The sequence below is a fragment of the Formosa agariphila KMM 3901 genome (assembly GCF_000723205.1).
Lineage (GTDB): Bacteria > Bacteroidota > Bacteroidia > Flavobacteriales > Flavobacteriaceae > Formosa > Formosa agariphila.
The window spans coordinates 487,208-544,878 of sequence record NZ_HG315671.1 but is presented as its reverse complement, the minus strand read 5'-3'; the positions used below and the strand labels follow the sequence as shown (position 1 = coordinate 544,878).

The 57,671-nt window shown below is 33.7% G+C and carries 55 protein-coding genes and 1 tRNA gene (2 of these 56 running past the window's edge); 26 read left to right on the top strand and 30 right to left on the bottom strand.

Annotated features, from left to right (window positions below; all coding sequences use genetic code 11):
- The 9 genes from BN863_RS02285 to BN863_RS02250 form a co-directional block, all read right to left on the bottom strand.
- Positions 1-1,697, bottom strand: partial view of an arylsulfatase gene (locus BN863_RS02285; protein ID WP_038526984.1) — the 5' portion only. 694 nt of this gene lie to the left of the window's left edge; only the first 1,697 of its 2,391 coding nucleotides appear in the window; it begins with the start codon at positions 1,695-1,697; its stop codon lies off the left edge, out of view.
- A gap of 30 nt (positions 1,698-1,727) precedes the next feature.
- A complete protein-coding gene (locus tag BN863_RS02280; protein ID WP_197539166.1) occupies positions 1,728-2,603 on the bottom strand; it encodes a BamA/TamA family outer membrane protein in 876 nt (291 codons plus the stop codon).
- Positions 2,604-2,768: 165 nt separating this feature from the next.
- On the bottom strand, positions 2,769-3,017 hold the full coding sequence (locus BN863_RS18660) for a hypothetical protein (protein ID WP_197539165.1): 249 nt from the start codon (positions 3,015-3,017) through the stop codon (positions 2,769-2,771).
- Between the two features lie 338 nt (positions 3,018-3,355).
- On the bottom strand, positions 3,356-4,273 hold the full coding sequence (locus BN863_RS02275) for a hypothetical protein (protein ID WP_051774442.1): 918 nt from the start codon (positions 4,271-4,273) through the stop codon (positions 3,356-3,358).
- Positions 4,274-4,442: 169 nt separating this feature from the next.
- Positions 4,443-6,062, bottom strand: a complete 1,620-nt coding sequence (locus tag BN863_RS02270) for a tetratricopeptide repeat protein (protein WP_038526981.1) — start codon at positions 6,060-6,062, stop codon at positions 4,443-4,445.
- Positions 6,063-6,266: 204 nt separating this feature from the next.
- Positions 6,267-6,339: transfer RNA gene (locus BN863_RS02265), tRNA-Met, on the bottom strand.
- Between the two features lie 127 nt (positions 6,340-6,466).
- Positions 6,467-6,643, bottom strand: coding sequence for a CPXCG motif-containing cysteine-rich protein (locus BN863_RS02260; RefSeq protein ID WP_038526979.1), 177 nt, complete (start codon positions 6,641-6,643; stop codon positions 6,467-6,469).
- A gap of 33 nt (positions 6,644-6,676) precedes the next feature.
- Positions 6,677-7,495, bottom strand: coding sequence for a leucine-rich repeat domain-containing protein (locus BN863_RS02255; protein WP_038526976.1), 819 nt, complete (start codon positions 7,493-7,495; stop codon positions 6,677-6,679).
- An 88-nt stretch (positions 7,496-7,583) separates the two neighbouring features.
- The gene (locus BN863_RS02250; RefSeq protein ID WP_038526973.1) at positions 7,584-9,494 is read right to left on the bottom strand and encodes an ABC-F family ATP-binding cassette domain-containing protein; all 1,911 of its coding nucleotides are present in this window, start codon (positions 9,492-9,494) and stop codon (positions 7,584-7,586) included.
- Positions 9,495-9,580: 86 nt separating this feature from the next.
- Here BN863_RS02250 and BN863_RS02245 point away from each other — a divergent pair, with 86 nt between their 5' ends.
- On the top strand, positions 9,581-9,973 hold the full coding sequence (locus tag BN863_RS02245) for a DUF983 domain-containing protein (protein WP_038526970.1): 393 nt from the start codon (positions 9,581-9,583) through the stop codon (positions 9,971-9,973).
- Here the strand turns inward: BN863_RS02245 and BN863_RS02240 are convergent.
- The 8 genes from BN863_RS02240 to BN863_RS02205 all read right to left on the bottom strand — a co-directional run bounded on the left by BN863_RS02240 (position 9,970) and on the right by BN863_RS02205 (position 20,534).
- Positions 9,970-11,019, bottom strand: a complete 1,050-nt coding sequence (locus BN863_RS02240; protein WP_038526967.1) for an NAD(P)/FAD-dependent oxidoreductase — start codon at positions 11,017-11,019, stop codon at positions 9,970-9,972. The two genes, BN863_RS02245 and BN863_RS02240, sit on opposite strands and share 4 nt — an antisense overlap.
- Before the next feature lie 87 nt (positions 11,020-11,106).
- On the bottom strand, positions 11,107-11,997 hold the full coding sequence (gene porN, locus BN863_RS02235) for a type IX secretion system ring subunit PorN/GldN (RefSeq protein ID WP_038526965.1): 891 nt from the start codon (positions 11,995-11,997) through the stop codon (positions 11,107-11,109).
- Between the two features lie 57 nt (positions 11,998-12,054).
- Complete coding sequence (porM, locus tag BN863_RS02230) at positions 12,055-13,617, bottom strand: type IX secretion system motor protein PorM/GldM (RefSeq protein ID WP_038526962.1); 1,563 nt, start codon at positions 13,615-13,617, stop codon at positions 12,055-12,057.
- 54 nt (positions 13,618-13,671) lie between these two features.
- Positions 13,672-14,319: a type IX secretion system motor protein PorL/GldL gene (gene porL, locus BN863_RS02225; protein WP_038526959.1), complete on the bottom strand. Its 648-nt coding sequence runs from the start codon at positions 14,317-14,319 to the stop codon at positions 13,672-13,674.
- A gap of 71 nt (positions 14,320-14,390) precedes the next feature.
- Positions 14,391-15,749 carry a T9SS ring complex lipoprotein PorK/GldK gene (gene porK, locus BN863_RS02220; protein WP_051774928.1) on the bottom strand — a complete coding sequence of 453 codons (1,359 nt, stop codon included), beginning with the start codon at positions 15,747-15,749 and terminating at the stop codon, positions 14,391-14,393.
- 175 nt (positions 15,750-15,924) lie between these two features.
- Positions 15,925-17,094 (bottom strand): formimidoylglutamase, encoded by a 1,170-nt coding sequence (locus BN863_RS02215; protein WP_038526954.1) that lies wholly within the window; start codon positions 17,092-17,094, stop codon positions 15,925-15,927.
- A 2-nt stretch (positions 17,095-17,096) separates the two neighbouring features.
- A complete protein-coding gene (gene topA / locus BN863_RS02210; RefSeq protein ID WP_038526951.1) occupies positions 17,097-19,634 on the bottom strand; it encodes a type I DNA topoisomerase in 2,538 nt (845 codons plus the stop codon).
- A gap of 141 nt (positions 19,635-19,775) precedes the next feature.
- A complete protein-coding gene (locus BN863_RS02205) occupies positions 19,776-20,534 on the bottom strand; it encodes a hypothetical protein (RefSeq protein WP_038526950.1) in 759 nt (252 codons plus the stop codon).
- 140 nt (positions 20,535-20,674) lie between these two features.
- On the opposite strand from BN863_RS02205, the gene miaB reads away from it, so the two are divergent.
- The 7 genes from miaB (at position 20,675) to groL (ending at position 27,501) form a co-directional block, all read left to right on the top strand.
- On the top strand, positions 20,675-22,117 hold the full coding sequence (gene miaB / locus BN863_RS02200) for a tRNA (N6-isopentenyl adenosine(37)-C2)-methylthiotransferase MiaB (protein WP_038526947.1): 1,443 nt from the start codon (positions 20,675-20,677) through the stop codon (positions 22,115-22,117).
- Between the two features lie 56 nt (positions 22,118-22,173).
- Positions 22,174-23,442 (top strand): sigma 54-interacting transcriptional regulator, encoded by a 1,269-nt coding sequence (locus tag BN863_RS02195; protein WP_038526944.1) that lies wholly within the window; start codon positions 22,174-22,176, stop codon positions 23,440-23,442.
- Between the two features lie 3 nt (positions 23,443-23,445).
- Entirely contained in the window at positions 23,446-23,952 is a 507-nt protein-coding gene (locus tag BN863_RS02190; RefSeq protein WP_038526941.1) for an LptE family protein, read from the top strand.
- 2 nt (positions 23,953-23,954) lie between these two features.
- Positions 23,955-24,974, top strand: coding sequence for a hypothetical protein (locus BN863_RS02185; protein WP_038533043.1), 1,020 nt, complete (start codon positions 23,955-23,957; stop codon positions 24,972-24,974).
- Entirely contained in the window at positions 24,974-25,324 is a 351-nt protein-coding gene (gene secG / locus BN863_RS02180; RefSeq protein WP_038526939.1) for a preprotein translocase subunit SecG, read from the top strand. The genes BN863_RS02185 and secG overlap by 1 nt, the downstream gene beginning before the upstream one ends.
- A 148-nt stretch (positions 25,325-25,472) precedes the next feature.
- Positions 25,473-25,751, top strand: a complete 279-nt coding sequence (locus tag BN863_RS02175; RefSeq protein ID WP_038526936.1) for a co-chaperone GroES — start codon at positions 25,473-25,475, stop codon at positions 25,749-25,751.
- Between the two features lie 121 nt (positions 25,752-25,872).
- Positions 25,873-27,501: a chaperonin GroEL gene (gene groL, locus BN863_RS02170; protein WP_038526934.1), complete on the top strand. Its 1,629-nt coding sequence runs from the start codon at positions 25,873-25,875 to the stop codon at positions 27,499-27,501.
- Between the two features lie 77 nt (positions 27,502-27,578).
- Here the strand turns inward: groL and BN863_RS02165 are convergent, their stop codons facing one another.
- Both BN863_RS02165 and xrtF read right to left on the bottom strand, forming a co-directional pair.
- Positions 27,579-28,010, bottom strand: coding sequence for an exosortase F system-associated membrane protein (locus BN863_RS02165; protein WP_038526931.1), 432 nt, complete (start codon positions 28,008-28,010; stop codon positions 27,579-27,581).
- Entirely contained in the window at positions 27,988-28,554 is a 567-nt protein-coding gene (gene xrtF, locus BN863_RS02160) for an exosortase family protein XrtF (protein WP_038526928.1), read from the bottom strand. Before xrtF ends, BN863_RS02165 begins: the two co-directional genes overlap by 23 nt.
- 90 nt (positions 28,555-28,644) lie before the next feature.
- Between xrtF and BN863_RS02155 the strand changes: the two genes are divergently transcribed.
- A complete protein-coding gene (locus tag BN863_RS02155) occupies positions 28,645-29,103 on the top strand; it encodes a GAF domain-containing protein (RefSeq protein ID WP_038526926.1) in 459 nt (152 codons plus the stop codon).
- 123 nt (positions 29,104-29,226) lie between these two features.
- On the opposite strand, the gene BN863_RS02150 is transcribed toward BN863_RS02155, so the two are convergent.
- The gene (locus tag BN863_RS02150; protein WP_038526923.1) at positions 29,227-30,477 is read right to left on the bottom strand and encodes an ABC transporter permease; all 1,251 of its coding nucleotides are present in this window, start codon (positions 30,475-30,477) and stop codon (positions 29,227-29,229) included.
- A gap of 152 nt (positions 30,478-30,629) precedes the next feature.
- On the opposite strand from BN863_RS02150, the gene purH reads away from it, so the two are divergent.
- The 12 genes from purH to BN863_RS02090 all read left to right on the top strand — a co-directional run bounded on the left by purH (position 30,630) and on the right by BN863_RS02090 (position 44,485).
- Positions 30,630-32,162 (top strand): bifunctional phosphoribosylaminoimidazolecarboxamide formyltransferase/IMP cyclohydrolase, encoded by a 1,533-nt coding sequence (purH, locus tag BN863_RS02145; RefSeq protein WP_038526920.1) that lies wholly within the window; start codon positions 30,630-30,632, stop codon positions 32,160-32,162.
- Positions 32,163-32,220: 58 nt separating this feature from the next.
- A complete protein-coding gene (locus BN863_RS02140) occupies positions 32,221-33,249 on the top strand; it encodes a rod shape-determining protein (protein ID WP_038526917.1) in 1,029 nt (342 codons plus the stop codon).
- A gap of 10 nt (positions 33,250-33,259) precedes the next feature.
- A complete protein-coding gene (mreC, locus tag BN863_RS02135) occupies positions 33,260-34,084 on the top strand; it encodes a rod shape-determining protein MreC (RefSeq protein ID WP_038526915.1) in 825 nt (274 codons plus the stop codon).
- Complete coding sequence (locus BN863_RS02130; RefSeq protein ID WP_038526912.1) at positions 34,074-34,580, top strand: hypothetical protein; 507 nt, start codon at positions 34,074-34,076, stop codon at positions 34,578-34,580. Before mreC ends, BN863_RS02130 begins: the two co-directional genes overlap by 11 nt.
- Positions 34,577-36,505 carry a penicillin-binding protein 2 gene (gene mrdA / locus BN863_RS02125; protein WP_038526909.1) on the top strand — a complete coding sequence of 643 codons (1,929 nt, stop codon included), beginning with the start codon at positions 34,577-34,579 and terminating at the stop codon, positions 36,503-36,505. Before BN863_RS02130 ends, mrdA begins: the two co-directional genes overlap by 4 nt.
- Positions 36,502-37,779 carry a rod shape-determining protein RodA gene (gene rodA, locus BN863_RS02120; RefSeq protein WP_038526906.1) on the top strand — a complete coding sequence of 426 codons (1,278 nt, stop codon included), beginning with the start codon at positions 36,502-36,504 and terminating at the stop codon, positions 37,777-37,779. Before mrdA ends, rodA begins: the two co-directional genes overlap by 4 nt.
- 138 nt (positions 37,780-37,917) lie before the next feature.
- The gene (locus BN863_RS02115) at positions 37,918-39,339 is read left to right on the top strand and encodes a M20 family metallopeptidase (RefSeq protein ID WP_242404064.1); all 1,422 of its coding nucleotides are present in this window, start codon (positions 37,918-37,920) and stop codon (positions 39,337-39,339) included.
- A 48-nt stretch (positions 39,340-39,387) separates the two neighbouring features.
- Positions 39,388-40,380, top strand: coding sequence for a 2-hydroxyacid dehydrogenase (locus BN863_RS02110; RefSeq protein ID WP_038526903.1), 993 nt, complete (start codon positions 39,388-39,390; stop codon positions 40,378-40,380).
- A gap of 155 nt (positions 40,381-40,535) precedes the next feature.
- Complete coding sequence (locus tag BN863_RS02105; RefSeq protein WP_038526901.1) at positions 40,536-40,907, top strand: VOC family protein; 372 nt, start codon at positions 40,536-40,538, stop codon at positions 40,905-40,907.
- 122 nt (positions 40,908-41,029) lie between these two features.
- On the top strand, positions 41,030-41,653 hold the full coding sequence (locus BN863_RS02100; protein WP_148304558.1) for a hypothetical protein: 624 nt from the start codon (positions 41,030-41,032) through the stop codon (positions 41,651-41,653).
- 111 nt (positions 41,654-41,764) lie between these two features.
- Positions 41,765-43,180: an SDR family oxidoreductase gene (locus BN863_RS02095; protein ID WP_038526895.1), complete on the top strand. Its 1,416-nt coding sequence runs from the start codon at positions 41,765-41,767 to the stop codon at positions 43,178-43,180.
- 27 nt (positions 43,181-43,207) lie between these two features.
- Positions 43,208-44,485 carry a cryptochrome/photolyase family protein gene (locus BN863_RS02090; protein ID WP_038526892.1) on the top strand — a complete coding sequence of 426 codons (1,278 nt, stop codon included), beginning with the start codon at positions 43,208-43,210 and terminating at the stop codon, positions 44,483-44,485.
- On the opposite strand, the gene BN863_RS02085 is transcribed toward BN863_RS02090, so the two are convergent.
- The 6 genes from BN863_RS02085 to BN863_RS02060 all read right to left on the bottom strand — a co-directional run bounded on the left by BN863_RS02085 (position 44,482) and on the right by BN863_RS02060 (position 49,523).
- Positions 44,482-45,165, bottom strand: a complete 684-nt coding sequence (locus BN863_RS02085; protein ID WP_038526890.1) for a lycopene cyclase domain-containing protein — start codon at positions 45,163-45,165, stop codon at positions 44,482-44,484. The genes BN863_RS02090 and BN863_RS02085 overlap by 4 nt on opposite strands.
- Positions 45,166-45,624 (bottom strand): sterol desaturase family protein, encoded by a 459-nt coding sequence (locus tag BN863_RS02080; protein WP_038533036.1) that lies wholly within the window; start codon positions 45,622-45,624, stop codon positions 45,166-45,168.
- A 2-nt stretch (positions 45,625-45,626) separates the two neighbouring features.
- A complete protein-coding gene (locus tag BN863_RS02075; RefSeq protein ID WP_148304557.1) occupies positions 45,627-46,058 on the bottom strand; it encodes a hypothetical protein in 432 nt (143 codons plus the stop codon).
- A 28-nt stretch (positions 46,059-46,086) separates the two neighbouring features.
- Complete coding sequence (locus BN863_RS02070; protein WP_038526885.1) at positions 46,087-46,923, bottom strand: phytoene/squalene synthase family protein; 837 nt, start codon at positions 46,921-46,923, stop codon at positions 46,087-46,089.
- A gap of 2 nt (positions 46,924-46,925) precedes the next feature.
- Complete coding sequence (locus BN863_RS02065) at positions 46,926-48,389, bottom strand: phytoene desaturase family protein (RefSeq protein WP_038526883.1); 1,464 nt, start codon at positions 48,387-48,389, stop codon at positions 46,926-46,928.
- Positions 48,390-48,503: 114 nt separating this feature from the next.
- Complete coding sequence (locus BN863_RS02060) at positions 48,504-49,523, bottom strand: fasciclin domain-containing protein (RefSeq protein WP_084817582.1); 1,020 nt, start codon at positions 49,521-49,523, stop codon at positions 48,504-48,506.
- A gap of 149 nt (positions 49,524-49,672) precedes the next feature.
- Between BN863_RS02060 and BN863_RS02055 the strand changes: the two genes are divergently transcribed.
- Positions 49,673-50,572 (top strand): MerR family transcriptional regulator, encoded by a 900-nt coding sequence (locus tag BN863_RS02055; protein ID WP_038533031.1) that lies wholly within the window; start codon positions 49,673-49,675, stop codon positions 50,570-50,572.
- Between the two features lie 40 nt (positions 50,573-50,612).
- On the opposite strand, the gene BN863_RS02050 is transcribed toward BN863_RS02055, so the two are convergent.
- Positions 50,613-51,383 carry a DUF2490 domain-containing protein gene (locus BN863_RS02050; protein ID WP_038526880.1) on the bottom strand — a complete coding sequence of 257 codons (771 nt, stop codon included), beginning with the start codon at positions 51,381-51,383 and terminating at the stop codon, positions 50,613-50,615.
- A 476-nt stretch (positions 51,384-51,859) separates the two neighbouring features.
- Here BN863_RS02050 and BN863_RS02045 point away from each other — a divergent pair, with 476 nt between their 5' ends.
- On the top strand, positions 51,860-52,594 hold the full coding sequence (locus tag BN863_RS02045) for a DUF2092 domain-containing protein (RefSeq protein WP_038533028.1): 735 nt from the start codon (positions 51,860-51,862) through the stop codon (positions 52,592-52,594).
- 29 nt (positions 52,595-52,623) lie between these two features.
- Entirely contained in the window at positions 52,624-53,643 is a 1,020-nt protein-coding gene (locus tag BN863_RS02040) for a DUF6515 family protein (protein ID WP_038526877.1), read from the top strand.
- A gap of 123 nt (positions 53,644-53,766) precedes the next feature.
- Here BN863_RS02040 and BN863_RS02035 read toward each other — a convergent pair whose 3' ends face one another.
- Together BN863_RS02035 and BN863_RS02030 are read right to left on the bottom strand one after the other, a co-directional pair.
- On the bottom strand, positions 53,767-54,255 hold the full coding sequence (locus BN863_RS02035; protein ID WP_038526875.1) for a MepB family protein: 489 nt from the start codon (positions 54,253-54,255) through the stop codon (positions 53,767-53,769).
- Positions 54,256-54,404: 149 nt separating this feature from the next.
- Positions 54,405-55,172 (bottom strand): DUF547 domain-containing protein, encoded by a 768-nt coding sequence (locus tag BN863_RS02030; RefSeq protein WP_038526872.1) that lies wholly within the window; start codon positions 55,170-55,172, stop codon positions 54,405-54,407.
- Positions 55,173-55,457: 285 nt separating this feature from the next.
- On the opposite strand from BN863_RS02030, the gene BN863_RS02025 reads away from it, so the two are divergent.
- Both BN863_RS02025 and BN863_RS02020 read left to right on the top strand, forming a co-directional pair.
- Positions 55,458-56,447 (top strand): phosphotransferase, encoded by a 990-nt coding sequence (locus BN863_RS02025; RefSeq protein WP_038526870.1) that lies wholly within the window; start codon positions 55,458-55,460, stop codon positions 56,445-56,447.
- Entirely contained in the window at positions 56,448-57,410 is a 963-nt protein-coding gene (locus BN863_RS02020) for a nucleoside hydrolase (RefSeq protein ID WP_038526866.1), read from the top strand.
- A 121-nt stretch (positions 57,411-57,531) separates the two neighbouring features.
- Here BN863_RS02020 and BN863_RS02015 read toward each other — a convergent pair whose 3' ends face one another.
- On the bottom strand, positions 57,532-57,671 hold the 3' end of the coding sequence (locus tag BN863_RS02015; protein ID WP_051774432.1) for a DUF547 domain-containing protein. It continues 550 nt past the right edge of the window; 140 of the gene's 690 nt are visible here — the last part of the coding sequence; its start codon lies off the right edge, out of view; its stop codon occupies positions 57,532-57,534.

Sequence of the window (57,671 nt, the reverse complement as noted above, 5' to 3'; positions counted from 1 at the left end):
TCCCAATTCTTAATACGGCTTACCGAAGCAGGCGTATTCCAAGGAATTAGCGGACCAAAAGTAGAGGCCATCCATCCGTCTTTATAAATTGCTCGGCTGGCATTATTATCGAAAAACTGTTCTTCCTTTTGTCCATTCGCCGTTGCATCATTAAAAGTATATGCTAAACTAATCCCATCCATTTTTTGTTGCTTATAGCCATGTACCTCTTCAGGGTGAGGAATCCCTAAAATAGTATATAGAGTAGGTGCAATATCTATAACGTGATGAAACTGCGTGCGTATTGCACCGTCGTGCTTAATACCTTTTGGCCAAGAGATAGCCATGGGGTTCCGTGTCCCTCCAAAATAGCTTCCCATTAATTTTGTTCCTTTAAAAGGTGTGCTTCCTGCCCATGCCCATCCTGCATGATACATATTATCTGTATGAGGAGAACCTAAAGCGTCGATACCACCTACTTTTTCTAGGGCAGCAATTTGTTGCTCCACGGTATTAGGAATATTGTTTTGAGCCAATAATTCTGAAATGGAACCATTCTGTCCTTCGGCACTAGAACCATTATCTCCGAAAATATAAATAACAATGGTATTCTCTTTTAAACCACGGTCTTCTAATCCGTCAAGTATTTTACCCACCTGTGTATCTGTATGTTCTACAAAACCTGCAAAAACTTCCATTAACCTAATTTGAAATGCACGCTGGTCTTCTGGAATATCTGCCCATCCGTTTAAAGTACTATCACGAGGCGTTAATGTTGTGCCTTCTGGAATAATTCCCATCTCAAGCTGACGTTTAAAAACACGTTCTCTGTAGGCGTCCCAACCTTCGTCAAATTTACCTTTGTATTTATCTGCCCATTCGCTAGCAACGTGCTGTGGCCCATGAACCCCTCCAGGAGCCCAGTACATAAAAAAGGGTTTGTCTGGAGAAAATGCACGACTATTATCTATCCAATTCAAAGCTTGTTTTGCTAAGTCTTCGGTTAAATGATAATCCTCGTCGTGAGGCGGTTCTATATGGTCGTAATTAAGTGTTAAACGCGGTTCCCATTGAGAGGTTTCTCCACCTAAAAAACCATAAAAATGTTCGAAACCATAAGCATTTGGCCAGTGATTTTTAGGTCCCATCATGGTTGTTTCTGTAGCTGGCGTGTTGTGCCATTTTCCGAAAGCCGATGTATGATACCCGTATTCTTTTAAAATTTCCGGAATGGTTGCAGCTGTTTTAGGAATAATTCCGGTGTAACCATCGAAAGCCACGGCACGCTCGGCAATGGTTCCAGAACTTACGCGAGTATGATTTCTCCCCGTAAGTAATGCCGCACGTGTTGGCGAACAAATAGACGTGGTATGAAAGGTATTGTATAACAATCCTTCTTTAGCAATTCTATCGAAGTTTGGAGTATGAATTTCACCTCCCATAGTTTCAGAAATACCGAAGCCTACATCGTCTAAAAGTACTAATAAAACATTTGGTGCATCTTTAGGCAAGCGTTGTGGTTCGTCCGGCCATTTCATTTTTGCGTCCTTCATATTCGCCGTAGTCACACTAGCCATAGGCGTAGCTGGGAAAGGTAATACAGCTCCGCTTGTCGTTTGATTAGTAGATGTTTCTGTAGGTAGAGTCTCTTTTTTATCGGAACACGATACTGCAAATAATACAGCAACTCCCGTTAAAAGACTTAAATAATTTTTCATAATTAGTATTGGTTAGTTATAATTATTGTATTAGAAATTTTCGTTTAGACGTAAAAACAGCCCTTTAGAACCATAACTTCCCCATCCGTAATCAATCCCAATATTTGTTCTTGCTTTTTTACTAATGTTTACACGTAAGCCCAAACCATAACCTGGTTCTATATATTCTAATAAGCCAATGTCACTTTGTTTTGCACTTGCAGTTGTTAGGTTACCGTAAACCACCATACCTAGCAATCTGTCGTTTTTCTTAGAACCATAAAGATGTTTTCTGTATTCTGCACCTAAGTATAACAGATTCTGACCACGGAAACGACCTTGAGAATACGGCTCTCCAGATTTAGAATATTGGTCCCACCCAATTGCAGGTAAATTCATATAAGGTAAATCTCCCGAAGTTGTAAGATTAGCATAAGACCAAATTGCAATGATATCGTTATTGGTTTCCTTAATATTAATATAATCGCGATACTCTAACCACAATTGAGTTGAACTTTGGTCGCTCCCTAAAAATTCTGGATTTACTGTAAATGTAGCCATAGCATAACGTCCTTTATACGGATTGTTTACATTATCTCTAGTGTCTAACACTCCATTTAAAGATAGTCCGACTAACGAACTTTTATCTTGATCAAATCCGTAATGCTCGTTGTAAGCGTAGAATGGCGTAATCACTGGAGTTTCGGCGTCTAGGTCTAATAGTTGGTCTTCAAATTTACTAAAGAAATCTAGGCGTAATCCCAAACCAACATAAAAGCCTTTATCACTCACTTTCTTTAGATAAGTTTGATAAAAACGGAAGAAATTGAATTCTAGCATATCTGCTTCAGAATTTCCTTCTATAGAACCATCATCGAAACCAAAATCATTTGAAGCCAGTTTAGACGTTTGTGGCCCCGTTCCCAATCCCCAAGTGGGTTGAGACGATTGTAAATATCTAATATCTCCTAATGCGATAAAATTATTATCTTCTCCATAAATAGTAGATTTTAATGTGATTATAGTTTGACTTTTAGTGGTAAATGCAACACCTAATAGGGCATTAGAAATTTTTGTCGTTTCAGGTTCACCCTAAAAACCACTCACAGAGGCACCTGCCCCGTATATAAATCCAAAGGCAGGATTAGCACCAATAACTGGTACTGGCGAAAAGTATATGGTTCCTTTTTCTGGCGGAGCTTCCTTCTTCGCTTTTTTAGCTGCTTTCTTAGCCTCTTTGGTTTCTTTTTTAGTTGATTTAGTTGCGTCCTGAGCAAAAGAATTTGACGTTACAAGACAAAATACAGATAACACGATTACTCTTAATAGCGTTAGTTTCATAATTAGTTATTGGTTGATAGTTATTGATTAACACGTATAAAAAACATGCATTTCTTTTGAAACACAAAAAACATTTCCCACTAAAGAACCTAATAATCAATTAATTAAAAAAATATTTGTCAATAAAAATATTTTATTTTTTGAATTATCGTACTTAAAGCTACTCATATTTTAAGTTTTCCTTAACATATCAAAGATAGATTAAAAAGATGCTTTTAAAAAAAGAATTTAAATGGACAAGATAAATACTTGGTCTTAGGATTAAATTCAATTTTAAAAATTAAAGGAGTTATTACATACTTTAAAATAGAAATAAAGTCATGTTTACATTAAGGTCATTATCTCCTAAAACCTCCACCTCCATGAAATCCACCTCCAAAATTAGATCTTGTAAACGTACCTCCACGGTTTAAATCTAAGCTATGTTTATTATAATTTCCAGGATTTCGTTGTTGAAATGTTTGTTTGGCAGAATTTGAAAAATGATCATTTTTATTATGATTATTATTCATATTACCATGATGATGGTCAAAATTAGTATGATGATACACATTTTTAGTATTCACATGTATAATTATATTATTATGATATGCAAATGGAGAGAAAGGCCCCCATGGACGGAAATACGGTGGGTAATACCCCCAATAAAAAGGAGAAATCCAAGGCGAATAATACGGTCCCCAAAACCAATCCATTATTAATGGATTTACTCCATATACAGGATAAATATAGTAGTTTGGTCCATAGATACTAGAATTCCCAATGACCTGAACACTCGTATTTTCTTTCTTAACATCTATAGTCGCTACATCTTGAAATTTATCTTTAGCCAAAACAGATTGAATTGTTACTACTTTGTCATCACCCTGATCAGAACTTACAACTCTTAAGTAATCTACTTTACCGTCTTCGTTTAAATCTAAATTAGAGATTTTAGTCTCGGGATTGTTTAATCTTTTTTCGAAATCTTCTAAATCTTTAGACTCACCAAACACAGAAGCAACAGCTTCTAAATCTAAATTATCGCTAATATCTTTGTCTTTAGCTTCTACAGTTGTAGTGGTGGTGGTTGCTGTGGTATTCTGAGTTGTTGCTGTTGTACTTGATCCACAATTAAATAATGTTAAAGCAAAGGCTAAACATAATATTGAACCTATCTTTTCCCTTATGCTTAATATTACTTTATTATTTAAAAAGGTATCCTTCAAAATTAATTCCAAATTCTGAACTTTAATTGTTTTTTCGTTACGATTCATGGTATGGTTGATTTACATTTTAGACTAATTTATGATGCAAGCCAATATTCGAAAAGAAATGAAGTATTACAAAAACACTTACACAATTAAACACTACCACTACATAACCACATTTATGACAATTAAAATACTGATTAACAGATGAATATAAATTTAAAAAAAGTTATATTTAATTTACTGATAGACTATTCAGGTAGGTGGAAAGGTTTACTTTTTCATTAGTTAACTCCAATTTTTTACGAAGTCTGGTACGTGAATTCTCGACCGTTTTAAAAGATTGTCCTGTTATTTGAGAAATTTCTTTAGTAGTTAAATCCATAAACAGAAGCGCACAAAGTCTGCGATCTTTAGGGGTTAAAGTGGGGTGATGTAAAGCTAAATTTTCAAAAAAAGATTTATGAACTTGTTCGAAACTCAATTCGAATTCTTTCCAAATATCAGAATCCATATCTTTTTGAAGCTTTTGCAAAATGACATCTATGGCTTGCTGGGTTTCCTTTTTAACAGCCTTTAATTTAACTGCTTTTAAATCGGTTAAGATATTTTTATAGATTTCTTTGCGATGGATTTCTGTCATGGCTTTGCCAATAAGCTCTCTATTTTTTAAATCTAAATCTTGGTGTAAATCCTGATGTTTAATTTTAAGCTGTTCTTGTACTAACAGACTTTTAATATTTCTATTTCTATACCTAATTAACAACATTCCTAATACTAATGTACCTAGCAGAAGTATTAAACCTGCAATGTAAAGTTTAAACCGTTTCTTTTCTTCCGTTAAGGCACTTATTTTAGAACGAATTTTATAGTCCTGATCTAATTTTATACGCTCTAAATTAACAGCCTTTTCTTCTACATTTAAACTATCCCTGATTTGGTCGTAGCGTTTAAAATAGTGTACAGCCGTTTTATAATCTCCTTTACCTTCATAGGCCTTAGACAAAATATTTGTGGTATTCTGATTACTAAAACTGTATGCGTTATCCGAATTTAAATCAAGTGCTTTATTAGCGTAATATATGGTGCTATCATACTGTTTTTCTTGCAGACTATATTTGGAATAAGCGCCAAATGCAAATAGTTTAAACTTCTTATTGGAAGTATTTTGCGTTAACTTGATGCTTTTAGAAAAATACGTATTAGCCTGAATTGTATCTCCTTTTAAGCTATAAACTCGTCCTAAATTAGTTGTAATGTACCCTAATAAGTCATGATTGTCTAACGTTCTAACAATTTGTTTTCCTTTATTAAAGTAATACAATGCAGAATCTAAATCCTCCTTTATATATAACGTTCCAATATTATTTAAAATCTTAACTATCTTAATAGAATCATTATTTTTTACTTGATAATCATATAATTTAAAAAAGTAATGAAGTGCCTTTTCCTTATTATTAAATTGTGCATAGATTAGAGCCAAATAATGTTCAATTTTAACAACTTCAACTTCATTATTTTTAGCTTTATAAATTTCTTGAGCTTTCAGAAAATAATCTAGAGCTATATCTAGTAAATCTTTAGAGGCATAAAGTTCTCCTTTTGCGACATAAACAGATGCTAAATTAAGTTGTGAATGTTTTGTATCCTGAGCTTCTTCTTCAGCAAAATCTAAGTATATAATCGCCTTCTCCCAATCACTATCTGTAAGTTCATCAGCAATTGTTTTACATAGTTCTATTTTTTTTAATGGATCCTGGGTTAAGCTTAAGCTGTCAATTAAAGTCTCTGATGGTGTCTGGGAATAACCTCCATTACAGTATATAAATAAAATTAAAAAGATAATTCTGTGCATTTGTATGTTTTGTAGAGAAAATCAAATTTAATTAAAATAAGGGTGCACATAGCATTAAAAGGTGATAGGAATAACAATTAGCTCTATTTAAATAAGCAAATAACCCTCTTCTCCCTTATTATAGCGACATAAATCTATGATACGTATTCAAATTATTAGACATAAAAAAAGGCTTCACATTTCTGTGAAGCCTTGTAAACTTAGTAGCGGGAACTGGACTCGAACCAGTGACCTTCGGGTTATGAGCCCGACGAGCTACCTACTGCTCTATCCCGCGATATAAATCCTAAAACAACTAACTTAGCTTTTAACTCTCAGTTCATAACTACTGACCTAATTGTTTCGGACTGCAAATATACGACCCTTTTTTGATATACCAAGCATTATTTTGAAAAACTTTTAAATCAAATTATATTCACTTGAAAATCTGATAGTTCACCTTCTAAAAAAACGGTATAAATCTCTAAAGGATTACAACAGACTTCACAATCTTCAATATATTTTTGCTTAGCAACTCCTGTATCTAATAACATAGATATGGTTTCCCAACAATGCGGACATGTAAAAAAGTGTTCGTACATATGTGCAATATATACATTTACGTTTTAAACCTCTTAATTGTGATCGGTAATAACTGTAGCAGGTTCTGTTTCTAAAGATAAATAGCCTTTAGGCATATGATCTTGGAAACTGTAATACTCTTTGTTAAAGTTATTTTTATTTACCATAAAAATATTAAGCTTGTTTAAGTCTCCTATACTAGTTGGCAAATATCCAGTAAATTTATTATTAGTAATAATAAGTTCTTCTAAGTTGCTTAATTCGCCTAATTCTACAGGTAAATCACCTTCAAACTCATTATCATGTAAACTTAAATGTTCTAAGTTTTTAAGGTTACATAATTGCTTTGGAAAGTATCCTGAAAAACGATTTCTTCCTAATTGTAGGATTTCTAGTTTAGTTAAATTGACAAACGTAGATGGTATATTCCCTTTAAATTTATTGTGATATAAACTTAAAAACTCAAGTTGGTCAAGGTTTCCTATTTCAACAGGTAAAAATCCTACAAACTCATTTAAAAATAACTCTAAACTTGTTAAATCTCTTAAAGTACCAATAGACCTTGGTATTGTTCCACCCAATCTATTTGATGCTAAATTGAGTACTTTTAAATATCTTAATTCACTAATACTTGCAGGCAATTCCCCTTTTAAATTATTGCTAGGGAGATTAAGTGCTACCACATGGTCATCACTAATGGTTACACCATGCCAGTGTTCTACAGGGCTGTTTAAATCCCAAGGAATATTCCAATGTTCGCCATCGGTGGCATAATATAAATTAACAAGTGCTTTTTTTTCGTTTAATGGGATACTCGCTGAGGCAAAAAGGGGAGCAAGTAAGCACATTACTGAGAGTAAAATTGCTTTCATAGGTTAAGTAGGTTATGTACTATTAGAATAACAATATTAACTTAATTCCTGATTAAAGACAAAATTATTCGACGAAATGCACTAGATTTTAAGACTCAAATTCCTCGATTTCCATTTGCACATCTTCCCATGATGACATTAGTGCGGTTAACTTCTTTTTCTTCTTATTATATATGTCGAAAAAGTCTGGTTTTGCAGAAACTTCATCATAATTATTAGCCAATTCTAAATCGGATTTTTTCACATCACGCTCCAACTCATTGATTTGAGATTCAATCTTACTCAACTTATTATTTAAAGATTTAAGTTTTTTCTGATCTTCGTAGCTTGCTGTTTTCTTTTCTTTTGGCTGTTCTTTTACTACATTTCGTTTTTCAACTTCTCTTAGATTCTGAACATTACGCTCCTCTAAATAGAAATCGACATCACCTAAATACTCCTTTAATTTATGGTCTTTAAACTCGACTACTTTATCTGTTAAATTCTGAAGAAAATCACGATCGTGAGAGACTAAAAGTAAAGTCCCTTCAAAACGCTTTAAAGCGTCTTTAAGCACGTTTTTAGATTTAATATCTAAGTGGTTGGTAGGCTCATCCATTACCAAGACATTAAAAGGCTGCAACATTAACTTAGCTAATGCTAAACGGTTTCTTTCCCCTCCAGATAATACTCGTACGTACTTATCGGCTTCTTCTCCTCTAAATAAAAAAGATCCTAAAATATCACGAACTTTACTTCTGTTCTTTTCATTAGCAGCATCAATCATGGTATCTAGAACAGTTTTATTACCATCTAAATATTCTGCTTGATTTTGTGCGAAATACCCGATTTGTACATTGTGGCCTAGTTTTAAGTGGCCTTCGTGTTCTAACTCACCTACTATAATTTTAGCAAGTGTCGATTTCCCTTGTCCGTTTTGTCCAACAAAAGCGGTCTTACTATCGCGTTCAATATGTAAACTAACACCTTGAAGCACTTTCTTATCGCCATATTCTTTAACAATATCGTTAGCCTCTACAACCACTTTTCCAGGTGTCACCGAAACAGGGAAGTTTAAGGTCATGACGCTGTTATCATCTTCATCGACTTCAATACGATCAATCTTATCTAATTTTTTAATTAGCGATTGTGCCATGGTTGCTTTAGATGCTTTGGCACGGAATTTCTCAATAAGCTTTTCGGTTTGCTCGATTTGCTTTTGCTGATTTTTCTGAGATGCGATTTGCTGGTCTCTAATTTCCTGTCTTAACACTAAGAATTGAGAATAGGCTTTCGGGTAATCGTAAATACGACCTAATGAAATTTCTATGGTTCTATTGGTAACGTTATCTAAAAACATCTTATCGTGTGATACTATAGCGACTGCTCCTGGATAATTTTTTAAGAATCCTTCTAACCAGATAATAGATTCAATATCTAAGTGGTTTGTAGGCTCATCGAGTAATAAAATATCGTTATTTTGAAGTAGTAATTTTGCGAGTTCTATACGCATTCTCCAACCTCCAGAAAATGTATCTGTAAGTTTATCGAAATCTTCACGCTGAAACCCTAAACCTTGTAATATACGTTCTGTATTTCCTTGGTAATTATAACCTCCAATAATTTCGTATTGGTGTTGTAAATCGTTTAAATCTACCATTAATTGGTGATAGGCTTCACTCTCGTAATCGGTACGGCTTACAAACTGTTCGTTTATATATTCCATTTTGGCTTCCAATTCCTTTATTTCTGTAAAGGCCTGATAAGCTTCTTCTAAAACGGTTCGCCCTAAAACAAAATCTATGTCCTGTCTTAAAAATCCTATTTTTAAATCTTTATCGGCAGAAATCTGACCAGAATCTGGTTCTAAATCTTTAGATAAAATTTTCAGCATGGTAGATTTTCCGGCACCATTTTTACCAATTAAACCTACGCGGTCTCCTTGACCAAGTTTAAAGGTTATCTCTTCGAATAAATATTCACCCTGAAATGAAATAGATAAATTATGAATGTTAAGCATAGAATTGTTACAAATGTTACCAAACTTTAGGTGATAAAATCTTAAGTTTGTGTTTTAAAATTGATTGCAAAAATACATTAAATAAAATGTTTTCAAAAGGTTCGAAACTATATAGTATTTTCACTGGCGCTTGCCCTAAATGTCATCAAGAATCTATGTACGTGAATAAAAATCCGTATGTACTTAAGGACACTTTAAAAATGCACGAACATTGTTCGCATTGTAATACTAAATATAAAATAGAACCGTCTTTCTTTTATGGCGCAATGTACGTAAGTTATGCGGTAGGAATAGCTTTTGCGGTTGCAGCTTTTGTTATTAGCCATTTATTTTTAGGATCCGGACTTATAACAGCCTTTATTGCTATTGTATGTACACTAATTATTTTTACTCCTATAATTATGCGTTGGTCTCGAAATATTTGGATAAATATGTTTATGAGCTATAACAAAGACTTAGTAAAGAAACAAGAGCATTAGGCGTCTTGGTATCTTTTAATATCTATAACAGGATCCAAATCTCCATTATTTTCAATACTATTAAATAGCGCCTTAGATACGTAAGGCCCTATTATAACGCCGCGTGAACCTAAACCATTTAATATGTACATATTTTTATGTTTTGGATGTTCTCCTACCAAAGGTCTTCTATCTTTTACAGTAGGACGAATACCTGCTACCTGATCTACAATAGTAAAATCGCAGTTTAAAAATGTTTTTAACTTAGTTAATAACTGATTTTTTCCCGCTTCAGTAATGGCATTGGTTTTATCTTCTCTTTCGTAAGTTGCACCTACTTTATATAAATCGTCGCCCAATGGCATTACAAATACGCTAGATTTTAATAAGTATTCCATTTTTAATTCAGGCGCATGGATTATAAGTAATTCGCCTTTAGAGCCATGTAAAGGTAAATAATTAAAAAACGGATTTTGTTTTAGTCCGAAACCTTCAGCAAAAACCACATGTTTAGCTTTAACATCGTGATAGATATATCCAGTGTCTGTAGCTTCTAAATCGTTATACTGAAAGCTACTTTCATTCAACTCATCGTTCAATTTTAAATAGGCTCTATAAGACGACATCAGTAAAGCTGAATCTATTCGACCTGTTTGTAAAACTTCGCCATAACCAAAATCGGCAGCAATGGCTTGGTTTGTATTCTTAATTAGTTTAGTAGAAATAAATTCGCCTACATTAGGTTTATCGGAAGCTGCGAACCAATTGTTTTGTTCTTCTGAGGATACAAAACGTCTATAAACAGGAAGCTTATAATCTAAATTAACACCTAATTTAGCCTCTAGATTTTTGTAAAATGGCAATGCTAAGTCTAATTGCTCCTGACTTTTCCAAACTGCAGTAAATCGTTTTAAAACAACAGGATTATACATACCTCCAGCTACAGTTGACGATCGTTGCGATTGATCATCGAAAACCAAAACCGATTTATTATTAGCTTTTGCTTCTTCTATAAAAGACACGCCTGCAAACCCACATCCTACAATTAAATAATCTACTTCTTTCATGCTGCAAAGATACAGTGTTTAAAATATGAGTAAACAAAAAAGGCTCGCAAATTGCGAGCCTTTTTTATAAGATAAGATGTTGTGATGTTAGTAAGACCACATATCTAATTCAAAGTTTCTAATATTTTCTTTAATTCTATCAGATTCTAATAATTGCATTAAAGCATTATCAGCGATATATTCTTCAACCTTACGATCTCCAAATACATTCTCTTCTTTAAAGATATATCCATTAAAACGTCTAGAGTTTAAGATATGATCGAAAGAAAATGGCACGGCGCTATTACTACCATTAAAGGCTTTAGCTTCATGTAACACCTGACGTGCATCTGGATAGAATACCCAAAATAATGGAATTAATTCTGGAGTATCTGAATCGATGAAGTTAACATCTGGAGCTACCGGAGCAATACCTAATAAACGGTATTTTAACTCAGACTGACGCTTATCGAAATACCATAATCCTTTAATCCAATATTCAGTAATATCGTAGGCAGAGATTTCTCTTTTTCTAATGTATTGTGCATCAACAGTACCTTCAGCATTATATTGCTCGAAACCAATATCTGTTGTATCTACTAGAGCTAAGGCATCTTGAATATCTCCTAAGGTTCTTTTTGTTGTAAAATAAGAATCGTCGTAAATATTTTTGATTTCACCTTTTTTAATACTTCTTAAAAGCACATCATAAAGCGAACGTCTGTTACTACCAATGTTATTAGTATCTACTGGATAATATAACGGAAAGTTTACACGCTCGTCTAACACAACTTTTTCCCAAACCATCTTAGAAAACAATAAGTCACGATCGTCTACATAACCATATTCTAATGGTTTATCATTATCTAATGCTTTTTGAGCATCAGTTCTCTCTCCAATTTCATCAGGACTTTTTGCATTTAATATGTTTGCTTGAGCGAAAGAAGCAGAAGCAACCAAGATGAAACTTAGGGTTAATAAAAAACTTTTATAATTCATTGTCTATAAATTTAAAATGTTGTGCATATCTTTATTTCGAGATGCTTAAAATTTTAATTAGTTAGAAAGCTCGATTAAAATTGGAGATACTTTTTTCAATTTGTACGATGAATTTCCGCTAATTTGAGCTTTAATATCGAAAATTGTTACAGCATCACCACGTCTTGCTTTACGTAAAGCAGCTGCAGCTTTACTATTAAGTTTAGTTCCTCCTACTGTAATAGTTGGTTGTCCAGGGATTTTAATTTTAAACGATGTTACACTTAAAGGTAAATCGAAATCGAAATCGTCTAACTTCGCACCAATAGTAGCAATTTCTAAACTGTTACGTTGCATAGAAACATTGCCATCTTCTCCACGAATTGTTCCTGTTGGACTTGGAATATCTTTAATTCTGAATGTTGCTTTATCAGATACTGGTTTACCGTCAGGTAAAGTACCTGTTACGTTAATAGTAACTTCTCTTCCAGAACCTGGATTCATTACATATTTACCAACTCCAGAACCTTTCTTTAAACCAGGTGCGCTTGCATTAACTTTATTGTCTGCAATACCTGCGAAAGAAATAGTCATTGGGTTAGCAACACCACGATAAACTACATTCATTTTATCTGCTGAAATAGTAGCTGCATTTGGCATTGGAATTGTAGCGAATGTAGATTTTACAGGAACTTCTACAGACTCACCATCTTGTAAGAATGTTAATTTCCCTTCAATAACATGTTCTCCAGCACTTCCTGTACCAAATTTTAATTTTACTTTACCATCTTCTACAGTATACTGATCTGTTGTTAATGGTCTTCCATCTAAAGTTAATTCAACTTTGTTTGGTTTAGTAGATCCATCTTTACGTCCTAATACAATGTTACCATCAAAAGTTTCACCATTAAAGTATGCTGATTTTGTAGTTTCTAATAACGTTGTATAGTTTGTCATAGACGCTTCTGCAGCTAAAGACCCAGATAACATTCTGTTTAACACATCTGAAGCAGTTGTCTTAACATCTGATTGTAATTGAGTAATTTTAGTTAAAGAAGCAACTAAAGGAAATCCTTGGTAGTTATAATCTAACCATGCAACTTCTTTCCCATCTCTGTTTGTAACAGGAGCTGTACTAAATTCTTTTTCTACACTTTCTGCTGCTGGAGCTAATTTTGGATCAGATTTTAATAACGCTACTACACCTTCTCTAAAGGTAGTAATTTCGTTTAAAAATTCTTCTCCACCTTCTTTATAACCATCTCCTTTAAAGAAATAATTATCTAAGAAATCTGCTTTATCCATAGTTTCGTAATCTGTAGGATCTTCAGATTTTTCTAGCATTTTCCCTTTTAAACCTTCTAAGTATGAGTTAAAATCATCTGCTAAAACACCTAATTGAGTTGCTTTATCTTTTAACGGTTTAAATTTTTCAGGTTGTTCTTCGGCCTTTACTGCTAAACTAGTCAGTAATGCTTGGTTTCTACTAGTAGCTGCTTGATTAGAGTCTACTAATTTTTCGTTCATTAATCCAAATGCTGAAAGCACCTCTTTTGACATATTCAAAGCTAACATCGCAATGAAGATTAAATACATCAAGTTTATCATTTTCTGCCTTGCAGATAAATTTCCTCCTGCCATTTCTAATTAGTTATTTAAGTTATTAGTTATAGAACTTTATATTCTAATTAGTAATTATTTTTTATTCATTGCAGTAAGCATTCCACCGTATACACCATTTAAAGATGATAAGTTAGATGCTAAAGATTCCATTTGTTCTTTTAATTTTTGAGCATTTTCAACAGATTCCTTGTTGATTGAAGCTTGACGGCTTGCGCTCTCTAACTGTACTTTGTAAAGGCTATTTAAAGACTCCATTTGTGCAGCGGCAATAGACATTTCTTCACCGTATTTTTTTGTAGAAGCAATAGAATCTACAGCTGGGCCAATCCCTTTTGCTGCTCCTTCGAAGTTTTTAATACTAGCACCTAAACTTGACATTAATTGAGCATCAATTTTAGCGTCTTTTAATAAGTTGTCTAATTTCTTAGATAATAAACCATCTGCATCTTTAGGTTCTTCTTTTTTACCTTTAACAGTTGCTACACCACCAGCTAATTCTGGGTATACTAAAGACCAATCTAACTCGTTGTCTACAGGTTCGAATGCAGATATTGCGAAAATAATTGCTTCCGCTACAAGACCAATGGTTAACATCACGTTACCAGTTAAAGGACCTAATTCAAAATGTGTAATTTTAAATAATGCTCCGATAATTACTACTGATGCTCCTAAACCATAGGACATATTAATAAATTTCTTGAATGCTTTTGATTGTGCCATAATTTTGATTTTTAAGCTTTTTTTCTAAAAAGGTTGATTAATAATAGGTTAATATATTGGGTTCTAATTAATTATTTTCCACCACGAGTAATGTCTGTTCCCATGTAATCTTGAACAGTTCTAAAACCAATGTAGCTTCTTGCTGAATCGGCATACTCGTAATCTCTTGAACTTACTTGTAAGAAATATGCAACATCTTTCCAAGAACCACCTCTAACTACTTTACGTTGGTTTTCGTTATCGTTAACACTTGGGTTAATAGTTGAAGAATACTCGTAAGAGGCAGGATCGTAAGAAGAATATACCCATTCTGCTACATTTCCAGCCATGTTATATAAGTTGTAATCGTTAGGTTCGTAAGACTTAGCCTCTACAGTATATAAAGCTTCATCTGCTGCGTAATCTCCTCTTAAAGGTTTAAAGTTTGCTAAGAAACAACCTCTATCGTCTTTAGCATAAGGTCCTCCCCAAGGGAATGTTGCAGCTTGTAAACCACCACGGGCAGCATACTCCCACTCTGCTTCAGATGGTAATCTGAATGAGTTTACAAGTTGTCTGTTTTTATCTTTTTGATATGAATTTTTGTATAAAGTTCTCCATTGGCAAAATGCATTTGCTTGTTTCCAACTTACACCTACTACTGGGTATTCTCCATAAGCATCATGCCAGAAATAATCGTTATGCATTGGCTCATTATAAGAGTATGCAAAATCTCTAATCCAAGCTGTTGTATCTGGATATACCATAATTTCTTCTTGCATTACAACATCGCTACGCTTTAAAGTTCTGTCTTTAGCGGCTTTTTGAATGTCTAGGTAAGAGAATTGGAACTTGAATTTATTTACATCCCAAGTACGTTGTCCATTATAAGACTCCTCTAATGGAATATGCATAGTGTCCATCACTTCAGCGTAATATTCATCTGGGTATTCAGACTCTTCATAAATAAGATCTACGTTCTTATTTAATTTACGGCCTTCGTGCCCTGTTGGTCCCATTCCGCTATAATTATCTAGCATATACTTTTCGTAAACGGTCATACTAGCAGTATCTGCATCTGTAAATGCATACTCACCAATACCTCCATCTTCAGGTGTAATTCCAACTTCATCAGCTAATACTGCTAATTTTGTTCTAATAATAGAATCACGTACCCAATTTACAAACTGTCTGTACTCGCTGTTTGTAATTTCTGTTTCGTCCATATAGAATGCACGAACAGTAACTGTTTTAGACGGTGCGTCTTGAATACTCGCTAAATCGTCATCAGCTTTACCCATAATAAAAGACCCACCAGGAACTAATGCCATTCCGTATGGCTTTTCTGGGTGCCATTTTTTTCCTCTCACTCCGGTAAGTTCTCCTCTGTCGCTTGAACCACAACTAAACAAGACCGTTACCACAATTGTTAATAATAGTATTTTTTTCATATCCATAGAAAACTTAAGGTTATAGTTAGTGCCTAAATTTTGAAAGTGTAAACATATTTATATATTTTCTAATAAGCAATTTTTAAAGGGAAAAGATGTGCATTTTATCGTAAAAAAAAGCATTTAAACGACCGAAACGGTAATTTCGACTAATTTCATCCAATATTTTGGACCTTTAAACGCAATTTTTCTGATATGCCTTAAACCATCTTTCAGGAACTTGATTGTTACAGGCATCCAAATAATCTTGATGCATACATGGTAATAACGTATGTCTTTTTAATTTATTATTGATTTCATTTAAAAAAGGAATCTCGATCCACCAACGTCCTGTTTTTATACTTTTATAAAAAACAAGTTCCTGAGAATCAACTAGAGTTATAAATTTTTGATAGATATGTTCGTCTTTAAAGTCGCTATCATCTACTCTATTATTAACACCTTCTATAAAGTACCAAATCATTTGGGAGATTAAAACAGAAGTAATTTCATCGTCTTGGGAGCTTTTATATTCAAAAATCCCTAAAGCACTTACTTTATTACTTATTCCTGCGTAACGTGTTATGGCACATATTTCTTTTCCATCTAAACCGTTGGGAGAGACTTTTTGGCTTAAACTGACTTCTGAAGCTTTCATGGCACCTAAATCTACAGAGACTATATTAGCGTCTCGCATAACCGGCTCTACTAGAGTAATATCGTTAGACACTTGTCCTAATCGATAAGCCTCAAAGTATAATGTTTCCATCAAATCTATCTGTTCTTGCGAATTAAAATAGGTTTGATACCCTATGGTAGCGTAATTAAAGAGATTATAAGGCTCTTCTAGAACAATCTTCCCCACAAAACTATCACTTTTAATAGGTTGGGTTAAATCTCCTAAATCGAATTTACTATCTACATTCACAATATTAACCATTGGAATAAGACTATCGAATGCACGATACATGGGATAAGTAAGATCCTGACTTCCGCCAAGAACCACTGGAATAATTTTTAATTTTACTAATTCTGAAACTGTTTCTTTTAATGCAAAGTATGTATCCTCTACAGTTTCTCCTTTATATATATCTCCTAAATCGGCGATACTCGTACTCCAGCTTCCTGGAAATAGTTTATATAAAGCGCTACGAATTTCGTTTAAGTTGAAATCTTCTCCGATATAGTTACTATCGTTTCGATTTTCTAAAACACCAACAATGGCGATATCCACACCCTGAAGGTCTGGCATACCGCTTTGTTTAGAATGTATTTTTAATTTTTGTCCGAAGGCTTGTGGCGACAATAACTCGTTATGAGCCAAAACAACTTCGGGTACTGGAGCCAGAAAATTAAGGTCGGGCATTATTATTTCTTTTTAGCAGTGGTTGCCTTTTTGGCTGTAGTTTTCTTTGCAGTCGCCTTTTTTGCTGGTGCTTTCTTTTTAGCAGCAGTTTTACGCTTTGGCTTTTTCGCCTCGATTAAAGCCATGGCTTTCTCTAAGGTGATTTTAGTAGCGTCTACAGTTTTGTCTAATTCAACTTTAATTTTTCCTTGAATTACATTGTGTCTTCCCCAACGTGCTTTCTCTACACGAATTCCTTCTTCTTCCCAGTTGTGAACGACTTTATCAATCTCTTTCTGAATTTTTTCTTTTATTAATGTTACAATATCATCGTCGGACAAATTATCCCAATCATATTTTTTATTCACATTAATAAACATATTGTTCCATTTAATAAATGGTCCGAAACGGCCTTTACCTTTTTGTACAGGCAAACCGTCGTACATATATATAGGAGCATCTGCTTCTTGTTTCTCTTTAATTAAAACAATAGCATCGTCTAACTCTACACTTAAAGCATCTATTCCTTTTGGTAAAGACACATAAGCCTCTCCAAATTTAACGTATGGTCCAAAACGTCCGTTATTAACAACAACAGGAAGACCTTCGTAAGTCCCTAAATCTTTAGGAAGTTTAAATAGATCTAATGCATCTTCAAACGTAATGGTGTTTAATTGTTGGTCTGGAGATAAACTTGCAAATATTTTATCTTCTTCTTCGGCAGCTCCTATTTGAGCCATTGGTCCGAATTTCCCTAAACGCACACTAACTTGACGTCCCGTTTTAGGATCGGTACCTAAAATACGTTCTCCAGATTCGCGATCGGCATTTTCTTGAACATCTTTTACATGAGGATGAAATTTTGTATAAAATTCCTTCATCATTTTAGTCCAATTCTCTTTGCCTTCAGCAATATCATCGAAATCTTCTTCAACTTTTGCTGTAAAGTTATAATCTAAAATACTTTCAAAATGGTTCACTAAAAAGTCGGTTACAATCATTCCAATATCTGTTGGAACTAACTTTCCTTTATCTGACCCTACTTTTTCTGTAAGTAACTTATCTTTTACTTGTCCTGCTTTTAAAGTGATTTGAGTATACTCGCGCTCTACACCTTCAATTGTTCCTTTTTCAACATAATTTCTATTCTGAATTGTTGAAATAGTTGGTGCATACGTAGACGGACGACCAATACCTAGTTCCTCTAATTTCTTTACTAAAGAAGCTTCTGTATATCTATAAGGTGGTCTTGTATAGCGTTCGGTAGCTGTAATAAACTCGTTTAAAAGGGTTTCGTTAACCTTCATAGCAGGTAACATTCCTTCTTGTTCAGAATCTTCGTCGTCGTTACCTTCTAAATAGACCTTTAAAAATCCATCGAAAGTAATAACTTCTCCATTTGCTGAAAAAATTTCTTTATGTGTTGAAGCCGATATTTTAACATTGGTACGTTCTAATAACGCTTCACTCATTTGCGATGCGATAGCACGTTTCCAAATCAGTTCGTATAAACGGGCTTGATCACGATCAATATCTACAGAATGTAAAGCAAAATCTGTAGGACGAATAGCTTCGTGAGCTTCTTGTGCCCCTTTTGCTTTTCCTTTATAGTTACGTTCTTTAGCGTACTTGGTTCCGTAGGCATTTTCAATTTCGGCTTTCGCTCCTTTTCTTGCTTCGTCGGATAAATTTACACTATCTGTTCTCATATAAGTAATAAGACCGGCTTCGTATAAACGTTGTGCCATAGTCATGGTTTTACTTACTGAAAAATATAATTTACGTGCTGCTTCTTGTTGAAGTGTTGATGTTGTAAAAGGTGCAGCAGGCGATTTTTTAGCTGGTTTTTTCTCTAAATCTTTAACTTTGAAATCTGCTGAAGCATTGCTTTCTAAAAATTTAAAAGCTTCTTCTTTTGTAGCAAAGGTTTTAGGCAACTTCGCTTTAAAAGTTTGTCCGGCTTCATTAGAAAATTCGGCATCTATTCTATAAGAGGCTTCGGCATTAAATTCTTGAATTTCGCGTTCACGTTCTACAATTAATCTCACAGAAACCGACTGTACACGACCGGCAGATAAACCACCTTTTACTTTACGCCATAAAACTGGAGATAATTCGTAACCTACAATTCTATCTAATACGCGACGTGCTTGTTGCGCATCGACTAAATTATAATCTATACCACGCGGATTTTCAATTGCTTTTTGAATAGCTGTTTTAGTAATCTCGTGAAATACAATACGTTTTGTTTTGGCTTTATCTAATTTTAAAGTCTCGGCTAAATGCCAAGCAATAGCCTCACCCTCGCGATCCTCATCACTTGCTAGCCAAACCATTTCGGCTTTCTTAGATAAATCTCTAAGCTTTTTAACAACTGCTTTTTTATCGGAGGAGACTTCGTATTTCGGACTAAAATCACCTTCTACATCTACACCTAATTCCTTAGATGGTAAATCGGCAATATGCCCAAAACTAGACTCTACTTTATAATCTTTACCTAAAAATTTCTCGATCGTTTTCGCCTTTGCAGGTGACTCCACTATTACTAAATTCTTCGCCATTTTTATTTTTTTGGTGCTACAAATGTATATCAAAAAAGCAACATCATCCTAATTTTATGAGCAATCCCTACGATGAAAGGTAAAAAACATCGATTTTAAATCGAAATATCTTCAGTATAATTATTAATTTTATAAGAATAATTAATGTCTTTCTATAGAAACAGTTTCGTCTTCGGAATTCTCGAAGCCAATTACTTCCTTATAAATTATATATAAAGGTAAGTATGCAAAAGATACTGTAGCAAACAAACCAACAAAGCATAATATCAGCCCCACCATTTCGGCAAGAATTCCGCAGATTAACATTAAACCAAACGTAATTAACCATTTTTTATGTCCTAATTTAAAACTTGCCTTAACAATATCTGTAACGCGTGCTTCTGGATTGAAAGCAAAAATAACCGTTAAAAAAGACATTGGAACCATAACATAAAATAAGGGCAATAAAAACAAGATACTCGCCAGTAGACTAATTGCAATACCCACTACAGATAACTTAATTAACTTCATGAAATACGCCTTTTTAAAATAATAGAAATAATCATCTTTCACCGATTCCTCTAAATCTCTTTGCTTACAAATTCTATAAAAAGCAGCCATTAAAGCAATACTAAAAGCTGAGGCTAAAATTATAAATGCAATAAAAAATAAAGCACCAAGTATTAAGAATGGAACATTAAGTTCGTCATTACTAGCCATTAATTCTGGATCTACGCCTACCATTAATAAAGGGATGTATATAATACCATATAAAGGAAGAATTCCCACAATAGATATCAAGACTGTAATTAATCCTTGTACCCAAACTTTCTTAAAAAGTTCTATAGCTTGACTAAATATAACTCCGAAATCTAAAGGTTTCGCTTGATTTACTTTTTGATTAAATTCTGATAAAAACATATCTACTCGTTTTAATTTGCAGATAAAGGACGTATTTTTTAACACAAATACAAGAAAAATTAAACTGCCACTTTGTCAGAAACATATTTATAATTGTATATTTGCAAACTTAATGACTGATAATTATTTTCAGGAGACTTATGGAGAAGACAATTGATGAAAGTAAACAAGGAGAATCCCTTGTATTAGAACAAAAAACAGAAAATTCACGCAAACTATTTATAGAAAGCTACGGCTGTTCTATGAATTTTAGCGATAGTGAAATCGTAGCCTCGATTTTACATAACCAAGGTTATAATACCACACAAAAATTAGAAGAAGCCGATTTAGTATTAGTAAACACCTGCTCTATTCGTGATAAAGCAGAACAAACGGTACGTAAACGTTTAGAAAAATATAATGCCGTAAAACGTATTAATCCAGGAATGAAAGTTGGCGTGTTGGGCTGTATGGCCGAACGTCTTAAAAGTAAATTCTTAGAAGAAGAAAAAATTGTAGACTTAGTTGTTGGTCCCGATGCTTATAAAGATTTACCAAATCTTTTAGCCGAAGTTGAAGATGGTCGAGATGCGATAAATGTGATTCTTTCTAAAGAAGAAACTTATGGAGACATTTCTCCGGTGCGTTTAAATAGTAATGGTGTAACTGCTTTTGTGTCGATTACTAGAGGTTGCGACAATATGTGCACATTCTGCGTTGTACCATTTACTCGTGGTCGTGAGCGTAGTCGTGAGCCACAAAGTATACTTGAAGAAATTAACGATTTATGGAGTCGTGGTTTTAAAGAAATCACCCTTTTAGGTCAGAATGTAGATAGCTATTTATGGTATGGTGGCGGACTTAAAAAAGATTTTGAAAAGGCCACAGACATGCAAAAAGCGACAGCAGTAAATTTTGCAAAGCTTCTAGAATTATGTGCTAAAGAGCAACCTAAAATGCGTATTCGTTTTTCAACGTCTAATCCTCAAGACTTAACGCTTGATGTTGTTGAAACTATGGCGAAGTACAAAAACATTTGTAAGCACATACATTTACCTGTACAAAGCGGAAGTAACCGTATTCTTAAAGAAATGAATCGTTTACATACACGCGAAGAGTATTTCGAGTTAATAAACAACATCCGTCGTATCCTTCCAGAATGTTCTATTAGCCAGGATATGATTACCGGTTTTCCAACAGAAACTGAGCAAGACCACCAAGACACTTTAAGTCTAATGGAATTTGTAAAATATAATTTCGGGTATATGTTTTATTATTCTGAACGTCCTGGAACCATGGCAGAAAGAAAGATGGAAGACGATATTCCGTTAGAAGTTAAGAAAAGACGCTTAGACGATGTGGTACAATTACAACGTAAACACAGCGAATTCCGAACAAAAGCGTATGTAAATACCGTGGTTGAAGTATTGATTGAAAGAGAATCTAAAAAATCTGAACAACAATGGTCGGGACGAACATCACAAAATATTGTTGCTGTTTTTCCTAAAGGCGATTTTAAAATTGGAGATTTTGTTACCGTTAAAATTACAGACTGTACAAGTGCTACACTAATAGGTGAAGGACTTGGACTTTCTAATCAATAACAACGCTTTTTTTAACTACAACCTAAAAACTAAGATTTAAAAAACCAAATTACAGTATGGAATCAGTTCAAGCCATAAAACAACGTTTCGGAATTATTGGTAACGACCAAAAACTAAATCGTGCCATAGAAAAAGCCATTCAAGTTGCCCCCACAGATATTTCTGTTTTAGTAACTGGAGAAAGTGGTGTTGGTAAAGAAAGTGTTCCTAAAATTATACATCAGTTATCACACAGAAAACACGGCAAATATATTGCAGTAAACTGTGGAGCTATCCCTGAAGGGACTATAGACAGTGAGCTTTTTGGGCATGAAAAAGGTGCTTTTACAGGAGCGACACAAACGCGTTCTGGTTATTTTGAAGTTGCCGATGGAGGAACAATTTTTTTAGATGAAGTTGGAGAATTACCATTAACAACTCAAGTGCGTTTACTGCGTGTATTAGAAAATGGTGAATTTATTAAAGTAGGTTCAAGCCAAGTTCAAAAAACTAACGTGCGTATTGTAGCGGCTACAAACGTAAATATGTTTGAAGCTATTAATAAAGGGAAATTTAGAGAAGATTTATACTACCGTTTAAGTACCATAGAAATACATCTACCTCCTTTACGTGATCGCCAAGATGATATTCACTTATTATTTAGAAAATTTGCGAGCGATTTTGCTTTAAAATATAAAATGCCGACCATAAAATTAACCGATGATGCCACCCTTGAATTACTGAAATTTAGATGGAATGGTAATATTCGTCAGTTAAGAAACGTAGCCGAACAAATTTCTGTTTTAGAAGAAAACAGAACAATTAACGGACAAACTATTCGTGGGTATTTGCCAAATGCAACTTCTAATTTACCGGCTGTAATTTCCAACACAAAATCAGAATCAGATTTTAGTAGTGAACGTGAGATTCTTTATAAAGTATTATTCGACATGAAAGCAGATCTTAATGATCTAAAAAAACTGACTGCCGAATTAATGAAGAACGGGAACGATAAAGATGTTCAGAAAAATAATGAAAGTCTAATTCAAAAAATTTACGGCGATGAATCGGATGCAGAATACGATGAAACCGAAGAAGATTTAGAAATCCTATCTATCGCAGAACCAAAGACCACGAGTTTGGTCGCCCCGTCTAATACTCTATTAGACAAATATCATTTTGCTGAAGAAATTCAGGAAGAAGAAACCTTATCTTTACAAGACAAGGAACTAGAACTCATAAAGAAATCGCTGGAACGTCACCAAGGAAAACGCAAATTAGCAGCGGCCGAATTAGGCATAAGTGAACGCACCTTATACAGAAAAATTAAACAGTACGACTTATAGATTATGACTTTAAAACATTATGTTCTTATATTTTTAGTAGCAATAAGTGTTACTGCTTGTGGTGCTTATTCTTTTACTGGTGCTAAGGTTAATCCTAATACAAAGACATTTCAGGTTAATTATTTTCAGAATAACTCTATTTTAATTGAACCTGGTTTAGATTTAGATTTCACGAATGCATTAACAGATTTGCTGTTAAATCAAACAAACTTATCACTTGTAAAATCTAATGGCGATTTAGTTTTTGAAGGAGAAATTACAGAATATCGTATTTCGCCAACCACAGCAACTGCCGAAAATACTGCGGCACAAAACAGATTAACCATTTCTGTAAACGTCCGTTTTTACAATAAACAAGATGAAGAATCTGAATTCGAAAAACGTTTTTCATTCTTCTACGATTATGCAGGTACCGCTCAACTTGTTGGTTCACAAAAAGTAACAGCTATAGACGAAATTTTCGAGCGATTAACGCAAGATATTTTCAATGCAGCTTTAGCACAATGGTAACAATGACACATACCGAGTTTACACATATTTTACAATATCCAGAAGCGTTGCAACCTACTCAAGCCGAAGCGTTGCAAAATGTATTAGATGAGTTTCCGTATTTTCAACCAGCTCGAGCCTTATACTTAAAAGCTTTAAAAACAAATGGCAGTTTTAAATATAATCAAGAACTAAAAATAACAGCGGCTTACACTACAGACCGTAGTATTTTATTCGATTTTATTACTTCGAAAGCATTTACTCAGAACGAAATCTCTCGATTTATAAAGCAAAACACATCACACTTAAAAGATATAGAGGTAGATGTTGAAGATATTTCGGTAAACAAAAAAACATCGATAGATGATATACTTACGCAACACATCGATGAAACAGAAGGCGTGCTTGACCCCGAATTATTTCAGCCTAAAATAGCACCTGCTAAACTTGTACATTTTTCGGAAGAACCTACTGAAGAAGTCGAACTTTCTAATAAAGAGGATGACGAAATTATAAATACGGAAGCCACTACTAAAGAAACAGAAGAAACTACAGCTGTTACCTCTGCTCCTGAAGCTGTTTTAGAACTAGGCAAACCTCTAGATTTTAACACAAATGAAACGCATTCGTTTAACGAATGGTTAAAACTTACATCGTTCACTCCCGTAGACCGCACAGCTCCTGCGCCATCAGCCTCCAAAACAGAGGTTACAAAACCTAAAAAAGAAAAGAAATCGGCAAATAATCCATCTCCAGAACAGTCTAAAAGATTTGCTATAATTGATAAATTTATTTCGAGCAACCCTAAAATAGACCCTAAAAAATCTTCGGGAGTCACTCAAAATCTAGCAGAGTCTCATGTCTTACAGCCTGAATCACTGATGACAGAGACTTTAGCACGAATTTATGTAGAACAAAAAAACTACAAAAAGGCAATTCAATCTTATAATATATTAAGTTTGAAATATCCAGAAAAAAGTGGTTTCTTTGCAGACCGAATTAAAGCAATAAAACAAATACAAGAACAAAATAAGAAATCCTAATGAGTACGTTTACAATATTTTTAGTCCTAATCGTAGTAGTAGCATTTTTATTAATCGTAGTAATTATGGTACAAAACCCTAAAGGAGGTGGATTATCTTCTTCTTTTGGAGGAGGTGGTTCTCAACAAATTGGTGGTGTTAAGAAAACTACTGACTTTTTAGATAAGAGCACATGGACATTAGCAGGATTAATGTTAGTATTAATTTTACTATCTAATGTAGCAATTAACAGAGGAACTGGAACTTTAGAGTCTAAAGCTTTAGATACAGAATCTACAGCACAACCTTTACCAGCTGCTGCACCAGCAAATACGCTACCTGTTGACCCAACGGAAGACGCTGCAGAGTAAACAAAACAACTCATATTTATAATATTAAAATGCCAACTTTTACAGTTGGCATTTTTTGTTACTGAAAGTTTGTCATACCCTGCGAATTGGCACAATTTTCGAATGTTGTTTACACATAAATATAAACTAATTAAAATCATATAATAAAATGAGTAAAGTAAACATCAGACCACTTGCAGACCGCGTTTTAGTAGAACCACTTCCTGCAGAAACTCAAACAGCATCAGGATTATTTATTCCAGATTCAGCTCAAGAGAAACAACACAAAGGTACCGTTGTTGCTATAGGCACAGGTAAAAAAGATGAACCACTTACTGTAAAAATTGGAGACACTGTACTTTACGGAAAGTACTCTGGTTCAGAATTGAAATTAGAAGGAACAGATTACTTAATGATGCGTGAAGAAGACATCATGGCAATTATCTAATTTTACTTTTCCGAATTACGGAAATCCAAAAAAAAATAATTTATAACAAAAATCAATAGTAAACACAGCAGTCTAAAGCCTATAGCTTAAAGACTAATGTTTATAGAAAAATATTATAAAAATGGCAAAAGATATTAAATTTGATATTGAAGCACGCGACGGTTTAAAACGTGGTGTAGATGCTTTAGCGAATGCAGTAAAAGTAACATTAGGACCAAAAGGTCGTAACGTAATTATCGGACGTTCTTTCGGAGCACCAGTAGTAACTAAAGATGGTGTTTCTGTAGCTAAAGAAATCGAATTAGAAGACGCTTTAGAAAATATGGGCGCACAAATGGTAAAAGAAGTTGCTTCTAAAACCAACGATTTAGCTGGAGACGGTACAACTACCGCTACCGTTTTAGCTCAAGCTATAGTTAAAGAAGGACTTAAAAATGTTGCCGCAGGTGCAAATCCAATGGATTTAAAACGTGGTATCGATAAAGCTGTTGAAGCTATCGTTGCAGATCTTGCAAAACAAACACAACAAGTAGGAGATTCTTCAGAAAAAATTAAACAAGTTGCTGCTATTTCTGCAAATAACGACGATGTTATTGGTGATTTAATTGCAATGGCATTTGGAAAAGTTGGTAAAGAAGGTGTTATTACTGTAGAAGAAGCTAAAGGAACAGATACGTATGTAGATGTTGTAGAAGGTATGCAGTTTGACAGAGGATATTTATCGCCTTATTTCGTTACTGACAGCGAAAAAATGATTACCGATTTAGATAATCCTTACATCTTATTATACGACAAAAAAGTATCTACAATGAAGGATTTATTACCAGTGCTTGAGCCAGTTGCTCAGTCAGGTAAACCTTTATTAATTATTGCTGAGGATGTAGACGGAGAAGCGCTTGCTACTTTAGTAGTAAACAAATTACGTGGATCACTTAAAATTGCTGCTGTAAAAGCTCCAGGATTTGGTGACAGACGTAAAGCTATGTTAGAAGATATTGCAATCTTAACTGGTGGTACAGTAATTTCTGAAGAAAGAGGATTTACTTTAGAAAATGCTACAATCGACATGTTGGGTACTGCAGAACGCATTACTATAGATAAAGATAATACTACTGTTGTTAATGGTTCTGGTGATTCAGAAATGATTAAAAACCGTGTGAATCAGATTAAATCTCAAATCGAAGCAACTACAAGTGATTACGATAAAGAGAAACTTCAAGAACGTCTTGCTAAATTAGCAGGTGGTGTAGCTGTACTTTATGTAGGTGCTGCTAGTGAAGTTGAAATGAAAGAGAAAAAAGACCGCGTAGATGATGCTTTACATGCAACAAGAGCTGCTGTAGAAGAAGGTATCGTTGCTGGTGGTGGTGTTGCTTTAGTAAGAGCAAAAGCTGTACTTGCAGCCATTACTACTGAAAACTTAGACGAAACTACAGGTATCCAAATTGTAGCACGTGCAATTGAAGCGCCTTTAAGAACTATTGTTGAAAATGCAGGTGGCGAAGGAAGCGTAGTGGTTTCTAAAGTATTAGAAGGTGAAGGAAACTTTGGTTACGATGCTAAAACTGAACAGTATGTGGACATGCTTGCTTCAGGAATTATCGACCCTAAAAAAGTAACACGTATTGCATTAGAAAATGCTGCTTCTGTTTCTGGAATGATTCTTACTACAGAATGTGCATTAATAGACATTAAGGAAGATTCTCCTGCTATGCCTCCAATGGGTGGTGGTATGCCAGGTATGATGTAATCTTAACATCTTATAAAACTAAAAACCGAAGCCTTAAAAAGCTTCGGTTTTTTTTATACCTATAAACTAATAATATTTTAATTTTTAATTTGTTTCTGATAATAAAATGCAGGCAAGAGCAATAACAATAACAGGGGTTGAATTAAAAATCTGCGAATATTAAATAAAATGAAGTAATTGTCTTGTTTTGCATCTAACACTAGAACCAAAAATACCAGAATTAGAATAACGTAAGCTATCCCATAGAATATTGCCGAAAACTTTAATACGTCTGTATTCTTAAACGCAAAGTAAATAATACCTAACGACAATACTGTATTTAAAAAATAACGTAAGCTTGTAAAAGCAATGAGTTTACATATATTAAAAATAGGCGCGTCTAGAAACAAATAATCATTCTTAAAGAATTCTAGAAAGGGATCGTAAAACAAATCAGCTTCAAAAGCTCTTATTAAAACTAGCCCGATAAATAATAAACCTATTAGACTATACCGCTGAATGTTCTGCATTTTTCTTTTTAAGTTTTACAAAATTATTCACCCAGTACACCCATAATAAAAACACCATACCGTAAATAATTAAAGGAAATACAACGCCGTGTATTAAGTGTTCCGACTCCGGATAATAATAGAGTCCGATAGAAATTATGGCAATACGCAATACATTTACAAGGTATATTAAAACTGTTCCTGCTAAAATATACATTACCGTTTTTTTAATCGTAGAAGCAAATGCAACAATAAACGCTATAAAAAGGATGATAACACTTATTGCATTACACCCTTCAATAACACGAACAATATAAATATCGTTTAAATACAATCTTACCCATTGCTCACCTTCTTGCAAGGCAATGCTAGACTTAAATCCCAACACATTTAATAACACCTGTGTTTGTTCGGCAACTTGGTACGTAATATAATCAGGCTGATAGTGTGTAGTTTTCGACACATCTAAATACCATTTATAACCTAAAGACATTATAAAATACACCGCTAAAAACGTGACTATAAAGCGAATTACAGGTTTATATGTTTTAAATAAAGTTTTCAAATACAAGGGTGTTTCTATAAGGTGTTAAAATTATAAAAATGAAGTTCTATAATCGTAGTAATTTAAATACTTTTACAAAAAAATACAACTATGTCTTTAGCCTCTCTAAAACCTCAAGTGGAAACTATTTTAACTCAAACAGAAAAAACTCTAGACGAACGTTTATTTGCTGTTTGTGAATTACTAGACCAAAACGTATCGTATTACAATTGGGTTGGATTCTACTTTAAAAATGGTGATAAAAACGAACTAAAACTTGGTCCTTATGTAGGCGCACCTACAGATCATACTATTATTCCTTTCGGAAAAGGAATTTGCGGACAAGTGGCTGTTAGTAATGAAAATTTTGTAGTTCCAGATGTTGCTGCACAAGATAACTATATTGCTTGCAGTATTACTGTTAAAGCAGAAATTGTTGTGCCTCTTTTTGTTAATGGCGAAAATGTAGGTCAGATAGATATCGACTCGAATACACCAGACCCCTTTACTGCAGAAGACGAGCGGTTCTTAGAATTTGTTTGTGCAGAAGTCGCTAAACAACTCGAATAAACTTAAACATACATTATAAAAAAGTCTCGACTTCATTCGCTAAAGAAAGAAGTCGAGACTTTTTTTGTATTATAGTTTTGCTTAATATGCACTAAGCTTTTTTTAATCTAATAAATTAAGAACTTACATTCCAGTTCGTATCGCTTCTACAGGGTCTAATTTAGATGCAGAAATTGCAGGTAAAACTCCTGAAATTAATCCGATTAATGTAGATAAAGAAAATCCGAGAAACATATTTTTGAATGATAATATAAACTCAAAATCATCTACAAATTGAGATGCTATTAGCGACACAAGCCAGACAAAAGCAAGTCCGATTAATCCTCCAATAACCGCCAAAATAATTGCTTCGAATAAAAACTGAAATAATATAAATCGGTTTTTAGCACCTAAAGACTTCTGAATTCCAATAAGGTTAGTTCGTTCTTTTACACTTACAAACATAATATTAGCAATACCAAACCCACCAACCAATAGAGAGAATCCGCTTATTACCCAACCAACTAAATTCATTACTCCAATAATATTATCAATTGCATCTGTCATTCCCGACAATTTATTGACGAAAAAATTATCTGGTTCGTCGGCTTTTAAACCTCTATACACTCTAAATTTCTGTTTTAAAACTTGTTCAAAAGCATCGATATCTACTCCTGCTTCAGGCTTAATAGTTATCGCGCCAGGAATACCGTCTGAACCACCATTAGTGAATTGTCTTACAAAGTTTGAAGGCAAATAGGCTTTTTCATCTGGAGAATCGAAAAAGGACGACCCCACTTTTTTAAGCACTCCAATTACGGTTACTTTTCTACCATAAATACGGACTTGTTTACCAATTGGCTGTTCATTCTCGAATAAATTTTTTGCCAATTCGGAACCAATTACAATTACTGGAGCACCTGTAGACGATTCAGATTCGGTATAAAACCGCCCCTCGCCTATTTTTAAATCTTCAATCTCATAAATTCCATAAGATGCCGGCGTTACATCTACATTACTAATTGAGTTATTTTGGTATTTTATGGTTTCAGAATTTCCAAAAATAATATAAGCACTCGATTTTATATCTGGAATATTTCGCTTCACAAATTCGTAATCGTCATTTTCGGTCTGCGGGTAATTATCGCGTTGCCATCTTGGTACTTCTGTTGGTCCGAAAGAATATTTTGTTAGGTAAATGGTATTTTTATCTAAACCCGATAACTGACTCTTGATACTTTGATCTAAAGAATCGACCGCAGCTAAAACCGCTATAATCGAGAAAATACCAATAGTTACGCCCAACAAGGATAAGAATGTTCTTAACCTATTGTTTCGTAAAGCATTTAAGGCAAATGCAAAACTTTCTTTAAAAAGTCTTAAATATAAGATCATTAAGAAGTGCTTTTATTAAATATATGAGAATTTAAAGATAGGACGTTTTAATTATAATTTTGTTACAAAAAAAATAAAAACAAAACAGCAAACAAACTATAAATTTTTTAATGTAAATCCTTACTTTTGCGCATTAATATAACACAACAGTAATGAGCAACGAAAAAACAATCAAATCTGCACTAATCTCTGTATTCAGCAAAGATGGTTTAGAACCTATCATTAAAAAGTTAAACGACTTAGGTGTAACCATGTATTCTACTGGAGGAACACAAGCTTTCATCAACGACTTAGGAATAGACGTTGTACCTGTAGAAGACGTAACATCTTACCCTTCAATTTTGGGTGGACGTGTTAAAACTTTACATCCTAAAGTTTTTGGTGGAATTTTAAATCGTCAAGATAATGAGCAAGATAATGCTGAATTAGCTGAATTTGATATTCCTCAAATAGATTTAGTGATTGTTGATTTGTATCCTTTTGAAGATACAGTTGCCTCTGGTGCTAGTGAACAAGATATAATTGAAAAAATTGATATCGGTGGTATTTCGTTAATTCGTGCTGCTGCTAAAAACTACAAAGATGTAGTTTGTGTATCTTCAGTAAATGAATATGCTTCATTTTTAGAACTTATTTCTGAACAAAATGGAACACTTACTTTAGAGCAAAGAAAAGATTTCGCTAGAAAATCGTTCAACGTATCGTCTCATTACGATTCTGCTATTTTTAATTACTTCAACCAAAACAACGAAGACACTGTTTTAAAAATTAGCGAACAAAACGGACAAGTGTTACGTTATGGAGAAAACCCTCACCAAAAAGGATTTTTCTTCGGGAATTTCGATGACATTTTTACAAAACTTCACGGTAAAGAATTAAGCTACAACAACCTTTTAGATGTTGATGCTGCTGTGAATTTAATAAATGAATTTAAAGGAGACAAACCTACGTTTGCCATTCTAAAACATAACAATGCTTGTGGTGTTGCACAACGCGATACTTTAAAACAAGCTTATACAGACGCACTTGCTGGAGACCCTGTTTCTGCATTTGGTGGTGTATTAATTTCTAACACCGAAATAGATTTAGCTACTGCAGAGGATATTCATTCTTTATTTTGTGAGGTTGTAATCGCACCATCTTTTAGTGAAGATGCTGTAGCCCTTTTAAAAGGAAAGAAAAACAGAATTCTTTTAGTACTTCATGATATTGAAATGCCTAAAACAAATGTAAGATCTTGTTTAAACGGTGTTTTAGTTCAAGATTCTAATAGAGTTACAGACCGTTTAGAAGATTTATCTAAAGCGACAAACAATAATCCTACAGATAGCGAGTTAAATGATTTAATCTTTGCTTCTAAAATCTGTAAGCATACAAAATCTAACACTATCGTTTTAGCAAAAGACGGTCAATTATGTGCTAGTGGAACAGGACAAACAAGCCGTGTAGACGCTCTTAATCAAGCGATACACAAAGCACAGTCTTTTAACTTCGACTTAAAAGGAGCTGTTATGGCGAGTGATGCATTTTTCCCTTTCCCTGATTGTGTAGAGATTGCAAAAAATGCAGGAATTACTGCTGTTATTCAACCAGGTGGATCTATAAAAGATCAATTAAGTATCGATTATTGTAATGATAATGATGTTGCTATGGTATTTACAGGTACACGTCATTTCAAGCATTAATTTCATTACTTTTACGACACTCAATTTTTTAATTAAAGCAAAAAAAGACATATAACGCATGGGATTTTTTGACTTCCTTACAGAAGAAATAGCTATTGACTTAGGAACAGCCAATACACTTATTATCCATAATGATAAAGTTGTGGTGGATAGCCCTTCAATAGTTGCTCGTGATCGTGTTAGCGGTAAAATTATAGCCGTTGGTAAAGAAGCGAGCATGATGCAAGGAAAGACACACGAAAACATAAAAACAATTCGCCCCCTTAAAGACGGTGTAATTGCAGATTTCGATGCGTCTGAACAAATGATAAGTTTGTTTATTAAAAACATTCCTGCTTTAAAGAAAAAAATGTTTACACCTGCACTTCGTATGGTTGTTTGTATTCCTTCTGGTATTACAGAAGTAGAAATGCGAGCAGTAAAAGAATCGTGCGAGCGTGTTAATGGTAAAGAAGTTTATTTAATACACGAACCTATGGCTGCGGCCATAGGTATTGGTGTAGATATTATGCAGCCTAAAGGGAACATGATTGTAGATATAGGTGGTGGTACTACCGAAATTGCAGTAATTGCTTTAGGAGGTATTGTTTGCGACAAATCGGTTAAAATTGCTGGTGATGTTTTTACAAACGATATTATATACTACATGCGTACACAACACAATTTATATGTTGGAGAACGTACTGCAGAAAAAATTAAAATTCAGATTGGTGCTGCTACCGAAGATTTAGAAACGCCTCCAGACGACATGAGTGTTCAAGGACGTGACTTGCTTACCGGTAAACCAAAACAAGTACAAATTTCTTATCGTGAAATTGCAAAAGCATTAGACAAATCTATTCTAAGAATTGAAGATGCTGTAATGGAAACCTTATCGCAAACACCTCCAGAATTAGCTGCCGATATTTATAATACAGGTATCTATTTAGCAGGTGGTGGTTCTATGCTACGTGGTTTAGACAAACGTCTTTCTCAGAAAACAGATTTACCTGTTTACATTGCAGAAGATCCATTACGTGCGGTTGTACGCGGTACAGGAATTACCCTTAAAAACTTACCAAAGTTTAAGAGTGTCTTGATAAAATAGACTTAAAAACATGCAGCAAATATTAAATTTTATTATTCGCAACAAAAACTTTTTGTTGTATTTGCTGCTGTTTTCATTGTCAGTTTTTTTCACGATTCAGACACATTCTTATCATAAAAGTAAATTTATTCATTCTGCTAATTTTTTAAGTGGTGGTATTTACACCCGTATAAATAATATAAATCAGTACTTTGATTTAAAAACGCAAAATGAAAATTTATCTGAAGAAAATGCAAGACTGAGAAACAAACTAGAAAACTATCAATTGTCTCTAGAGCAAAATTATATAGACTCTACAACTTTTAATGGCTCGTATTTATTTAGACCTGTTCGCGTTATTAAAAACAGTTATTCAGCTACCACTAACATTTTAGCTATAGACAAAGGAAGTAAGGATAGTATTCAGCAAGATTTCGGGTTAATAACACCAAAAGGAATCCTTGGTATTGTCGATCAAACAAGTAACAATTATGCCACTGTAATTTCTATTTTAAATACAAAAAGTAGAATTAGTGCACAGCTAAAAAAAACCAATCATTTTGGAACTTTAAGTTGGGATGGGCATTCTCCTAGTACAGTTCAACTTATAGATATTCCAAAAATTGCACCTATTAAAGTTGGTGATACTATAGTAACATCTGGACGTTCTGTAATTTTCCCTAAAGGAATTTTAATAGGAACTATTGAAAGTTTTAAACTAGATGCTGCCGAAAACAATTTCGAAATTAATGTGAGTCTGTTTAACGATATGACAAATATTGAACACGCCTATATTATTGAACATATAGATGCTCCAGAGATTAATAACTTACTAAATCTATCTAATGAACAGTAACGTTATCTCTCAAATATTCAAATTTATAACACTTGTTTTACTACAAGTTATTATTCTAAATCATATTAATTTTTTAGGATTCATTAATCCGTATATCTATATAATTTTTATTGTTCTGTATCCTATAAAGAATGACCGTATTGTTTTTTTATTACTAAGTTTTTTGCTTGGTATTAGCGTAGATATCTTTTCAGATTCAGGAGGAATTCATGCCGCTGCATGCGTTACCATTGCCTACTTAAGACCATTAGCTTTAAAATGGTCCTTTGGAACGGTTTACGAACACCAGACCATAAAATTTAATAATGTAGAGTTTGGCTCTAAACTCATGTATATAAGTATCCTAACGGTAATTCATCATTTAATCCTTTTTCTTTTAGAAGTTTTTAACTTTTCTGAAATACTTTTAACGCTTCAAAAGACGTTATTTTCTAGTATCTTTACCATTCTTCTGTGTATTATAGTTACTATTATTTTCAGCAAACGTACTAAATGAGGCAATTTTTATTATTTTTTACCATAATTACAGTCGGGCTTATATTTATTTCTAGACTATTTTATCTTCAAATTTATAGCTCTCCTGCGAATAACTTATACGATGACAACGCCATTCGTAAGGTATACGATTACCCAAAACGAGGCTTTGTTTACGACAGAAATGGTACGCTTTTAGTGTCTAACCAATCGTCTTACGATGTTATGGTTATACCACGAGAAGTTAAAGAATTAGACACCATAGAATTTTGTAATTTATTGAAAATCGATAAAGAAAAATTCATAAAAACGTATAAAAAAGCTTACCATTATTCGCCACGATTACCTTCTGTTTTTGTATCGCATTTATCTAAAGAAGACTATGCTGTTCTTCAAGAAAAAATGAGAAAGTTTGAAGGCTTCTACATTCAAAAACGTTCACTTCGTCATTACGAAGCATCAATTGGTGCTAATGTTTTAGGTGATATTGGAGAAGTAAACAATGCCATAATTAATAAATATCCTTACTACAAAATGGGAGATTTAATAGGAAAACAAGGTATTGAATTGTCTTATGAAGATGAACTAAGAGGAAAAAAGGGAATTAAATTTATTCAGAAAAACAGATTCAATAAAAATATTGGGCCGTATAAAGATGGTAAATTTGATACACTTCCTGACCCCGGAAAAGATATCAAAATAACAATTGACGCCACTTTACAAGCGTATGGCGAGCAATTAATGAAACATAAACACGGTGGAATTATTGCCATAGAACCTAGCACAGGAGAGATTCTAACCATGATTTCAGCACCTACTTACGACCCCAATTCTTTAGTGGGGAGAAAGCGTTCTCAAAATTTCACGAAGCTCTATAGAGATTCTATTGCAAAACCTTTATACGATAGAGGCTTACTCGCACAATATCCTCCAGGTTCTCCATTTAAAGTTTTAAACGCATTAATTGGTTTACAGGAAAAAGTAGTTACTACCGAAGAAAAATTTACTTGTAATCATGGATATAGCTACGGAAACAGAAAGATGGGATGCCACGGTCACCCAAGTCCTTTAGCTATGAATATGGGGATTTTTGAATCTTGTAATGCCTACTTTGCAAACGTATATAGACGAATCATAGAAAAATACGACACGCCTTACGAAGGCATGAATGTTTGGAATAAACACGTGACTAGTTTTGGGTTAGGAGACTACTTAGGGTACGACCTTAAAATTGGAAGCCCTGGACGAATTCCTAGTGGTGATTTTTACGACAAATGGTACGGAAAAAACAGATGGCGAACTACATATACGTTATCTAACGCCATTGGACAAGGAGAAATTGAAGCTACACCAATACAGTTAGCAAATATGGTTGCTGCTATTGCTAATCGCGGTTATTTTTACACACCACATATTATAAAATCTATAGAAGGTCAAGAAATAGACGCCCATTTTACTACACCAAGACATACTACAATAGACAAAGAAAATTTTGACCCTGTTGTGCAAGGTATGTTCGATGTGTATAACAAAGGTACAGCGGCTAGTTTACAAGTTAAAGGCATAGAAATATGTGGAAAGACAGGAACAGCAGAAAACTTTACTAAAATTGATGGCGTTAAAACACAATTAACAGACCACTCTATTTTTGTTGCTTTTGCACCAAAAGATAATCCTAAAATTGCAATTGCAGTTTTTGTAGAAAATGGATATTGGGGAAGTAGGTTTGCTGGTAGAATTGCTAGTTTAATGATTGAAAAATATTTACGAGGTACCATTTCTAGAACAGATATGGAAGATTGGATTTTAACACATAGCTTAGAACACGAATATTTAAAACCATATTCTGGCGAACCTTTCAAGATAAATCGAGGAACCACTTTAGAAACTGTAGAACGAGATTTAGTTAATCAAGACCATTTACTCCCTGCTAAACCCGAATTATGATTAGAGAAACAAATAGACATTTTTCTTTCGATTGGACCACCATCATTATTTTTATGTTGCTTGTTGGTTTTGGTTGGGTAAATATTATATCGTCTTCTCATGTAGGCGAAACTTTAGATTACTTAGACTTTTCTCAACCTTATGGTAAGCAACTTATGTTTATCGGTCTAACCATTGGACTTATAATTATTATTCTTGCTATTGAGGCCAAGTTCTACGAACGCTTTGCCAGTGTTATTTACGTGATTTCCATGCTCTCTTTAGTTGGACTTTTTATATTTGGAAAGAATGTAAACGGAGCCCAATCTTGGTACGGAATTGGAGGGATGACACTCCAACCCAGTGAATTTGCCAAAGCAGCCACGGCCCTAGCTGTCGCTAAATACGTGAGTGATTTACAAACAGACATTAAGCGATTTCCAGATCAGATTAAAACCTTTATAATAATTATTATACCAGCGTTTTTAATCCTGTTGCAAAACGATGCAGGAAGTACCATTGTGTATGGTGCATTCTTTTTTGTACTTTACAGAGAAGGTTTACCACAAATTTATTTAACCCTAGCCATTAGTGTTGTTTTTATCTCTGTATTATCCTTAAAATTCGGACCAGTTATTACATCTATATTGGCAGCTATTATCATATTTACACAATTCTTTTTAAGTAAAAAGAAACCTGTAATTTTACAACCTATACTTATTACAATAGCAGCAATTATGATGTCTGTTGGTGTACATTTTTTTTACGACAATGTGCTTCAACCGCATCAAAAAGACCGTATAAGTTTATGGTTAAGACTTGAAAACGATCCGTCTAAATTAGCAGAAATGAGACGCGATATTTTGTATAACTTATACGAATCTGAAAAAGCCATTAGTTCGGGCGGAATTGCCGGAAGAGGTTTTATGGAAGGAACGCGTACAACAGGTAAATTTGTACCAGAACAACATACCGATTATATTTTTAGTACCGTAGGTGAAGAATGGGGATTTATTGGTAGTGCCATGGTCGTTATTCTATTTGTACTTTTAATGTTACGCATACTTCATCTCGCCGAATTACAAAAGTCACAATTTAGTAGAATCTATGGATATTCGGTAGCCTCAATAATGTTTCTCCACTTTATGATTAATATTGGAATGGTAATGGGATTAATACCAACTATTGGTATTCCTCTACCCTTTTTTAGTTATGGAGGCTCTGGTCTATGGGGGTTTACAATTTTACTTTTTATTTTTGTAAAATTAGATTCGAATAGAATTAACGAATGGTAGAAAGCTATCTCGATAAGATTACAACTAGGCTGTCATTATTTTGTTTAAAAAATCTAAAAATTTAATTGTTTGTTGAAGGCAAAAGGTTAATTTTAAAACATCCAATAACTTGGAATCTTGTTTTTCAAATACGCTATTATGACCAGCAACTTTAGATTACTTATACTCTTTATATTCATCTCCTTCCAAATTCAAAGTCAAAATTCGACTTCAGAATTCATGATTAAATCTAAAGAAGGCCCTTTAAATATTGAACAAGCATTAAGTAAATATATTCAACTTGAATCGATAAGCGGGCAAGAACAAGAAGCTGGTGAATGGTTTAGAGATTTGTGTGAGCTAAACGGGTTACACATTACACAAATGGGTGACACCAATGGAAACTATAACTTTTCGGCATCTCTTTATCCGCTAAGTAGTGAATTACCTAATATCGTTTTATTAAATCATATCGATGTCGTTCCTCCTGGAGATATTGAAAATTGGGAACATCCACCCTTTTCAGGAACTATTACAGATACCGAGATTTGGGGACGAGGCGCTTTCGATAATAAGGGAAACGGAATTATGCATTTATTTAGCATCATTCAAACTCTTCAAAAATACGGCGACAAAAACATGCCCTATAATGTAACACTACTTGCTGTGTCCTGTGAAGAAACCCAGTGTACCGGTGGTGCTAATTATGTTATCGATAATTTTTTAGATACTCTAAATCCTATTGTTGTAATTGGCGAAGGACCTCCTGGTTTTAATGGTATTCTAAAATGGGATCCGACACAAACGATATTCGGGGTTTCAATTACGAATAAAAGACCGCTATGGTTAGAATTATCGCTAAAAATAAAAACCTCCGCCCATGGATCCATCACGCCTTTAAATTATGCTAATAAAGGCATGATAAAAGCATTAGACAATCTTATTGAAAAGAAACAAAAGGTGGTTTATAACGAAACAAATATTAATATTTTAAAGCAGCTCGGCCGTATGGAAAAAGGACTTTCCGGTTTTGCGCTTAAAAACCCAAGATTCTTTAAAGCGATTATAACCCCGCAATTAAGAAAAAGACCAGAGTTATTTTCTTTATTCTCCAATTCCGTTACCTTAACGAGTGTTAATAGCCATAACGATGTTATCAATGTCATTCCAGATGAAGTAACTGCGCTGTTAGATTGCAGATTATTACCAGAGCAAACCAATGAAGAGTTTCTAGAAGGCATTAAAAAACAATTAAAAAACAAGGATATAACCGTAAAAGTCATTCAGGAATCACCAATTACTGAAACATCAGACGACAACACCATGTTCTTTAAGGAGATTGTAAAAGCCATTGAAAAGAATTATCCAGAATCAGAAAACTTAAGTGTTTCTGTGCCTAACTATAACGATGCTAGTTTTTTTCGAGAGAAAGGCATTAACTCCTATTGCTTTACTCCTATCCCTTTAGCACGTTACTACTTAGAGCACATTCATAATATTAACGAGCGTATACCTCGAGGAATTCTAACTAAAGGAAGTCAAACATTTTTCGATTTTATAGAAGGGTGTTTATTGCAATAATTTATGAGGCTTCAGGTATTACTACATATTAATTAAAAACACAGTCCTATGAAAGTAGCTTTTTTCAGTACAAAATCTTACGATATTACCTCTTTTGAGAAACATAGTAATGATGCACACGAATTTATCTTTTACGAAAGTTCTTTAAATACTAAAACAGCTAAACTAACTCAAGATTGTGATGCGGTATGCGCCTTTGTAAACGACCATTTACACGAACGCACCATTAAATTGCTTGCAAAGTATGGGGTAAAATTAATTGCAATGCGATGTGCCGGTTTTAATAATGTAGATATAAAAGCAGCCCAAGCCGCAAACATAAAAGTAGTACGTGTTCCTGCCTACTCTCCTATGGCTGTAGCCGAACATGCTTCTGCACTTATTTTAACTTTAAACAGAAAAACACATAAAGCCTACAACCGTGTTCGCGAAGGGAATTTTTCTTTAGAACGTTTAACGGGTTTCGATTTATACGAAAAAACGGTTGGTGTTGTTGGAACAGGGAAAATCGGACAATATTTTATTAAGATAATGAAAGGTTACGGTTGTAATGTCATAGCATACGACCTCTACCCTAGCGACGCCGTTAAAGCACTTGGCGTATCTTACGTTTCTATGGACGAGTTATTAGAAAAGTCTGATATCATTTCACTACACTGTCCTCTAACTGAAGACACTCATCATTTAATTGGAAAAGAAGCATTCTCTAAAATGAAAAAAGGGGCGATGTTAATTAACACAAGTCGTGGTGCCTTAATAGATACTGTTGAAGCTGTTGAAGCCTTAAAAAATAAAACTTTAGAATATTTCGGAATCGATGTTTACGAACAAGAAGAAAAATTATTCTTCCGCGATTTGTCTGAAAACATAATTATGGATGATGTTATTTCTAGATTAATTTCATTTCCTAATGTTCTCATTACATCTCACCAAGGATTTTTAACGCATGAAGCTTTAGATAAAATTGCTGAAGTGACGATAAAAAACCTAACAGACTTTGAAAACGGCATTAAATCTGACAATGAAGTGATTATAGATTAAGCTAAATTTCAGCTCGAAAAGATTCGATTCATGATGACGAAATATAGATTCTGAACTTAAAAACTTTTTTATCTACGGAATAAATCGCAATACGTTTTACAGGTCTTAAAAATCTTTTATCTTTAGATTTACTCATTAATTTTAAAAACAATAACATGGCATTAGGAGCCTTTTCCATAAGTTTAAATGTAGAAGACATACACATCTCGAAACAATTTTATGAAACCTTAGGGTTTACCGTTTTTGGCGGCGATATCGAAAAAAACTACCTCATCATGAAAAATGACCAAACTTTAATCGGTTTATTTCAAGGTATGTTCGATAGAAATATTTTAACCTTCAATCCGGGTTGGGACCAAGACGCAAAAACACTTGATAAGTTTATAGATGTTAGAGATATTCAGAAAGAACTGAAATCCAAAGGTATTACTTTGTCATCAGAAGTCGATGAAACCACTAAAGGACCTGGAAACATTATTATCATGGATCCCGATGGCAATCCGATTCTTATCGACCAACATATTTAAATGGTTTCACGCTGTATAGCATAACAGTTTGTTAATTATTGTAATTCAACATTTTAAACACAATTTATTTATTACCTTGAGTAAAATATAACCGCATAAACCGTTACTAGCATATAGCTCACATGACTAAAAATTATAGTTACCAGGCCGCTTCTAAAACTTACTTTTTATTAACATTATGCATGTTAATCTCATGTGTTTCAGCAGGTTTGTTTGCTCAAAATTTAGAAGTCGAATCCGTAAAAAGTGAAGGTTTTAATAGCGTTACAGGGATTTCTACTTACAGTCCTTTTAAATATCTAACATATACACAGCAAACTCAGGCTAAGCAACATACTGATTTAGGTCACTATAAAATTCTAAATAATACTTTCACCTTAGAGCCTCTATCTAAATTAAGACTAACTGCTGAAGGTGGAACTGTAGAGCAACAATCATTTTTTAGTCCTTTACCTCCAAACATTCATTTGTATTATCGTGCCGAAGTTTCTTATGGCATTTCAAACTATGTACAACCTTATATTTACACACAACATTTAAGCGCGCCTATAAATCAGAATTCAGGAATTGACAACGACAACTTACGTCTGAATCCATTTTTTATGCAATCGGAAATTGGCACAGGTATAAAAACAGAAATTAAAGGCTATTTTCTAGAAACAGGAGTCAGAACAATGACAGATCCAACGCTCGATAATCAAGCTTCGAAAACCCAAGTGTTTTCAAAATTTAGCACAAGATTTTAGCGATTCGAATTGCGCTACTTTATTAGGGTTTACAGTTAAAAAAGGCGATGATTTTCACCTATCTTTATGTGTTTACAACTCTAAGGAGTTTCTTATATTTTATTCCACGTTATGAACTTACTTTTAACAGGTGCTACAGGCTATATTGGCAAACGTTTACTTCCCGTTTTGGTCGCTCAAGGGCATCATGTTGTTTGTGGTGTTCGCGACCCTAAACGTTTTAATCCGCCAGAATCTATTGCGCCGCATATTAGCGTAATTACTATAGACCTTTTAGACGAAGAAAGCCTAAAAAATATTCCGCAAAATATAGATGCTGCTTACTATTTGGTCCATTCTATGTCGGCCGCTAGCGATTATAAAGATTTAGAAAAACAATCTGCAATTTATTTTAGAGAAGCGATAAATAAAACACAAACCAAACAGGTTATTTATTTAAGCGGAATTGTAAATGACAAGATGTTATCTGAACATTTAAATTCTAGACAAACCGTAGAACACGAACTAGATAAAGGCACCTATAGTTTAACGACATTACGAGCAGGAATAATTATTGGTTCTGGAAGTGCATCGTTCGAAATTATTAGAGATTTAGTTGAAAAACTTCCTGTAATGATTACACCTCGATGGCTAAACACCAAATGTCAACCTATTGGAATTACAGATGTTATTTCATTCTTAAGTTCAGCGTTAAACAATTCAGAAACGTTCGATAAAAATTTTGATATCGGCGGGCCAGATATTTTAACGTACAAAGAAATGCTTTTACAATTCGCAGAAGCTCGCGGGTTAGAACGGCACATTTATATTGTTCCTGTCATGACACCACGCCTATCGTCCTATTGGTTATATTTTGTAACCTCAACCTCTTACAAACTTGCTATAGCGCTTGTAAATAGTATGAAAGTTGAAGTGGTATGCAGAGACAATCGAATAAATGATATTTTAGGAATCGCACCGGTTTCTTATAAAGAAGCGCTAAGTAAAGCCTTTAAAAAAGTAGAAACTAATGAAATTATTTCGAGTTGGAAAGACGCTTTAAGTAGTGGCTCCATGAATATTATCATGTCCGATTTTATTCAAGTGCCAACTCATGGCTGTTTTATAGATTCTCGCGAACAAACTTTTAGTAATCGAGAAGAATGTCTAGACCGTATTTGGCGTATTGGAGGAGAAACAGGCTGGTATTACGGAAACCGCTTATGGAAATTAAGAGGATTTATAGATAAGCTTTACGGTGGTGTTGGATTACGCCGCGGACGTACACATTCGAATGCTTTGTATCCTGGCGATGCCCTCGATTTTTGGCGCGTTTTATACGCCAATAAAGAGGAAGGACGACTACTTTTGTTTGCCGAAATGAAACTGCCCGGAGATGCTTGGTTAGAATTTAAAATAAAAGATAAAACACTTATTCAGACTGCAACATTTAGACCTGTTGGAATTTCTGGAAGATTATATTGGTACAGCGTATTCCCATTTCACGGCTTTATTTTTAAAAATATGCTAAACCATCTTACGGCTTAACATTCAACTTTATAACGGATTTAATTTATGACACATACCATTTTCTGGTTTAGACGCGATTTAAGATTTACAGATAATACCGCACTTTTTGAAGCTTTAAAAAGCAATACAAATGTGCTTCCTATTTTTATTTTTGATGATAACATCTTAAATGAATTAGAACCTGATGATGCTCGGGTTCAGTTTATTTATAAGTCTTTAGAACGTATTAATTCTGAATTAAAAAAGCACAAATCGTCGGTCTTATGCTTAAAAGGAAATCCGTTAAAAATTTGGAAGCAACTCCTAAAAGATTACATTATTGAAGCTGTATTTACCAACACCGACTACGAGCCTTATGCAAGAACGCGAGATGCCGAAGTTGAAGGTTTATTACATGCTAACAACATTACATTTCATAAGTTTAAAGACCAAGTTATTTTTGAACCTCACGAAATTTTAAAACAAGATGGAAATCCGTATACGGTTTACACGCCATACAAAAACAAATGGCTAGAACATTTTAAAGGGGTGTCGTTAAAAACAGATTTGAATTTTAAAAATTTGCATCAATATGAATTTGATTTTCCCAGTTTAGAAGCTATCGGATTTAAACCTTCTTCAAAAACTGTTAAGGAGTTTCAACTAGAACACGTTGGTGAATATGCTAAGTTTCGCGATTTCCCGAATAAAGATATTGGAAGTTATCTAGGACCGCATTTACGTTTTGGAACTGTGAGTATTCGTGAGATTATTTCGGAATTAAAACCGGAACACAGTACATTTTTAAGTGAATTGATTTGGAGGGAATTCTTTATGCAAATCTTGTTTCATTTTCCTCATGTAGTACACAACAATTTTAGAAGTAAATACGATGATATTTCTTGGCGAAACAATGAGGCTGAATTTAAATTGTGGTGCGAAGGAAAAACTGGCTATCCAATGGTTGATGCAGGTATGCGACAATTAAACAAAACCGGATATATGCATAATCGTGTACGCATGGTCACAGCAGCGTTTTTATGTAAACATTTATTAATTCATTGGACATGGGGTGAAGCCTATTTCGCGAAACATTTATTAGATTACGAATTAGCCTCTAACAACGGAAACTGGCAATGGTCTGCAGGTACAGGTTGCGACGCGGCACCTTATTTTAGAATTTTCAATCCGATTACACAATTGGAAAAATTCGATAAAAATTTAGAGTATGTAAAAACTTGGATTCCAGAATATGGCACCGATACTTACCCAGAACCGATAGTCGTTCATAAAGAAGCACGATTACGTGCTTTAGATATTTATAAGGAAGGAATTAAAAATTAAACGGCTTTAGATTCAAAATAACGGAAACCTTCAATATTTAAAAATATGAGAAGTAATCCATAAATACTATCTTCTACAGGAATTGTAAATAATCGAATTCCCATATTTTCAGCATCATTATACCAAACTATTGGAGCTTCTAAAAACGAACCGGTAAGAATACCATTGCTTGCAAAAAAGAACGGAAGTATAAATAAGAACGTTAAGTAATGATAACTTAGGTCTACTTGCTTCCATTTTAAATATATTAAATATATAGCGGTTAAACCACAAGCTGTAGCGGTATACCAATGATTATAATATTGTAGTGCTATAAACGAAGTCAGTACAATTAAAACTGTAGTTATGTGGTGTTGGTTACTTTTAAAAGGATTCGTTTTCACCAAATACGTAAATGCAAAATAAGAAAAGACGCAACAAAATGGGATACAGACGAAAAACAAAATTTCTTCTAGAGGCAATTCACCAAAAAAAACACCCGTTAAATACTCTGGATTAAATCCCCAAACGCCCATTTTAGTAAACGCATAGTCCCAAATAATAAAGAAAATGGCTATAATGGCATTCGCTTTAAAGAAAGCACCCCAATGTTTATAAAACGCATGCTTCGGATAAAAACTCGCAACAAGCGGAATAGATATACAAGCCAAATTGATTAGTAAATACGTAAATGGCTTCATCTATTTTTTATATTGCTCGTGATATTTTTTAGGCACATTTAACATCCCAAAACACTCTCCTTCTTCCTTTCCTAAATGTTTATGATGTACTTTATGAGCTTTCCTTAACCCTATTAAATATTTATTTTTAGTCTTACTAAACCATTTAAAACGCTGATGAATTAACACATCATGTACTAAAAAATAAGCCATACCATAAAACATGATTCCTAAACCAATAAAGAATAAGAAATTTAGTTCTGGATGAATTCCAAAATACATTAAAGCGATACTAGGAATGGCAAAAATGACAAAGAAAATATCATTTTTTTCAAACACATGCGGATATTTTGGCTGATGATGGTCGGCATGTAAATACCATAAAAAACCATGCATCACATATTTATGCGTTAGCCACGTAATGCCTTCCATAATTAAAAATGTAGCCAAGGTAACAACAATATATAATACAATTTGCATCATTAGTTATCTGTATGTTTTTTAATATTAAACAACATGATTTTCTTGTAATCCTCGCTTAAATTAGCTGTACTAATATTTGCATTTATAAATGCCCGGTCTTCTTCAATATTATTGTAATTTAAAAATCCCGGTGCATTAAGTTGGCACAACAACCGCACATAACGTGCTTCAATATTATTAGGATTACTAGCAATAAAATCTTCTAAAATTTGTTTTCCTGCTCTAAAATAATTCAATTTTCTAAACGGCCAACTGGTATATTCAGCTTGCCACATTGTGGCCGACGCCAGATAAGGAGTCTTTAAGTCACACGCTATATTATCCATATCTGCAATGAACTGTTCCAAGGCCTCTTCTGAAAGAATGGCGTGAAAATCTGCTCGAACTTCAGGCATAACACTACAGTCATATTGAGGATTCATAGTATTCATAGTGAAGAAAGTTAGGATAATTAGAGTTTTAAATAACATTGAGTTTATATCTTATATATGCTTTGGTTAAAATAACCAATTTTAGTGGATTTGAGATACGAATTCGTTCATATAATAAACGTTTAGAATCTAATCGCTCTAATTTATGAAGCAATTTTAAATAATATTTATAGGCTAAATACACGCCAAGTCTACTTTCCATTGGTAATTGCACAATACCTTTATATGCTTCATTAAAATCGGATTCAATATCTTTTATAATATCGGCCTTAGCCATATTTGTCAATCCGTTTTTATTTACATTCGGAAAATAAGACCGTCCCAAAATTTCTGTATCGTCTTTTATATCTCTTAAGAAATTGACTTTTTGGAAAGCAGAACCTAAATATTTTGCCGAATCTTTTAAGGCATTAAACTGAGCCTCGTCGTTATTCACAAACACACGTAAACACATTAATCCCACCACATCTGCAGAGCCATATATATAATTTTTGTAAGCTTCGTCTGTATCGTATTCGGTTACCTTAAGGTCACACTCCATACGCTTTAGAAAATCGACTACATATTCTTGTAAATCATAATTTCTTACAACCTCTTGAAAAGCGTTGATTATAGGATTTAAACTAATTTTACGTTCTAAAGCTTTATGATAATCGGCTACAAATTCATGAAATAATTCTTCCTGATTATACCCTTCAAAAGAATCTACAATTTCATCGGCATAACGCACAAATCCGTAGATAGCGTAAATATGCGGACGAATAGATGGTGCAAACAATTGAATTCCCCACGAAAATGAGGTGCTGTATTCTTTAGTAATTATCTTACTACATTTTAAACTAGATGTGTCGAAAAGTGCCTTCATGCTTAGGAATATTTTAAAATTAATTCGCTTACAATTTTACCCGAAATTAATGATGGTGGAACACCCGGCCCAGGCACAGTTAATTGTCCGCAGAAATATAAATTATCTACTTTTTTACTTTTTAATTTTGGTCGCAGCACATGGGTTTGCAACAGTGTATTTGCCAATCCATATGCATTGCCTTTAAAAGAATTATAATCGTCTTTAAAGTCGTTTACACAATACGATTCTTTAAATAAAATATGCGATTTTACATCTATACCTACAGTGTGCTCTAACCTAGACATCAGTTTTTCGAAATACTTTTCTCTTATTTCGGGTGTATCTTCTAAGTCTGGTGCTATAGGCATTAAAAAAATTCCAGCCTCTTGACCTTCTGGAGCTGCGGTAGCATCTGTTTTACTTGGAAAACTCGCATAAAACAATGGTTTTTCTGGCCATGTTTTAGTATCGTAAATTGTTTCTGCGTGGGTTACGAAATCTGTATCGAAAAACAAGGTATGATGTGTAACATCATCTAATTTTTTATCGAAACCAACAAAAAACAATAAGGCAGAGGGTGCAAATGTTTTTTTATCCCAATACGATTCGGAATACTGTTTGTAGGCTTCTGGCAATAGTGTTTCTGTATGATGATAATCGGCTCCGCTTAACAACACATCGCAAGGATATTCTTCTGCTGCGGTCGATACACTTTGTACGCGTTTATTTTCAACATTAATAGCTGTGACACTGCTATTCGTTTTAAATTTCACACCCAAACTCAATGCTAATTTCTCAATCCCTTTTACCACTTCGTACATACCGCCCATGGGATGCCAGGTTCCCAATTTAAAATCGGCGTAATTCATAAAGTTGTAAAAAGAAGGTGTATTACTCGGTTTTGCACCAAGAAACAGCACTGGAAATTCTAATATTTTTTGAAGCGATTCATTTTTAACATAACTCGCCACTTGCTTTTTAATCGTTTTTAAAAACGCTCCAGATTTAGTAATGGTATCCCAGTTTACAATTTCGAAAAGATGTTCTCCAGGCTGATATACCAAGTCCTTAATCGCGATATTGTAATTATCTTCAGACTTATCAATAAATTTCTGAAGTGCTTTACCGCTATTAGGTTCTATAGTTTCGAAGGTCGATTTAATTTTCTCTAAATCGTCTTCAATCGCTATAGAATCCTTTTTATTAAAATAAATCTTGTACGCTGGATTTAATTTTTTCAACGCATAAAAGTCGGTTGTAGCTGTCTTAAAATCATTAAAAAAAGACTCGAAAACGTCGGGCATCCAATAAAATGTTGGACCAATATCGAAAACAAAACCATCTTTTTTAAACTGTCTTGCACGACCACCAATGGTATCGTTTTTTTCGAGGATGGTTACATCGAAACCCGATTGCGCTAAATAGCAACTCGCCGCTAAAGACGAAAAACCAGATCCCATTATTATTATATTTTTATTTTCCATGTGTCTTTTAAGAACGATTTATTAAAATTCGACAACAGTAAAACTACCGTTGCCGAATTTTCACTATCTAACCAACCTATTAATTTTCAATGTAATATATTAAATATTATGCACTTAATTTGGTAAAAGCACACGATCTATTACGTGAGCAACACCATTACTAGCTGCAACATCTGCGGCAATAATATTTGAGTTTTCGCCTGTTGCGTCCTGAATAACAAAAGCACTTCCTGAATCTACGATGCTAATAGTGTTACCTGCAAATGCTGTTTCTACTGAAGATTCAGATAAATCTGAAGCATATACTTCTGCTGGAATTACGTGATATAGTAAAATGTTTTTTAACAATGCAATTTCATCTGCAGTATCAAAATCGTCTAAACTATTATAGTCTTCACCCAAGGCATCTAATAAAGCAACAAACGCATCGTTAGTTGGAGCAAATACAGTAAATGGACCTTCACTATTTAAAGTGTCTACTAAATCTGTTTTAATAACTGCCGCTTCTAAAATTGATAAATCATCGTTACCAACAACAATTTCTACTAGAGTTTGCTCGTTTAGCATGTCTAAAATTTCTTGAGGTAATAAGATTTTGTCTATAATATGAATCACTCCATTTGAGGCATCAATATCTGCAGTAGTTACTGTTGCAGGATTTTCTGTAGCATCTTCAACACGTACACCATTAGATAAATCAATCATTACATTTTCCCCTTGTACTGTAGCTACTTCTTGATTGTCTGTAAGCTGACCTGAGGTTACTGCAGCGCCTGCAACTACGTGGTATTGTAATATAGTAGTTAACATGGCTTTCCCTTCTGCTGAATCGAAATCTGATAAACTATTAAATCCGTCTAATTGTCCTAGCAGATCTACAAATGCTTGATTGGTTGGTGCGAATACAGTAAATGGCCCATCACCACTTAAAGTCCCTACTAAATTACTGTCTGTTCCAGTATCTGCTAAAATTAGGGCAGCTACTAAATTACTAAGTTCTGGTGTGTCTTGTGCAATTTCTACAATATTACGGTCTTCCGTGATAATAGTATCTCCATCGTCGTCACTATCGCAAGAAGTAAAAACCAAGAATAAACTAAAAAATGCTACTAGGTATTTAAAATTTGTTTTCATGTCTATGTTTTTTATAGTTATTGTTTTACAAACATATATATTATTTTCCATTTGTCCAACTTAATTTTATTATAATTAGACAAATGAATTTTGGCAAAAGCTTTATTTTATATAATTATTGTTTAACTTTGCCCAACAAACACTTAGACATGAGCAATTATACCATGGCGCAAATCGTGTCTTTAACAGGCATTAAATCGCATACTTTAAGAAAATGGGAAAGCCGTTATAATTTTTTAGTCCCATTACGTACGGACACAAATATTAGATATTATACAGACGAGCAATTAAAGAAATTGCTGAATATTAGCATTCTAACACGTAATGGTTTTAGAATTTCTAAGATTGATAAGATGTCTGAAGAAGAGATTCACGAAGCGGTGTCTAAGATTGTTTTAATTGGTTCTTCGGAAGATGAAGTAAGCGCTTTAATACTAAGCATGATTAATTTAAACGAAGATGAGTTTGATGCCACTATAAGTGCTGAAATTCTTAGAACGGGCTTAACCTCTACCATTACAGGGCTTATTTACCCTTTTCTAGCTCAAGTTGGTGTGCTTTGGGGTGCTAACAAAGTGATGCCCGCACAAGAGCATTTTATCTCGAACTTAATTAGACAAAAAATATTTTCGGCAATAGAATTATTACCAAAACCGTTGCCAAACGCTGCTAAAGCCATATTGTTCTTACCAGAGAATGAAAATCATGAAATAGGATTATTACTCGCTTCTTACATTGCTCAGAACATAGGTTGGCGAGTCTATTATCTAGGTCAAAATGTGCCAAACGAGAATATTAAAATGGTGGTAGACATTACAAATCCAAATGTTTTAGTGACGATGTTTACAACACATTCTAAAAAATCTGTAGAATCTAGACTTAAAGGGCTAACAGACGAGTTAGACATTCCAATAATTGTTTCTGGTTATATTGAACATCCTGAAGATTTAAAATCGATATCAGAAAACATTCATTTTTTGAATAAACCCGACGAATTTATTCCCTTATTAAAAACTATTGAAACAAAATTACACAGTGTATTAAACTGATGAATAACATATTAAACACATAGATTATTAAGAACTTAATCTAAAATGTTTTAATAATTCTAAAACGGAATACAATATCGTTAGTTCTTACTAAACCATCGTCATTTCCTTGTTGCGTGTAGTGGTATGCTGCACTACCATCTATTTTAAAATCGGGATTAAATTGATATCCTAAACCTGGAGTAACACGAATAACATCGTTAAATTGAGAGGCACTTACTAAATTATAGAATCCTTCTATAGCTATTGGAATGTAAAACCCCTCACCTTCTCCAAACAATACACCTGCCAAGTTAAAAATCACCTGCGCTTGATATCTAAATCGCAGACCAAAGACTTCATTTTCTGGCGCATCCGAAAACACGAAGCGTTCTTCTAAACGAAATAATTGTTTAAAGACAATTCTTGGACTTAAATTAATTCCTAATTCGTAGCCCTGAAATGGTCTAATTTCAAAAGAACCATATTCGTCACTTTCTTTTGTTGTTAAAATAAAAAAACCAGTTCCAAACAATAATTTTTCGGAGTGATTAAATCTTTTAAAAATAAGTTTCTCAAAATCCTTTTCTAAAGCAGCTTTAAAAATAATACGGTGCCAACTTTTAGGCATAATAGTTCTATAACCAAAATTCCCCGTAAATTTCTGTCCGTCTCCTACAGTCCAAGAGGGATTAAAATCGAACCAAAGTTGTTGTGTAAATTCATTATCCTCTACAGGAAGCCCCCCATTATCTTGAGCATAAGATGGAGATACTAAAAATATGTATACTACTAAACTCAGTATACAGTTGTACAAAGTAGAAGATAACACCTTACAGAAATTTAAGTGAATTGTTGACCTATAACGCATTTGTTTTCATTTTCTAAAACTTTGTATAAGAGAACCTAATTTGCTATTTATTATCTAAAAGTATAAAAACTGGAAGTAATACGGCATAGGATTTAATTAATTTTGAATCTTTTAAATCTAATTGCGCATTTTATATTAACTTTAAAACAATTCAACCAAAATTTTTAGATTACTTAAAGAAACTAAAATTTTAAATTATATTTACCCCAATTAAATCTTTTGAAATGCAAATTAAACAACTTACGAATTTAAAAAGCATCTTTTTTAGCTTTATTTCTTTCACGAGTATTTACAAATTTCAACTTAAGAACCTACTAAAATTACTGCAGCAATAGCTATTAATATAAATTTAAATTTAGAATTTTTATATCTAAATATAAACTTAATAACATTTAGAAAATATTAAAACCAAACTATAAATTATAAAAATGAAAACAATGAAAAAATACATTACAATATTTGTTCTTAGTATTTTGCCGTATGCCATGATGGCGCAAAATAAGGAAAAGCAAATTGATCTTGATGCAATACTGCTTTTTGATCAAATGGGAGAAGCTATTGGAGACTTAAGTTCAGTATCATTTCACTTAAGCACTACCAACGAAGTTTTAAATGCCGACAAAAAAATTGAAACTGAATACAACGAGTGTGATGTTAAAATGGTTGGTCCAGATAAAATGGTAGTAAAACAACACAGTAAGGATAAGCACAGTGCGTATTACTACAATGGTGAAGTTATTACCTATTATTCTTTTAAAGAAAACAATTATATTACAGTAGATGCTCCAGCTAACATTATTGATATGATTGATTTTATGCATGATAATTTCTCTATGGATTTCCCTGCAGCTGATTTTTTCTATCCAACTTTTACAGACGATATCATAGAAAACTTTAATTCTATTACATACGTAGGTTTAGATTTATTAGGTGGCGAAGAATGTAACTTAGTAAAAATTGAAAACGAGAATGTGAGTGTAACAATCTGGATTTCTGCTGAAGCGCATACACTACCAAAGCAATTTGAAATTACTTACAAAAAGAAGGACAATTTAAAGTTTAAAGGAACTTTTAGCGATTGGCAACTTAACCCTGAATTACATTCAGATATTTTCCAATTTACACCTCCAGCAAGTGCACGATTAATTAGCGTTTTAATTGCTCAATCTTAAAACTAACTAAAAAATTAAAAACATATCTCATGAAAATTCAAAATATACAAACTCATATAAAAATAGGTTTAGTGGTGCTTTTATTGGCATTCTTAAATCCTATAGATTTACAAGCACAACGTTTTAACCGCGGTGGTGGCGGTGGCGCTTCTAGAGGTGGGGCAACAGCTCATCGTTCTACGCCTTCAAGATCAATAAGCAAACCTAGCACGTCTGCTTCACGTTCTCGTTCTAACTCTAGTATTAATGGTGGATTTAATAAATCGTCTTCACGTAATCTTCCTAAAAAATCAACTGCTACGAAATCGAAATTACCTTCGAAAACGACAAATTCAGGGATTAAATCTAAGAATACTAATATAGGGAATAAGAAAACGTCTAATATTGGAAACAAAAAAACATCTAATATTAAAAACAAATCTGGAAACAAGGTTAATGTTAAAAACAATAATGTAAATATTAATGTAAACAACAGCAGACACAATACCGTTAACAGAAGAAATACAGCTGTTAGACATAGCCCTGTGCGTTACAACCGTCCGCCTTACCGTTACGGAGGTCGTGGATACTATTGTCACAGACCATACTACTACCACCCATACCGTCCGTTTTACTGGGGACCAATGTGGCACCCATGGGGATACTTCATTACTACTTTAGCGACTACAGCTATTATTGTTAGTGTAGAAAACCAAAAATACCACTATGACAATGGTGTGTATTATGTAGCCGAAAATGATGGGTATACTGTAGTACAAGCTCCTGTAGGTGCAACAGTACAAACGTTACCTAAAGAAGCAGAAACAGTAGAAGTAAATGAAACCACAAATAATTATTACTATGGTGGTGCATACTACGAAAAAAGCGATGAAGGTTACACTGTAGTACCTGCAACTGCTGGAACTATTGTACCAAGCTTACCAGAAGGTGGTGAAGAAACTAAAATTGGAGATCAAACATATGTTCAATTTGGAGACACTTACTACCAACCAGTACAAGTAGATGGTAAAGACATGTACGAAATTGTAGAAGTTAAAGACGAAGAATAAGTCGTTACATATTTAATATACCAAAAGCGCTTAAATTTAGTTTTAAGCGCTTTTTTTTATAACTATAATTTAAAATCTCCTTGTAAGGATAAGAATAATATTATAAAACAGAAACATCGCATTTTAAGAATACAGTGCGTTAACAAGCTCCGTATCCACAACTTCAGCAACCGGAATAAAATAGTTTAATTGCCACAATTGAGTACGTTTTGCCTGATTACTTGTTGGACAATCCCAAGGCGGATACACACGAAAACCACGCTTTCCTGCTTTACTGTCCGTAGCTATTAATCCTTTGGAGATGCCAACAGTTTTCGGAATCACAAACTGCCCCAATTGCTCACCTTTGGCTACATTAATTACATAAAAATCGAAAGCATCTGCATAAGAAAAGGGTTGTGTAACACCTACAGAATTTCTATTCCAAAACGTTACAAATTGGCCTATTTTTTTAGGCGTAATTTTGGCGGTTCTGCATATTATTCGAGCTTCATTTAAATAAAACTGGCAGGCTTCGTATATACGACCTTCCTTTTCATTTTCATAATGAGACAATATTAACCCCGAAGGACCGTAAAGTTTAGTTTGTATGCGTTCTAGAGTTGGTGACATGAATGGCAGAAATTAAAAAATGATATTGAATAAAATCTAATTATTACTGACTCATACAACAACTCGTTTAGTGTACTACTGATTTTACAATTCGTCTAAACAAATTTAAAACTTTAAACAAACACAATATAGCGAGTTACAATTAAGAGTTAGTTATTTAAACTCCAGTTATAATCTTTATAGGTTACCTCGGCATCAGCATCTATTTCTACAGTACTATAAGTGTTTAAAAAACTGATGACACCGCCTTGTTCTTCAAAATCTTCTGCAAACCATTCGAAAATTTTTGAAATTTGAATCGCTTCTTTTGTAATGGCATTTTTTGAAGCATCAGTAACAAAACGATATGAAGCAACTTCTAATTGGGCATCTAAACGTTCAGCAGTATAAGCTGTATTCAATAAAATAGGACACGAATACGAGGCGCAATTTATTGCAAAGTGAATACGTGGCTCATTCATTTTACGGAGTATATTATGTTCAATATCTCCTAAACTATACCACTTCTTTCCTATAAGAATAAACTTTTTATCCCAAGGCTCTTTAATATCTTTAATACTTTTAACCGAGGGATTGTCTAAAATTAATCGAACAGTAAATGCATTATATACATTAATCCAATACGCTAAAACTTCTTTTTCAGACCAAAATTCTGATGGTGGATTCTCTTTTAAAATTTTTAAATACGCTTGAAGTGCCTCTTCATCCGATTTAAAACCTTTATAATCTACATTGCCTTCGTCTGTTACATGTTTAGATAGTAAATCAGACCACTGGGCATGGTCTACAGCTGGTAATATATCTTTAGGAATACTATTAGCATACGTTGTAAAACTATTTTGAGATGTATTTATTCCGTAACCTTTGGAGAACGTTAAAAAAGAAATACATACGAGAAGTATAAGGTAATGTTTCATGTTTGTAATTTATTTAATAGACGTGAATTCTCGCCTTTCATAACAATTATAATATTATCATCATACTAAAATACGAATCCTAAAACATCTCAAGCAGAAAAACATCATCTATTTGTTTCGTTTAGCTGTCAATACACTGTTGTTTTATATTGTTAGGAACTTATATTAGTTTCGTCTATGTTGTAAATAAAGTCTAATAAAGCATTATACTTGAGCCGCAAAATTGTCTGTTATCGCATTCAAATCTTTTACAATTAGAACAAAAATTTAAAATAACAACCAACTATGTTTATACTAGATGCCAATGCACAGCACGAATTGGCGCACTACTTAACTGAAAAGCAATGGCTATCTCCTGAAGATGCTATTATATCGTTGTCCAAAGCAGGTCAAGGAAATATGAATTATGTATTGCGAGTTACCACAAATCAAGGTTCTTTTATTATAAAACAGTCTCGGGGTTATGTCGAAAAATATCCTCAAATAAAAGCTCCTGAAAAACGTGTTCTTACAGAGGCCGCTTTCTATGCTAAAATTGGAACTGTAGAGCGTATTAAAAAAAGGATGCCCGAACTATTAGGTTTAGATGTTTCTAACAACATTATGATTTTAGAAGATCTAGGACAAGCTAACGATTTTAATAGTTTATATGATTTAAACAAGGTTGTCTCTGAAAACGAGATTAGTGTTCTTGTGAGTTATTTAAATGTATTGCATCAACAGTTTTCAAAAGTAAAAGCAGACGATGAATTGGATAATCTAGAGATGCGTAAATTAAATTACGAGCACATTTTTAACTATCCATTTTTAGAAGATAATGGATTCGATTTAGACACCATTCAGGAAGGTTTACAAACCTTGGCAATACAGTATAAAAAAGACGCCTTTTTAAAAGAAAAAATAGAGCTTTTAGGTGAATTTTATATGACTAAAGGACACTACTTATTACACGGCGATTATTACCCAGGTAGTTGGCTACAAACAACCGACGGTATTAAAATTATCGATCCTGAGTTTTGCTATTATGGTTTAAGAGAATTCGATTTAGGTGTTTTTATAGCGCATTTGTATTTATCTAATCAGAGCCAAAATATAATAGACAAGGTGAAATTAGATTACTATGATTTTCAAGATTTAGATGGTTCTATTCTAAATGGATTTATAGGCGTAGAAATCATGAGGCGATTAATAGGATTGGCGCAACTCCCTTTACAATCGAACTTAAACGATAAAAAACGCCTGTTAGAATTGGCTTATAAATTAATTACAAACTAGATGAAAACTTATATATTACTACTGCTTTTATTAATTAGTAACATCATTACAGCTCAAACCAAAGTATGGTTCGACACAGATATTATGATAGGCATGCCAGACAAACGCCCACGAGAGGTAGACGATGGTATTACGCTTATTATGGCTTTAAAACAGCCCGAAATCGAGATTGTTGGCATCAGCAATATTACTTATGTAGACTATGGCTACGGTGTAATTAATAAAATTTTAAATTGGCACAATAAAGGCGAAGACATCCCCGTGTACAAAGGCTCTAATTTGGCTAACGATTTAGGTACCGAAAACGATGCCACAAGAGCGTTATACCAAGCCCTAAAGAAAGAGAAACTCACCATCTTAGCACTTGGTCCAATGACGAATGTTGCAACTTTAGTAAAAAATCATCCCGATATTATTCCACAAATAGAACGGGTAGTAATTTGCGCCGCACGAACTCCAGATTTACCGTTTAATCCAGGACACGGAAAACTTAATCTTTTCGATTATAATTACGAGTTCGATACCGAGTCTATGACTACGTTATTAAACACCGAAATTCCATTAGAATTTGCTGGTTACGAACCAAGCTCATACACCTTTATTGGCAATGTAGATTTGGCGAGTTTAGACTTAACTTTAGAGGCCGACAAATGGTTATTCGATATTGTTCAGCCTTGGATGGAAGTAAACGAAAGCCTGTTTGGTATTCGTGGATTTATCCCTTTTGATTGTTCTACTTTAGGTATCGTAACACACCCTGAATATTTCACGTATTATGAAGATATTCCGATACAAGAGACCTTTAAAAAGAATGATGCTTTAGTGATTCAGCCAGACACTCCGTCTAAAAAATTCTTAGAAGTATCGTACGAATTTAAAAGTAAAAAGAAAGTAAAATATGCACGACGAGCGCTTTTAGGTTTTGAGGAACTTATTTTAGAAACTCTAAGTGCAAAAAAGTAATCATTCATAATAATTTCTCAGGCCTGTTAATGTTTTAAAACTTACACCTCTTAAACATCTAAACATATTAAAACATTCGAAACTTTAAAACATTTCGTCTTGTTTTAATCTGCTTTTTATTTTAGACAAAATTTTCTAAATGTGGCTCCCAACTGTACGAATTATACTTAAGGCTATAAGAATTGATTTCAATTTGTAATACGGTGTTCAACATAGCTTTCACACCTTTTACACCTCCAAAATCCCCTTGATACCAGAATA

What these genes read in the sequence shown, in the direction of transcription:
- BN863_RS18660 (WP_197539165.1), bottom strand. Translation starts at nt 3,017, where the DNA reads ATGAAACTAACGCTATTAAGAGTAATCGTGTTATCTGTATTTTGTCTT.
- BN863_RS02275 (WP_051774442.1), bottom strand. Translation starts at nt 4,273, where the DNA reads ATGAATCGTAACGAAAAAACAATTAAAGTTCAGAATTTGGAATTAATT.
- BN863_RS02270 (WP_038526981.1), bottom strand. Translation starts at nt 6,062, where the DNA reads ATGCACAGAATTATCTTTTTAATTTTATTTATATACTGTAATGGAGGT.
- BN863_RS02260 (WP_038526979.1), bottom strand. Translation starts at nt 6,643, where the DNA reads ATGTACGAACACTTTTTTACATGTCCGCATTGTTGGGAAACCATATCT.
- BN863_RS02255 (WP_038526976.1), bottom strand. Translation starts at nt 7,495, where the DNA reads ATGAAAGCAATTTTACTCTCAGTAATGTGCTTACTTGCTCCCCTTTTT.
- BN863_RS02250 (WP_038526973.1), bottom strand. Translation starts at nt 9,494, where the DNA reads ATGCTTAACATTCATAATTTATCTATTTCATTTCAGGGTGAATATTTA.
- BN863_RS02245 (WP_038526970.1), top strand. Translation starts at nt 9,581, where the DNA reads ATGTTTTCAAAAGGTTCGAAACTATATAGTATTTTCACTGGCGCTTGC.
- BN863_RS02240 (WP_038526967.1), bottom strand. Translation starts at nt 11,019, where the DNA reads ATGAAAGAAGTAGATTATTTAATTGTAGGATGTGGGTTTGCAGGCGTG.
- porN (WP_038526965.1), bottom strand. Translation starts at nt 11,997, where the DNA reads ATGAATTATAAAAGTTTTTTATTAACCCTAAGTTTCATCTTGGTTGCT.
- porM (WP_038526962.1), bottom strand. Translation starts at nt 13,617, where the DNA reads ATGGCAGGAGGAAATTTATCTGCAAGGCAGAAAATGATAAACTTGATG.
- porL (WP_038526959.1), bottom strand. Translation starts at nt 14,319, where the DNA reads ATGGCACAATCAAAAGCATTCAAGAAATTTATTAATATGTCCTATGGT.
- porK (WP_051774928.1), bottom strand. Translation starts at nt 15,749, where the DNA reads ATGAAAAAAATACTATTATTAACAATTGTGGTAACGGTCTTGTTTAGT.
- BN863_RS02215 (WP_038526954.1), bottom strand. Translation starts at nt 17,094, where the DNA reads ATGCCCGACCTTAATTTTCTGGCTCCAGTACCCGAAGTTGTTTTGGCT.
- topA (WP_038526951.1), bottom strand. Translation starts at nt 19,634, where the DNA reads ATGGCGAAGAATTTAGTAATAGTGGAGTCACCTGCAAAGGCGAAAACG.
- BN863_RS02205 (WP_038526950.1), bottom strand. Translation starts at nt 20,534, where the DNA reads ATGTTTTTATCAGAATTTAATCAAAAAGTAAATCAAGCGAAACCTTTA.
- miaB (WP_038526947.1), top strand. Translation starts at nt 20,675, where the DNA reads ATGGAGAAGACAATTGATGAAAGTAAACAAGGAGAATCCCTTGTATTA.
- BN863_RS02195 (WP_038526944.1), top strand. Translation starts at nt 22,174, where the DNA reads ATGGAATCAGTTCAAGCCATAAAACAACGTTTCGGAATTATTGGTAAC.
- BN863_RS02190 (WP_038526941.1), top strand. Translation starts at nt 23,446, where the DNA reads ATGACTTTAAAACATTATGTTCTTATATTTTTAGTAGCAATAAGTGTT.
- BN863_RS02185 (WP_038533043.1), top strand. Translation starts at nt 23,955, where the DNA reads ATGACACATACCGAGTTTACACATATTTTACAATATCCAGAAGCGTTG.
- secG (WP_038526939.1), top strand. Translation starts at nt 24,974, where the DNA reads ATGAGTACGTTTACAATATTTTTAGTCCTAATCGTAGTAGTAGCATTT.
- BN863_RS02175 (WP_038526936.1), top strand. Translation starts at nt 25,473, where the DNA reads ATGAGTAAAGTAAACATCAGACCACTTGCAGACCGCGTTTTAGTAGAA.
- groL (WP_038526934.1), top strand. Translation starts at nt 25,873, where the DNA reads ATGGCAAAAGATATTAAATTTGATATTGAAGCACGCGACGGTTTAAAA.
- BN863_RS02165 (WP_038526931.1), bottom strand. Translation starts at nt 28,010, where the DNA reads ATGCAGAACATTCAGCGGTATAGTCTAATAGGTTTATTATTTATCGGG.
- BN863_RS02155 (WP_038526926.1), top strand. Translation starts at nt 28,645, where the DNA reads ATGTCTTTAGCCTCTCTAAAACCTCAAGTGGAAACTATTTTAACTCAA.
- BN863_RS02150 (WP_038526923.1), bottom strand. Translation starts at nt 30,477, where the DNA reads ATGATCTTATATTTAAGACTTTTTAAAGAAAGTTTTGCATTTGCCTTA.
- purH (WP_038526920.1), top strand. Translation starts at nt 30,630, where the DNA reads ATGAGCAACGAAAAAACAATCAAATCTGCACTAATCTCTGTATTCAGC.
- BN863_RS02140 (WP_038526917.1), top strand. Translation starts at nt 32,221, where the DNA reads ATGGGATTTTTTGACTTCCTTACAGAAGAAATAGCTATTGACTTAGGA.
- mreC (WP_038526915.1), top strand. Translation starts at nt 33,260, where the DNA reads ATGCAGCAAATATTAAATTTTATTATTCGCAACAAAAACTTTTTGTTG.
- BN863_RS02130 (WP_038526912.1), top strand. Translation starts at nt 34,074, where the DNA reads ATGAACAGTAACGTTATCTCTCAAATATTCAAATTTATAACACTTGTT.
- mrdA (WP_038526909.1), top strand. Translation starts at nt 34,577, where the DNA reads ATGAGGCAATTTTTATTATTTTTTACCATAATTACAGTCGGGCTTATA.
- rodA (WP_038526906.1), top strand. Translation starts at nt 36,502, where the DNA reads ATGATTAGAGAAACAAATAGACATTTTTCTTTCGATTGGACCACCATC.
- BN863_RS02115 (WP_242404064.1), top strand. Translation starts at nt 37,918, where the DNA reads ATGACCAGCAACTTTAGATTACTTATACTCTTTATATTCATCTCCTTC.
- BN863_RS02110 (WP_038526903.1), top strand. Translation starts at nt 39,388, where the DNA reads ATGAAAGTAGCTTTTTTCAGTACAAAATCTTACGATATTACCTCTTTT.
- BN863_RS02105 (WP_038526901.1), top strand. Translation starts at nt 40,536, where the DNA reads ATGGCATTAGGAGCCTTTTCCATAAGTTTAAATGTAGAAGACATACAC.
- BN863_RS02100 (WP_148304558.1), top strand. Translation starts at nt 41,030, where the DNA reads ATGACTAAAAATTATAGTTACCAGGCCGCTTCTAAAACTTACTTTTTA.
- BN863_RS02095 (WP_038526895.1), top strand. Translation starts at nt 41,765, where the DNA reads ATGAACTTACTTTTAACAGGTGCTACAGGCTATATTGGCAAACGTTTA.
- BN863_RS02090 (WP_038526892.1), top strand. Translation starts at nt 43,208, where the DNA reads ATGACACATACCATTTTCTGGTTTAGACGCGATTTAAGATTTACAGAT.
- BN863_RS02085 (WP_038526890.1), bottom strand. Translation starts at nt 45,165, where the DNA reads ATGAAGCCATTTACGTATTTACTAATCAATTTGGCTTGTATATCTATT.
- BN863_RS02080 (WP_038533036.1), bottom strand. Translation starts at nt 45,624, where the DNA reads ATGCAAATTGTATTATATATTGTTGTTACCTTGGCTACATTTTTAATT.
- BN863_RS02075 (WP_148304557.1), bottom strand. Translation starts at nt 46,058, where the DNA reads ATGAATACTATGAATCCTCAATATGACTGTAGTGTTATGCCTGAAGTT.
- BN863_RS02070 (WP_038526885.1), bottom strand. Translation starts at nt 46,923, where the DNA reads ATGAAGGCACTTTTCGACACATCTAGTTTAAAATGTAGTAAGATAATT.
- BN863_RS02065 (WP_038526883.1), bottom strand. Translation starts at nt 48,389, where the DNA reads ATGGAAAATAAAAATATAATAATAATGGGATCTGGTTTTTCGTCTTTA.
- BN863_RS02060 (WP_084817582.1), bottom strand. Translation starts at nt 49,523, where the DNA reads ATGAAAACAAATTTTAAATACCTAGTAGCATTTTTTAGTTTATTCTTG.
- BN863_RS02055 (WP_038533031.1), top strand. Translation starts at nt 49,673, where the DNA reads ATGAGCAATTATACCATGGCGCAAATCGTGTCTTTAACAGGCATTAAA.
- BN863_RS02045 (WP_038533028.1), top strand. Translation starts at nt 51,860, where the DNA reads ATGAAAAAATACATTACAATATTTGTTCTTAGTATTTTGCCGTATGCC.
- BN863_RS02040 (WP_038526877.1), top strand. Translation starts at nt 52,624, where the DNA reads ATGAAAATTCAAAATATACAAACTCATATAAAAATAGGTTTAGTGGTG.
- BN863_RS02035 (WP_038526875.1), bottom strand. Translation starts at nt 54,255, where the DNA reads ATGTCACCAACTCTAGAACGCATACAAACTAAACTTTACGGTCCTTCG.
- BN863_RS02030 (WP_038526872.1), bottom strand. Translation starts at nt 55,172, where the DNA reads ATGAAACATTACCTTATACTTCTCGTATGTATTTCTTTTTTAACGTTC.
- BN863_RS02025 (WP_038526870.1), top strand. Translation starts at nt 55,458, where the DNA reads ATGTTTATACTAGATGCCAATGCACAGCACGAATTGGCGCACTACTTA.
- BN863_RS02020 (WP_038526866.1), top strand. Translation starts at nt 56,448, where the DNA reads ATGAAAACTTATATATTACTACTGCTTTTATTAATTAGTAACATCATT.